The organism is Alteromonas infernus, from assembly GCF_902705815.1.
Genome location: NZ_CACSIG010000008.1, coordinates 230,687 through 288,357, shown reverse-complemented (window position 1 = coordinate 288,357; position 57,671 = coordinate 230,687). Strand labels below are relative to the sequence as shown.

At 45.3% G+C, this 57,671-nt stretch carries 43 protein-coding genes and 2 pseudogenes (2 of these 45 running past the window's edge); 27 read left to right on the top strand and 18 right to left on the bottom strand.

The annotated features are described in order from the left end of the window. The 5 genes in view from ACX5J7_RS03200 to ACX5J7_RS03180 are tightly spaced (at most 5 nt apart) and all read left to right on the top strand, a layout consistent with a single transcriptional unit that may run on beyond the window. On the top strand, window positions 1-289 hold the 3' portion of the coding sequence (locus tag ACX5J7_RS03200) for a redox-active disulfide-containing membrane protein (protein WP_012518738.1). Its footprint begins 251 nt before the window's first position; only the last 289 of its 540 coding nucleotides appear in the window; its start codon lies off the left edge, out of view; the stop codon is at window positions 287-289. Window positions 290-294: 5 nt separating this feature from the next. Continuing rightward, window positions 295-1,506, top strand: a complete 1,212-nt coding sequence (locus ACX5J7_RS03195; RefSeq protein WP_462835473.1) for a COX15/CtaA family protein — start codon at window positions 295-297, stop codon at window positions 1,504-1,506. Further along, a complete protein-coding gene (gene cyoE, locus ACX5J7_RS03190) occupies window positions 1,499-2,416 on the top strand; it encodes a heme o synthase (RefSeq protein WP_012518740.1) in 918 nt (305 codons plus the stop codon). The genes ACX5J7_RS03195 and cyoE overlap by 8 nt, the downstream gene beginning before the upstream one ends. Beyond that, the gene (locus tag ACX5J7_RS03185) at window positions 2,413-3,057 is read left to right on the top strand and encodes an SCO family protein (protein WP_278383126.1); all 645 of its coding nucleotides are present in this window, start codon (window positions 2,413-2,415) and stop codon (window positions 3,055-3,057) included. Before cyoE ends, ACX5J7_RS03185 begins: the two co-directional genes overlap by 4 nt. Window position 3,058: 1 nt before the next feature. After that, entirely contained in the window at window positions 3,059-3,646 is a 588-nt protein-coding gene (locus ACX5J7_RS03180; protein WP_141153016.1) for a GNAT family N-acetyltransferase, read from the top strand. Window positions 3,647-3,722: 76 nt separating this feature from the next. Here the strand turns inward: ACX5J7_RS03180 and ACX5J7_RS03175 are convergent, their stop codons facing one another. Continuing rightward, a complete protein-coding gene (locus ACX5J7_RS03175; RefSeq protein ID WP_341456311.1) occupies window positions 3,723-4,925 on the bottom strand; it encodes a polysaccharide deacetylase family protein in 1,203 nt (400 codons plus the stop codon). A 123-nt stretch (window positions 4,926-5,048) separates the two neighbouring features. Here ACX5J7_RS03175 and ACX5J7_RS03170 point away from each other — a divergent pair, with 123 nt between their 5' ends. Further along, entirely contained in the window at window positions 5,049-6,395 is a 1,347-nt protein-coding gene (locus ACX5J7_RS03170; protein WP_333969945.1) for an MATE family efflux transporter, read from the top strand. Window positions 6,396-6,458: 63 nt separating this feature from the next. Here the strand turns inward: ACX5J7_RS03170 and ACX5J7_RS03165 are convergent, their stop codons facing one another. The 3 genes from ACX5J7_RS03165 to nfuA all read right to left on the bottom strand — a co-directional run bounded on the left by ACX5J7_RS03165 (window position 6,459) and on the right by nfuA (window position 8,654). Beyond that, window positions 6,459-6,842: a VOC family protein gene (locus ACX5J7_RS03165; RefSeq protein WP_012518745.1), complete on the bottom strand. Its 384-nt coding sequence runs from the start codon at window positions 6,840-6,842 to the stop codon at window positions 6,459-6,461. Window positions 6,843-6,903: 61 nt separating this feature from the next. Continuing rightward, complete coding sequence (locus ACX5J7_RS03160) at window positions 6,904-7,599, bottom strand: aspartate/glutamate racemase family protein (protein ID WP_012520168.1); 696 nt, start codon at window positions 7,597-7,599, stop codon at window positions 6,904-6,906. A 476-nt stretch (window positions 7,600-8,075) separates the two neighbouring features. Next, the gene (gene nfuA / locus ACX5J7_RS03155; protein ID WP_012518748.1) at window positions 8,076-8,654 is read right to left on the bottom strand and encodes a Fe-S biogenesis protein NfuA; all 579 of its coding nucleotides are present in this window, start codon (window positions 8,652-8,654) and stop codon (window positions 8,076-8,078) included. Between the two features lie 161 nt (window positions 8,655-8,815). Between nfuA and ACX5J7_RS03150 the strand changes: the two genes are divergently transcribed. Further along, complete coding sequence (locus tag ACX5J7_RS03150) at window positions 8,816-11,473, top strand: M14 metallopeptidase family protein (protein WP_341456310.1); 2,658 nt, start codon at window positions 8,816-8,818, stop codon at window positions 11,471-11,473. Window positions 11,474-11,543: 70 nt separating this feature from the next. On the opposite strand, the gene ACX5J7_RS03145 is transcribed toward ACX5J7_RS03150, so the two are convergent. Further along, the gene (locus ACX5J7_RS03145; RefSeq protein ID WP_020744537.1) at window positions 11,544-12,257 is read right to left on the bottom strand and encodes a ComF family protein; all 714 of its coding nucleotides are present in this window, start codon (window positions 12,255-12,257) and stop codon (window positions 11,544-11,546) included. 99 nt (window positions 12,258-12,356) lie between these two features. Here ACX5J7_RS03145 and bioH point away from each other — a divergent pair. The 3 genes and pseudogenes from bioH to ACX5J7_RS03130 all read left to right on the top strand — a co-directional run bounded on the left by bioH (window position 12,357) and on the right by ACX5J7_RS03130 (window position 14,663). Next, window positions 12,357-13,168 (top strand): annotated as a pseudogene (bioH, locus tag ACX5J7_RS03140) (pimeloyl-ACP methyl ester esterase BioH). A 182-nt stretch (window positions 13,169-13,350) separates the two neighbouring features. Further along, window positions 13,351-13,665, top strand: a complete 315-nt coding sequence (locus ACX5J7_RS03135; protein WP_020746878.1) for a hypothetical protein — start codon at window positions 13,351-13,353, stop codon at window positions 13,663-13,665. 14 nt (window positions 13,666-13,679) lie between these two features. Then, a complete protein-coding gene (locus tag ACX5J7_RS03130) occupies window positions 13,680-14,663 on the top strand; it encodes a putative metalloprotease CJM1_0395 family protein (RefSeq protein ID WP_012520162.1) in 984 nt (327 codons plus the stop codon). A gap of 66 nt (window positions 14,664-14,729) precedes the next feature. On the opposite strand, the gene ACX5J7_RS03125 is transcribed toward ACX5J7_RS03130, so the two are convergent. Then, window positions 14,730-16,508 carry a C1 family peptidase gene (locus ACX5J7_RS03125; RefSeq protein WP_012520161.1) on the bottom strand — a complete coding sequence of 593 codons (1,779 nt, stop codon included), beginning with the start codon at window positions 16,506-16,508 and terminating at the stop codon, window positions 14,730-14,732. A 153-nt stretch (window positions 16,509-16,661) separates the two neighbouring features. Then, the gene (locus ACX5J7_RS03120) at window positions 16,662-16,937 is read right to left on the bottom strand and encodes a hypothetical protein (protein WP_015068499.1); all 276 of its coding nucleotides are present in this window, start codon (window positions 16,935-16,937) and stop codon (window positions 16,662-16,664) included. Between the two features lie 149 nt (window positions 16,938-17,086). Between ACX5J7_RS03120 and ACX5J7_RS03115 the strand changes: the two genes are divergently transcribed. After that, complete coding sequence (locus tag ACX5J7_RS03115; protein ID WP_020745086.1) at window positions 17,087-18,643, top strand: alpha-N-arabinofuranosidase; 1,557 nt, start codon at window positions 17,087-17,089, stop codon at window positions 18,641-18,643. 113 nt (window positions 18,644-18,756) lie between these two features. Further along, complete coding sequence (locus ACX5J7_RS03110; protein WP_197538210.1) at window positions 18,757-19,587, top strand: glycoside hydrolase family 11 protein; 831 nt, start codon at window positions 18,757-18,759, stop codon at window positions 19,585-19,587. A 39-nt stretch (window positions 19,588-19,626) separates the two neighbouring features. Here ACX5J7_RS03110 and ACX5J7_RS03105 read toward each other — a convergent pair whose 3' ends face one another. Continuing rightward, window positions 19,627-21,450: a right-handed parallel beta-helix repeat-containing protein gene (locus ACX5J7_RS03105; protein WP_015068496.1), complete on the bottom strand. Its 1,824-nt coding sequence runs from the start codon at window positions 21,448-21,450 to the stop codon at window positions 19,627-19,629. A 309-nt stretch (window positions 21,451-21,759) separates the two neighbouring features. Here ACX5J7_RS03105 and ACX5J7_RS03100 point away from each other — a divergent pair, with 309 nt between their 5' ends. Further along, window positions 21,760-24,120: a glycoside hydrolase family 9 protein gene (locus ACX5J7_RS03100; protein ID WP_498706076.1), complete on the top strand. Its 2,361-nt coding sequence runs from the start codon at window positions 21,760-21,762 to the stop codon at window positions 24,118-24,120. 29 nt (window positions 24,121-24,149) lie between these two features. Here the strand turns inward: ACX5J7_RS03100 and ACX5J7_RS03095 are convergent, their stop codons facing one another. Then, window positions 24,150-25,556: a sugar porter family MFS transporter gene (locus ACX5J7_RS03095; protein WP_015068494.1), complete on the bottom strand. Its 1,407-nt coding sequence runs from the start codon at window positions 25,554-25,556 to the stop codon at window positions 24,150-24,152. A gap of 32 nt (window positions 25,557-25,588) precedes the next feature. After that, on the bottom strand, window positions 25,589-28,114 hold the full coding sequence (locus tag ACX5J7_RS03090) for a glycoside hydrolase family 3 protein (protein ID WP_498706074.1): 2,526 nt from the start codon (window positions 28,112-28,114) through the stop codon (window positions 25,589-25,591). Window positions 28,115-28,583: 469 nt separating this feature from the next. Between ACX5J7_RS03090 and ACX5J7_RS03085 the strand changes: the two genes are divergently transcribed. Beyond that, window positions 28,584-29,522 (top strand): aldose epimerase family protein, encoded by a 939-nt coding sequence (locus tag ACX5J7_RS03085; protein ID WP_498706073.1) that lies wholly within the window; start codon window positions 28,584-28,586, stop codon window positions 29,520-29,522. A 97-nt stretch (window positions 29,523-29,619) separates the two neighbouring features. Here the strand turns inward: ACX5J7_RS03085 and tal are convergent, their stop codons facing one another. Continuing rightward, window positions 29,620-30,573 carry a transaldolase gene (gene tal / locus ACX5J7_RS03080; protein WP_273001270.1) on the bottom strand — a complete coding sequence of 318 codons (954 nt, stop codon included), beginning with the start codon at window positions 30,571-30,573 and terminating at the stop codon, window positions 29,620-29,622. 285 nt (window positions 30,574-30,858) lie between these two features. Here tal and xylB point away from each other — a divergent pair, with 285 nt between their 5' ends. The 4 genes and pseudogenes from xylB (at window position 30,859) to ACX5J7_RS03060 (ending at window position 36,841) form a co-directional block, all read left to right on the top strand. After that, window positions 30,859-32,343 carry a xylulokinase gene (gene xylB, locus ACX5J7_RS03075; protein ID WP_020746871.1) on the top strand — a complete coding sequence of 495 codons (1,485 nt, stop codon included), beginning with the start codon at window positions 30,859-30,861 and terminating at the stop codon, window positions 32,341-32,343. 3 nt (window positions 32,344-32,346) lie between these two features. Continuing rightward, entirely contained in the window at window positions 32,347-33,666 is a 1,320-nt protein-coding gene (xylA, locus tag ACX5J7_RS03070) for a xylose isomerase (RefSeq protein ID WP_015068489.1), read from the top strand. A gap of 106 nt (window positions 33,667-33,772) precedes the next feature. Beyond that, window positions 33,773-35,789: pseudogene (tkt, locus tag ACX5J7_RS03065) on the top strand (transketolase). A gap of 71 nt (window positions 35,790-35,860) precedes the next feature. Further along, window positions 35,861-36,841 carry an aldo/keto reductase gene (locus ACX5J7_RS03060; RefSeq protein ID WP_498706071.1) on the top strand — a complete coding sequence of 327 codons (981 nt, stop codon included), beginning with the start codon at window positions 35,861-35,863 and terminating at the stop codon, window positions 36,839-36,841. A 97-nt stretch (window positions 36,842-36,938) separates the two neighbouring features. On the opposite strand, the gene ACX5J7_RS03055 is transcribed toward ACX5J7_RS03060, so the two are convergent. The 4 genes from ACX5J7_RS03055 to ACX5J7_RS03040 form a co-directional block, all read right to left on the bottom strand. After that, window positions 36,939-40,106 (bottom strand): endo-1,4-beta-xylanase, encoded by a 3,168-nt coding sequence (locus tag ACX5J7_RS03055; protein WP_015068486.1) that lies wholly within the window; start codon window positions 40,104-40,106, stop codon window positions 36,939-36,941. Window positions 40,107-40,110: 4 nt separating this feature from the next. Then, a complete protein-coding gene (locus tag ACX5J7_RS03050; RefSeq protein ID WP_498706069.1) occupies window positions 40,111-40,818 on the bottom strand; it encodes a hypothetical protein in 708 nt (235 codons plus the stop codon). Between the two features lie 335 nt (window positions 40,819-41,153). Next, window positions 41,154-42,182, bottom strand: a complete 1,029-nt coding sequence (locus ACX5J7_RS03045; protein ID WP_015068484.1) for a glycoside hydrolase family 43 protein — start codon at window positions 42,180-42,182, stop codon at window positions 41,154-41,156. Between the two features lie 10 nt (window positions 42,183-42,192). Beyond that, window positions 42,193-43,674 carry an MFS transporter gene (locus ACX5J7_RS03040; RefSeq protein WP_020746866.1) on the bottom strand — a complete coding sequence of 494 codons (1,482 nt, stop codon included), beginning with the start codon at window positions 43,672-43,674 and terminating at the stop codon, window positions 42,193-42,195. Window positions 43,675-43,902: 228 nt separating this feature from the next. Between ACX5J7_RS03040 and ACX5J7_RS03035 the strand changes: the two genes are divergently transcribed. From ACX5J7_RS03035 to ACX5J7_RS03005, 7 genes are all read left to right on the top strand, one after another. Further along, a complete protein-coding gene (locus ACX5J7_RS03035; protein ID WP_278384687.1) occupies window positions 43,903-45,099 on the top strand; it encodes a XylR family transcriptional regulator in 1,197 nt (398 codons plus the stop codon). Between the two features lie 304 nt (window positions 45,100-45,403). Next, entirely contained in the window at window positions 45,404-48,442 is a 3,039-nt protein-coding gene (locus ACX5J7_RS03030) for a TonB-dependent receptor (protein ID WP_498706066.1), read from the top strand. 192 nt (window positions 48,443-48,634) lie between these two features. Then, window positions 48,635-48,892: a SapC family protein gene (locus ACX5J7_RS03025; RefSeq protein WP_498706064.1), complete on the top strand. Its 258-nt coding sequence runs from the start codon at window positions 48,635-48,637 to the stop codon at window positions 48,890-48,892. After that, window positions 48,792-49,367, top strand: a complete 576-nt coding sequence (locus ACX5J7_RS03020) for a SapC family protein (protein ID WP_498706063.1) — start codon at window positions 48,792-48,794, stop codon at window positions 49,365-49,367. Before ACX5J7_RS03025 ends, ACX5J7_RS03020 begins: the two co-directional genes overlap by 101 nt. Before the next feature lie 11 nt (window positions 49,368-49,378). Further along, window positions 49,379-49,753, top strand: a complete 375-nt coding sequence (locus ACX5J7_RS03015; protein ID WP_498706061.1) for a cupin-like domain-containing protein — start codon at window positions 49,379-49,381, stop codon at window positions 49,751-49,753. Further along, entirely contained in the window at window positions 49,683-50,414 is a 732-nt protein-coding gene (locus ACX5J7_RS03010; protein ID WP_498706060.1) for a cupin-like domain-containing protein, read from the top strand. The genes ACX5J7_RS03015 and ACX5J7_RS03010 overlap by 71 nt, the downstream gene beginning before the upstream one ends. A 16-nt stretch (window positions 50,415-50,430) precedes the next feature. Next, entirely contained in the window at window positions 50,431-51,912 is a 1,482-nt protein-coding gene (locus ACX5J7_RS03005) for a tryptophan halogenase family protein (RefSeq protein ID WP_498706059.1), read from the top strand. Between the two features lie 115 nt (window positions 51,913-52,027). Here the strand turns inward: ACX5J7_RS03005 and ACX5J7_RS03000 are convergent, their stop codons facing one another. Next, the gene (locus ACX5J7_RS03000; protein WP_498706058.1) at window positions 52,028-54,394 is read right to left on the bottom strand and encodes a Tex family protein; all 2,367 of its coding nucleotides are present in this window, start codon (window positions 54,392-54,394) and stop codon (window positions 52,028-52,030) included. 177 nt (window positions 54,395-54,571) lie between these two features. Then, entirely contained in the window at window positions 54,572-55,057 is a 486-nt protein-coding gene (gene greB / locus ACX5J7_RS02995) for a transcription elongation factor GreB (RefSeq protein WP_498706057.1), read from the bottom strand. Window positions 55,058-55,232: 175 nt separating this feature from the next. On the opposite strand from greB, the gene ACX5J7_RS02990 reads away from it, so the two are divergent. Then, window positions 55,233-55,502: a hypothetical protein gene (locus ACX5J7_RS02990; protein ID WP_015068477.1), complete on the top strand. Its 270-nt coding sequence runs from the start codon at window positions 55,233-55,235 to the stop codon at window positions 55,500-55,502. Between the two features lie 264 nt (window positions 55,503-55,766). On the opposite strand, the gene fkpA is transcribed toward ACX5J7_RS02990, so the two are convergent. Beyond that, complete coding sequence (fkpA, locus tag ACX5J7_RS02985; RefSeq protein ID WP_012520157.1) at window positions 55,767-56,552, bottom strand: FKBP-type peptidyl-prolyl cis-trans isomerase; 786 nt, start codon at window positions 56,550-56,552, stop codon at window positions 55,767-55,769. 197 nt (window positions 56,553-56,749) lie between these two features. Between fkpA and ACX5J7_RS02980 the strand changes: the two genes are divergently transcribed. Next, on the top strand, window positions 56,750-57,671 hold the 5' portion of the coding sequence (locus ACX5J7_RS02980) for a WD40 repeat domain-containing protein (protein WP_287150703.1). It continues 11 nt past the right edge of the window; 922 of the gene's 933 nt are visible here — the first part of the coding sequence; the start codon lies at window positions 56,750-56,752; its stop codon lies beyond the right edge, outside the window.

Below are 57,671 nucleotides of genomic sequence, written 5' to 3'. Positions count from 1 at the left end.
AGTGTGGTTAGCACTAGGTAAAGAGTCGGACCGTGCTCAGGCGCTGGTCGTCTCTACGTCTTCAAGCGATCAAAAAGCGCTCGCCGCGTTGAGCGAATACCCTTTTGTTGAAACGCTAAAGGTTACGTCCCCCACGGCTCTTTTATCAAGCAGTGTTTACATCGTAGATACCCAAAACAACGCCATGCTCTTTTATGAGATAAACAACGACAGAAAAGAGGCGGTGATGGAAAGTCGCAATATGCTAGCCGACATGAGAAAGCTTCTAAAACTGTCTCGCATAGGATAATAACGATGAAAAAGTTAACCCTATTCAGTATTTTCTTAGCGGCGGTAGTCATAATTTTGGGTGCTTATACAAGGCTTACGGACGCTGGGCTGGGCTGCCCTGATTGGCCAGGGTGCTATGGTAATTTAACGGTACCTCTAAGCGAGGAAAAAGTGGCTCAGGCAAACGCGGCCTACCCAGAACGTCCTGTCGAGGCCTTTAAAGCGTGGAACGAAATGATTCATCGTTATTTTGCTGGCACGCTGGGAGTTTGTGTACTTGCTATCGCCGTTATCGCCCTTCGGCAGCGTGACAAGGGCACGCCGGTTAAACTGCCGTTACTGCTGCTGGGGCTGATTATATTTCAAGCGGCACTTGGCATGTGGACGGTAACACTTAATCTACTTCCTGTTGTGGTGATGGGGCACCTTCTCGGCGGCTTCTCGGTACTTTCATGCCTCTTTATTCTGTACCTTCGGCTACGCCGTCATCAAGCGGCCAATACTGATGCTTTACAATATGAAGAGCACCCTTTTAGTGGGCCTCGCGCTACCGCGTTTCAGTCTTCTGTTAAGTTTTTTGCGTTTGTTGGCTTAGGCGTATTAGTTACGCAAATTGCTTTAGGGGGGTGGACGTCGGCAAACTACGCAGCCCTTGCATGTACTGAGCTTCCGGTGTGTGAAAGCGGCTGGCAAGGGCGTATCGATTTTAAAGGCGCTTTTAGCGTACCCAATGCGGATAATTATGAATTTGGCGCTCACGACTATGGCGAGCGGGTAACGATGCATATTGTGCATAGACTAGGCGCAGTTATCACTTTTTTGTATTTGCTAGCCTTGGGGGTTCGCGTATTGGTAAGCAATTTTGCTACGCAAAAACAAAAGTACGTCAGTGTAGTTATGTTAATCGCGTTGTGCATGCAGGTGGCACTAGGGGTTAGCAATGTTGTTTTCATGTTGCCATTAGCGGTGGCGGTACTGCACAACGCTGTAGCCGCTGTGTTACTGCTTGCTTTGCTAAACCTAATTTTTACTGTGGCTACCGTGTTGCAACGCAATGCCGTGTACAAAAAAGAAGGGGAAAAAGACAGTTCAGTGGGCATCGCTACACCGTCGCCACCCTCTACGCCGTTTAATCCCGCGGGCGCGTTTAGCACTCACGCAAATTCACCTGGCCCTATTTCTGGGTCTTCCGCTTCTCATATTCTCCCTAGAGCTCCAGGAGGTTTCCATGGCTAAATCACTTCCATTACAGGCACGCGCTTCTCGCCAATACCAACAGGTTACCTGGCGCGATTATTATGAAATGACTAAACCGAATGTGGTGATGTTGCTGCTGTTAACTGCGCTAGTGGGCATGTGCTTAGCCACGCCTACTTGGGTATCGGCTGAGGTTTTAATTTGTGGCTTACTCGGTATAGGCATGTTGTCAGCGTCAGCTGCGGTGATTAATCATGTTGTCGATCACAAAATAGATAGCGTGATGGCGCGTACCTTTAATCGTCCCGTGGCGAAAGGTAAAGTGAGTATAAATAACGCCCTTTGGTTTGCAGGAATACTGGGTGTAGTGGGCTTTGCGGTCCTCGCTCTTTTTGTAAACATGATAACGGCATGGCTCACGCTGGCTAGCTTGGTCGGCTACGCCTTTATCTACACCATGTACTTAAAGCGTGCAACGCCTCAAAACATCGTTATTGGCGGCCTGGCAGGCGCAGCCCCTCCGCTTTTAGGCTGGACTGCGGTAACGGGCGAGATTCATGCCCACGCGCTCTTGTTGGTACTTATCATCTTTACATGGACGCCCCCGCATTTTTGGGCGCTTGCCATCCATAGAGAAAAAGACTACGCGAAAGCGAAAGTGCCTATGCTGCCTGTTACCCATGGGGTTTCTTTTACCAAAACATCCGTGTTGCTATACACAGTATTGTTAGGGCTTGTGTGCTTGCTACCTTACTTGACTGGCATGAGCGATCTTATTTATCTAATTGGCGCGAGTATATTGAATATTGGCTTTTTATATTACGCGCTAAAGCTGAAGTTCGACGCAGATTCACAAACCGCAATGAAAACTTTTAGGTTTTCAATTATTCATCTCATGGTATTGTTTGTAGTATTACTCTTAGATCACTACATACCACTGAGTTTATGAATCAACGAATCACTGTCGGCCTTGTTGCGTTTTTAGCACTTTGTGCTGGCATAGTCGGGGCGCTTTATATTGCGCCCCCGAGTGTTGAAGGCGAGCCTGAATATTTTCAAACCTACCCAGAACCACGTGCTATATCGCCTTTTTCCTTGGTAACGCATAAGGGCGAACGCTTTGATACGTCGTCTTTGAAGGGCCAGTGGAGCCTTGTGTTTGTGGGCTATACCTTTTGCCCCGACATTTGCCCTACCACAATGGCTGAGCTCAATAATATTTACCCTGAACTTCAAGCCCTAAATAGCGTCGAACCAATTCGCATTGTTTTTGTATCTGTGGACCCAAAACGCGACTCAGTTGAAAGACTGGCAGAGTATGTGAGCTATTTTAATGAAGAGTTCATTGCCCTTACCGGCGAGCATAAAACGCTTTTTCCCTTCGTACGCAACTTGGGAATGATGTATGCTATTGCAGAAAGTACCGACAACCCCAATTATTTAGTTGATCACAGTGCGTCCGTTGTACTTATCGACCCTGAAGCTAGGGTGATAGGAAGATTTAAACCAAAAAGAGAGCCAGGAAAGCTATCGATAAGTGATTCCCAGCAAATATTGGCAGACATGCCAGTAATTATCTCAAAGCAGTAGTATGGAAATTGAAATCAGGCAAGGCGTAGCTTCTGATGCTGCGCAAACTGCGCCACTCATTTTAAATGCGGCGCAGTCATTATTAACGTCTATCTTTGGACACAATAAGAACAAAACGGCCGATGGCTACCTTTCCCATGCGTGGGCGCTTGGTGGTGGTCAGTATGGTTTCAATAATCATTGGGTGGCATGCAAAGGTGATGAGGTTCTTGGTGTCGTTACCTGCTGGCATAGCAAGCTAGGCGCAGCATTTGATAGAGCAACGCTCGACAGTATAACGTCTTATTTTACCCTTGATGAAGCCATGACGGTTCTGATGCGCAACCAAACGGTAGCCATAAATTTAACGCCGCCAACCAACACCGAGCTTATGATTGGCCATTTATCTGTTGCTGAAAGTGCGCGCCGTTCGGGAGTAGGCTCACAGCTGATTGACACTATGCAGGCCCGCGCTGCAAAGCTGCAAAAGCGTAAGCTGGTGTTGGACGTTGAAGTATCGAATATCCCCGCCATTCGTTTTTATCAACGCCATGACTTTGTAGAAGAGTCGATAAACAAAGGGTTTATCCGCTTTTCCAAACCCGTGTAGGTAAACCATTCGTTATGTAAGGGCTGCTTTAATATACATAGCAGCCCTTGTTGTATGTTAAAACAATCGCTTCTACTTAATCTGGATAATTCCCTTTTTCATCGGCCACAAAAAAAGGCGTCGAATACCAGTAGTAGCGCCCGGCCTGTGTATTAGATGGTGCCGTGCAGTTAACCCGTGACCGCCCTACGGGGAGCATTTCATTTACGCTAAAGGTCAGTACGTTACCTTCAATATTTGTTTCTATTGGCTTGCCGCTAAAAAAGCAATTTACCTGAGAAAGGCGCACATCGTCACTGTCGATAGTAAGGCTAATAGGAGAGGTCAGCCTTCTTTGAGTCATTCGTGGGTTCTGATGAGTGGTATGTGTGACTGGCATAGCTAGACTGTTTAGCTTGGTTTTAAGTGTAGCTAAGTTAGCGTAGGGGCCCGCCGCGGGGAAACGTGGGAGGGCCTGCATATCGCTGTTAGGGCCTACCGCTCCCGAGTGTTGTCCAAACCCTACATAACCTTCAGCTTCAAGCTTATTGGCGAGCGCCGTATTGTATTCGCCAAATGGGAAGGCCAAATATTTAAGGCTGATATCCAGCCTATCTGCTATCTTCTGTTCTGCACTTTCAACGTTTTGCCATACGGTATTGAGCCATGCGCGCTCGCCCATTTCCTGCTCACCATTTAGCATGTGTAAATGGTCTAGGGTGTGATTGGCAAACACAACGCCGTCGTTATGCATGGCAACGACTTGCTCCCATGTTAACTGCTGCGGGCCTACGCCAATTTCATTGGGGTTAATAAACACAGTATAAGGAAAATCCATTTCGGCGAGAATTGGGTGAGCATTGTCTAAAATATTGGCATAGCCATCGTCAAACGTAATAGCGACAGCCTTTTCAGGCAGTGTGGTGTTGTTTTGTATCGCGGAAACAACGTCCTGAAGCGGCACTACTGTGTGGTGCGTTTCCAAGTATTCCATGTGTGATTTAAAGGTCTCAGGCGATATACTCGTGCTGGCAGGCGTTGAAGACGATACATGGTGATAAAGCAGAATTGCGGCGTTTGGGGTGGTGATTAGCGTTGAATCGCTGCTTGCCTCAACTTGATTATTGATATCAGCCGCAGGGGTTGCAGAGAGGGCTGGCGCGAAAAACAATACACTAAAAACCCCCATGAACATTATTGCTAGATATTTCACATTCGTGCGTTTCATCGTTCTGTTGTGTACCACATTGCTTGTTTTCATATCATCATCCATTGAGTGCCTGATCAAATTTAATAGCATGATAAACTCTTGTATGAACGCGTCTTTACCTGTTTGCTACTTAGATGAGCCAGTGCGCGTTTTAGTTATGCTGCGCCATAAGTTGATAGTATATAGCGAAACCAACCCCTACTGAGATCATTTATGTCCCGTGTCCAAGTAACTCAGCGCTCCTTTTTTGACGATCATACCCGTCTGTTAGCCCTAGCGCTTCCTATGATCTTAGCGAATATTACTACACCGCTATTAGGCTTAGTGGATACTGCGGTTCTCGGGCACATGTCGTTACCCGCCATGCTTGCGGGGGCGTCGGTAGGTGCGCTCATATTAACCCAAATATACTGGGTATGTGGGTTTCTTCGCATGTCTTCAACGGGGTTAAGTGCCCAAGCTAAAGGCGCGCCAAACAATACATTAGAGTCGGCGAAAGTTTTATGGCAAACGGTGGCCGTAGCCTTGTTGTTGGGGGGTGCCGTGCTTGTTCTTCAGTCCCCTATTCTTTCTGTAGGCTTAACCTTAACCCAGCCAAACAGTGACGTAGCCCTTCACCTTCAACATTACTTTTCGACCCGAGTGTGGGGGGCACCTGCTGCCATGCTTAACCTGGCATTAGTGGGGTGGTTAGTGGGGCAACAGAAAACGCGCAGCGTTATGACCATTCAAATTGTGGGGAATTTATTAAATGCCTTACTTGATGTGATATTTGTGTTTGGCCTGAACCTGTCTGTGGCTGGCGTAGCGCTAGCCAGCGTAATCGCTGAATATACCATGGCAATAATGGCGCTAGTGGTGGCTTTTAAACAGGTTGGAAGTGTAGCGGTAAGTACATCGTGGTTTAACCGCGCTGCCCGAAAAGTGTTGATGAAGCTAAACGGTGATATGCTATTACGCAACTTAGCACTGCAAGGCTGCTTAGCGTTCCTCACTATTCAAGGCGCCCGCTACGGCGAAACGTCGGCAGCGGTCAACGCTATACTTATGCAGTTCTTCGTTTTGATTGCTCTGGGGTTAGATGGCATTGCCTATGGTGTGGAAGCGCTGGTGGGGGAAGCCAAAGGGGCTTCAAATACGGCCGAAATTAAACGGCGTACTTATCAAGGGCTAGTTTGGTCGAGTATTTTTGCCCTTATCTATAGCCTGATATTTTACGCAGCAGGTGAAGCCATTATTGAGCTACTTACCGAGCATGGTGGCATTGTAAGGGCAGCACTGCCCTACCTTAGCTTGATGGTTTTACTTCCCTTGTTGGCGCACTGGTGCTTTTTATACGATGGTGTATTTGTTGGCCTTACCCGAGCCAGCGCAATGCGAAATACTATGATAATAAGTGCGCTAGGCGTCTACTTCCCCGTGTGGTACCTCACCAAAAACCAGGGTAATGTAAGCCTATGGTATGCCCTACTTGCCTTTTTACTAGCTAGGGGCGTGACATTGGCTTGGAGCTTTTATCGGTTAGACAAGCGTGAAGAACTGGCGTCTTCTAACGGGTAGTAAAACGTATAACTAAGCCTGCAGATGGCAATGAAGCCTCGGCAGGCTTAATATTTTTAACCGTTACATCTTGACGATGTGCGTGGCACAAAGCTTATTGCCTGCAGGGTCTCGCAGGTAAGCAAGGTAAAGTTGGCGTTCGCCATTGCCTCGAATGCCTGGTGGATCTTCACATGGAACACCCCCATTCTCGCTTCCTACTTTATGCCACTCATCTACCAACTCTGGTGTGCGGGCAGCAAGGCCGAGTGTTGTGCCGTTACCATGTGTGGCGGCTTCACCGTTAATCGGTTTGGTTAGCGCCAAAATACCCTTTGGCGTGTAGTAGAATACTCGTCCGTGTTCATCAAACACCCCGGGCTCGTAGCCCAGTACGCCTAAAACGGCATCATAAAACTTCTTCGACGCTTCAAGGTCATTTGCACCTAACATAACGTGGCTAAACATAGTTGTGTCCTCTTTTTAAATCTGGGGTAAGCCCCATCGATCAAATAGGGTTAATAGACCCTCAATCACTTAATGCAATGTCGACGGCTGCTGATGCGTGAATAGCAGTGGTATCGAATAACCGAACTTGGGTGTGTTGCTGCTGTATCAATAATGCGATTTCCGTACAGCCTAAAATAATGCCTTCAGCACCTTTGCCTGCAAGTGCGTTAATAATCTCAATATACGCGTTACGGGAGTCAACACAAATCACGCCCTTGCATAATTGTTCATAAATTATCTTATGCACAATATCTCGCTGTCGTGCATTGGGCGTAATAACATCAATGTTAAAATTATTTTCTATGCGCGACCTATAAAAGGGTTGCTCCATGGTAAAGCGTGTGCCGAGTAGCCCGACTTTTTTAACGCTATGCTGTTGAAGCTCGTTACCTGTAGCATCGGCGATATGAATAAGCGGGACTGAAATATTTTGCTCAATGGTGTCGGCTACTTTGTGCATGGTATTGGTACAGATAACCAAGGCTTTTGCGCCAGCTAGCTCAAGGTTTCTGGCTTCTTGAGTGAGAATATCTGCGGTTTTACTCCAGTCTCCTCTATGTTGAAGCTGTTCTATCTGCGCAAAATCAACGCTGCTCAAAACGAGTTGAGCGCTGTGTAAGCCGCCAAGGCGGGCATTCACCCCTCGGTTTATTGCTTGATAATAACTGACCGTAGACTCCCAACTCATTCCGCCTAACAAACCAAGTTTTTTCATCATATCTACCGTTGCGTCATGGGTGTTTTAAACTAATCTACCTGTTTGGAGCTGCATTGACTACTTGCCATCTGAACTTTCATTTCATGCCATAACATCGTTATGTGTTAAGAAAGAGATAGCACTTTAAAAGAAAGTAGGTTGTGGCTTTTTGAAACTGTGCTGAGCCTAAGCTAATGCTGGTAAGGGCTTTTGATACGTCAAAGCGTGATTAAAACTTAGGTGGCGGCTTTTTATTTTTTAGAAACGAAAAACGCTGAATGAAAATACCGAAATAGCCCAACATGGCTAGGGCGAAGCCCACAAATAAAACGAGAAGGCTTAAATAGTAAAGCGTAGTGTGAAGGTGACTTGTGGTAAATAAAAGCAAGACGCCGACAACGAAAAGGGTGAGACCCATTTTAAATCGTTGCCAGCTTTTGTGTATATCTTGCGTTAGCATAAGGTTGAGAACCTATAACGGCTTGGCGTCGCCCTTAGTAGTAAGAGTGCTCACCTGCTTGGTGTTCTGTTGCATCGCGTACGCCATTTAGCTCGCCTGCAAACTGTTCAAGCATTTGTTTTTCAATGCCATCTTTAAGCGTTACATCAACCATAGAGCAACCGTTACAGCCACCACCAAACTGAAGTACAGCATAGCCGTCATCAGTGAGTTCGGTAAGTACAACTTGGCCGCCGTGGTTAGCTAGCTGCGGATTAATTTCCGACTCGATCATGTAATTAATACGTTCAATAAGCGGCGCATCATCAGACACCTTACGCGCTTTAGCGTTAGGCGCTTTTAACGTGAGTTGCGAGCCCATTTGGTCGGTTACATAATCAATTTCAGCTTCGTCTAAATACGGTGCGCTCTCTTCATCTACGACCGCGTCAAAACCGTTGAACGTTAAGCGTGTGTCAGTCTCTTCCACAGCATCTGGCGGGCAATAGGACACGCCACACTCTGCCGACGAAGTGCCTGGGTTTACGACGAATACACGAATATTCGTGCCAGACTCTTGTTTACTCAACAGTTTTACGAAGTGAGCCTGGGCTTCTTCTGATATAGTTATCATCAGCAAGTCCTACATATTTTGAAATTTAGATTATTGTAACAAATTTACCTGACTAAAACAGTCAGGTATTAATTAAATAAATTATTCCAGTAAATCGAATTTGTTGGGAAGCGTGCTTATAGTACTTACTTCTCAACCATAACAACAAGACGGGAAGCGCTATGTTAGCGAAATTGCATTACTCCGCCAAAAACAGCCGATTTAAATTTGCCGCATTATTGGCCCTCAGCTCATTTGCCTTTGGTGCAGCGATGAGCCATCAAGCATATGCACAGCAAGCCTTAAATTCAACGGTTACCCTTACGCCAGACGTGGGTGGACAGCCGGTTACCGCATACCTACCCGATAGCGTGACGTATAACCCGAATATCCCTACACCGGAATCGGTACTTGGTGCCAACATTGGCGAGTGGCATGTTCGCCACGACCAAGTCGTGAATTACATGAAGGTATTAGCCGAAAAGTCCGATCGTATCACCCTTGAGGAAACCGGTCGCACTCATGAAAATCGTCCGCTTTTGTTGTTGACTATTACGTCGCCTTCAAACCGCAAGAATATCGAAACACTTCGAAAACAGCACATTAACGCTATGGAAAGTGGCGACAAGGTCGGTAGCGACGCACCGCTAGTTTTCTATATGGGTTACAGTATTCACGGTAATGAACCCTCGGGCACAAATGCCTCGCTTGCACTGGCTTATTACCTCGCTGCTGGCGAAGGTAAAGAAATTGATGCCTTGTTAGACAATAATATTGTGCTGTTCGACCCGTCTTTCAACCCCGATGGTCTATCACGCTTTGCTCAGTGGGCGAATATGCACAAGGGAAAGCAGTTGGTTTCTGACAGTCGTCACCGCGAACATGACGAAGGCTGGCCCTCTGGGCGCACCAATCATTATTGGTTCGACTTAAACCGCGACTGGTTGTTATTGGCCCACCCGGAGTCGCAAGCACGTATTAAGCAGTTCCATAAATGGCGCCCGCATATACTGACCGACTTTCACGAAATGGGTACCGATAGCACCTACTTCTTTCAGCCCGGTGTTCGCTCGCGCAAAAACCCTTTAACGCCAGATGAAAACGTAACGCTAACCGAGGCCCTTGCGCAATATCATGCTGCTGCCTTTGACGAGCAAGGGGAACTGTATTTCACTCAAGAAGCTTTTGATGACTTTTATGCAGGGAAAGGGTCAACTTACCCTGATCTGCACGGCAGTATAGGTATTCTTTTTGAGCAGGCCAGTTCACGAGGTCACCTTCAGGACTCTATCAATGGCAAGCTTGCCTTCAAAGACACCATTGCCAATCAAATTACCACGTCTCTAAGCACCTTTAGAGGCGCATTGGCAAATAAAGCCGCAATTCTTGATTACCAAACTGGGTTTGTTAAAAGCACCCAATCGCTTGCTAAAAAGGACGAACATTCCGGCTTTGTAGTTGGTGTGTCAAACGATACTGGCCGCTTTAATGCGTTTATCGCGCTGCTAAATCAGCATCACATCCGCTATGAAGTGCTAACAGAAAACCATGAGGTGAATAAGGTTCGCTATAGCGCAGGTCAGGCGATATATATTCCCACAAATCAGCCGCAGTATCGTTTGGTTAAATCTATTTTTTCAACGCAAACGTCGTTTGAAAACAATACTTTTTACGATGTGTCCACGTGGAATTTAGCGTTAGCTTTTAACTTAGACTATGCGCCTTTGGACAAAGGCGATGCGCGCGGTCTCGAGTTAGGTGCTAGAGACACGCTAAAGCAAGCAACGCTAAATTCAATTCAAAGCGATGCTTATGCCTACGCATTTTCTTGGCAGCACTACTATGCCCCGGCCATGCTTCAAACCCTACTTGAAGCCGGCGTTAAAGTGCGTAGCAGCGAAAAGCCCTTTTCTGCCGTTCAGTACAATGGCAAAAATATCGCGCTGCAGCCAGGCAGTATCATTATTCCTAAAGGCTTAGGCCAGCCGGAAAATGTGGCGTTTATTCTTAAAAGCGTACAGCAACAGCTGCAGGTACCAGTATTTAGCCTTCGCAGCGGCTTAACGCCTACCGGAAACGACTTAGGCAGCAGAAGCATGAAGCCGGTAGCTTTACCACAGGTGCTTATTGTTGGTGGAGAAGGGGCCAGTGAATATGAAGCGGGTGAGATGTGGCACTACTTCGATACGAAGGTCGGCCTGCCTGCGAGCATTGTAGAGCAGCACAATGTGGCGAGGGCGCTAAGCGACCCCAGTGTAACCTACACCCATATTTTGTTTCCAAGTGGCCGCTATCACTTCTCTGATTCGGAAAACGAAAAGATAGAAGACTGGGTTAAAGCGGGCGGTGTAGTCATCGGACAAAAGTCTGCGCTGCGTTATTTCGCCGAGCATAAGTGGCTGGATATCGAAATGGTTAGCCAAGAGAGCATAGATAATGCGTTTGATGACAGTGAGCTTAGCTATAAGGATGGCGCCTCGCTTTACGCTAGAAAGTTAGTGGCGGGGGCTGTTTTTGAGGCCAATATCGATAAATCACATCCTTTATTCTACGGCTACGATGACGATACACTGCCAATGTTTAAAACCAACAATATGATAGTTGATGCCAGCAATTCGCCATTTGTCACCCCAGCGCGCTATACCGATGAACCGTTAATGGCGGGGTTTAGTGATAACGCTATGGTCGCTTTAATGGCAGAGTCTACGGCCGTTACAACGCAAAAAATGGGGCGTGGTGTGGTTATAGGCTTTACGGACAATACGCAATTTAGAGGGTATTGGTATGGCACAAATAAAATGCTTGCGAATGCGATTTATCAATCTCACTTCATTCGGTAATGCACGACGGCAGCAGTCAGTGTAAGCGGTAAGTGGGCGCTCACTAAGGTGGGCTATTTGGCCGCGCCGCTTACGCGTATTGAAATAAGCTGCTTTTCGGCGGCGGCGTGAACGCCGCTGCCCACACTTGAACCGTTATCTTCGGGTAGCGCATTTTTAACTGCTTACTCAGCGTGTTCACTGTTACCCCAGTGGTGAGTACGTCATCAACAATAGCGACGGTGAGGTCACGTCCGTTTTTCTTGTGTCCCAGAGCCTTGATTGAGTGGTCTATGCAGGAGGCCGATAAGTGAAATACGCGGCTTGCATTTTCTGCCCTTGCTACTCTAGATAGGTGGTGCTGTACACTCAATCCCTGTCTTCTGGCCCATTGGTGATCAATCGGGATACCAAATGTATAGCTAAGCTGATGGCTTAATACGGCGGCTTGGTTGTAGTGTCGTGTGGCTAATCGCCATGCACTAATAGGAACCGGAAGGAGTAAATGAGGCACTGTTAGCGTGCACTGTCGCTTTTTATGGACAAACCAGTGACTTAACACTTTTCCTGCGGTAAGGGAATGCGTAAACTTCAACTGGTGAACCAGCGATGACATGGGCCATGTATGAAGCCCTAGCACACTAAGTGCATCGTAGTGGCTATGCTTGACGTGGCCTGCAACAGGGCCGTAGTGAAGTAGATTACTTCCGTGTAACCGCTCATCGAAAAAAAAGATGTCATCTTCACACCAGTGACATACTGGCGCAGGACTTGCCTGATAACATAGCAAGCATGAAAGGTTCATAGTGTTGATTCCATCAACTTCCTTGAATTGTCGAACGTCGACCTATTTTCATCATTACGTGTAGTCTCAAAAAACACGTTACAGCCAGAGGAGGTGTAAATGGAAAGTTTGCATACAAACGGCGAGCTTGTCACCCGTACAAAGGGTACAGGCGTAGATCTTGTATTTCTTCATGGATGGGGGATGAATAGCGGTGCGTTCACATCCTTCCTTCCCTACTTAAGCGATAACTTTCGCGTGACTACTATTGATCTTCCCGGGTTCGGAGAGAATGCGGGTATCGTTCCTTCCCCGTATAATGCAGATTCGCTGGCGCAGGCTGTAGTGAATAAACTACCAGAGCGATGCGTCGTGGTTGGCTGGTCTTTAGGTGGGTTGGTTGCGCAGAAGCTTGCCCTATTAGCGCCTGAAAAACTTACCGGTCTCGTCACCATCGCCTCAACGCCGCGTTTTATTGCAGGGCCTTGTTGGCCTGGTATTGCAGCCGATTTACTCTCTATGTTTGAAGCGCAGCTTGAGAAAAACTATCAAAAAACCCTAGAACGCTTCTTGGCTATCCAAGCGATGGGAAGTGAAACCGCTAAGCAGGATATTAAAGCCATTAGGGAACAGGTAACCCAATTCCCTGCTCCTGCGGAAGAAGCGCTTAAAAAAAAGGGCTTCGCATGTTGTCTACCGAAGATATGCGACAAGATGTGGGGCGCATAACTGTGCCAACACTGCGCCTTTACGGAAGATTAGACAGCTTGGTGCCGACTAGCGGAATTGACAGAATATGTGAGCTGCATCCGCAGGCTGATACGGTGGTGTTGCCTCATGCTTCTCATGCACCATTTATTTCCCATCCTCAGCAAACCGCTGACATCCTGTTTCGTTTCATGGCAGGTATTTACCAGCAAAAGGCATCTTAATCTGATTGGCATGAATTGCGCTCCTGACTTTTATAATCAGGAGCTTATTTCGTACAGCTTCCTTTAAATTGGGTAAAATAAAAAGCACCTTCTGACAAAGGTTTAATACGCTGCGTTAAGTCTTAGCTTTTCATTTGTGTAAAAGTGGTCAATAATTGCACATGAGAGAGTAGAGGTAGTGTATGACAGGTATTGACGGTAACAGTGCAAGTTCTGCATTTGTAGCGGCCCAGTATGGCTTACAAAGTGCTAGCGAAGGTATTTCGCAGGCGGCATCTAGTATTGCCCAACGTACAGCTGAAGATGCTGTGGCCCCAGCGCAGCCAATCCAGCCCAATACGGCTGCTAACGGCACCAACAACACCTCATCTAGCGCAACACGATTGACAGATGATCTCATCGCGTTGAACGTAAATGAGCGAAACGCGCAAGCCTCTGCCAAAGTGCTAGGCGTAGCCGACGATATGCTTGGCACTATTATCGACGTTCTGGCGTAACGGGAGCGCTCACGGTGAATATAATTACACCTATCCTTAACGCCATTGCCTATCCCACCGCTAACATCAATACCGAGTCTGCGCGCAGAGACAATGTGCAGCGTGAAACCATACCTCAAGCATCAGATGCTGAGCAAGGTGCGTCTCAGAAAGGGCTGGGGTCTGAAGCTGACAAAGCGAAAAGTCCAGGACAACCTCCTGCTCCCGTTACCTATGAACGACCGCAAATTCAATCTGAACTGCAAGCAGCATTTCAAAATGTATTTGGGCAGGAAAAAGATAATGCTCAGGATGAAAGTGCGGGTAAACAGAACGCCAAAGACCAGCAGCAATCTGACCAGTCAACACAGCAAGCACAGGAAGAACAACAAGAGCAGCAAGACGCCGCGGAAATTGAGCAGCTAAAAGCCCGCGATCAGGAAGTAAGAGTCCACGAACAGGCCCATGCTTCAACGGGCGGCCAATATGCTGGTGCGCCTCAGTATGAGTATACAACAGGCCCAGATAATAAGCGCTATGTGACCGACGGCGAGGTGTCTATTGATGTCTCAGAAGAAAAAACGCCAGAAGAAACGTTGAAAAAGATGGAACAAGTGCGAGCTGCCGCTCTCGCGCCCGCTGAGCCTTCTTCACAAGATTTAAAAGTAGCGGCAGAGGCATCTCAAAAAGCCACTGAAGCTCGCAGCGACATTGCTAAAGGGCAGCAAGCCCAAGGCAATGATACCGCTCAAAGTGCTTTAGATACGAATATTGATAGCAGTATCACACCACAAACTGATATTGCACAAGAAGCTGGCTCTGTCACCAATGAAGATATACCGACCGACTCAGCACCGAACGCTGTGCTATCGTCCCAACCCCAGTTTGCTGACTCTACTTCAAGCGCGGGTAGCGCCAATGATGATTCTCAGTTTATGCAGGCGAGAATTGGGCGTATTCAAAGTGCTTATTTACAGGCGTACACGCCATCTGCTGAAGGCCTTTCGCTTCAGGCTTAAGCACCTGCACGCTTCACTGACATAACTTCCACGTACACGTGCTTTTTACTGCAAATACCGCCCGCTTCAATAATCTAAAATTGCTTTGGTAAAGGGGTATTTAGGGGAGCCACCGGTAATATCGGTAAGCACTGAGTTCATGGTGTCTACGTCGCTATCAAAGCCACCGTGTGAGGTCGCCGCGGTAGAATCACCTTCTTTCCCTTCACTATACTTGAACGTTACATTAGCAATTGGCGCATTAAAGGCCGCCATACCTAGTAATGGCATTGCCGTTTTCGACTCAAAGGCATTCGATACGAGATAAAGCAGTGATTTTTGGTAAATACGCGCCACGTGGTCGTCTTTCTCTAAAGGCCCGGATAAGTTATAAACCGTTGTTGAAGCAATATGCTCACTTTCAATTAGCGGAGCCAATGTTTCATTAAACAACGGATAGCTTATTGCCGGCGCCATTAAATGTAGACTATCTACTTTGAGCGTTTCATCAATTTTAAATAGACGAGCAAGGCTATGAGCTTGAAAAATAGAGCCCGCTGAGTGACCCACTATGTGAAGTTGAATGTGCGTGCTATTTTTTAAATAGTCGGCCAGTCGGGTTAAGAAATAGGTACCATCGGAAGTGACGCGGGTGAAAGGCGTACAGGCATCCGACTTCATTTCTCGCCATAGAGCGCCGCCTACTTTTCTTGTAGCCCACTCTAAAATACGGTCTGTGTAATCAGTAAACGCGCCAACTTTGTTACTCAGTTCTTGGTTCTTAAAGCCTAAAATATCTTTTAATTCTTCCAGCATGCCGGTGTCATACATAAAATGTATGGGATATACCTCGTTTTTAAGAAAGGTATCTTTCATGGCGGCAATACGCTTAGCCGAGGCCTTTATGCTATTTAGCCCGCCGTGGGCGTAAAGCATTACGTGCTTATGTTCACTTTGAGATAGTTTTTCAATAATGGTGTCGACGTGATTTTTATTGCTCCAATACTTGCTGGTTGTATCGAAGTGCCCGTCGTCGAAGTGAACGAAATGATCTTGAATACTCACCCGCGGCGTAGAGCGCGAGAATAGCCCTTGTGCAATAGAGCGAGTGGCTTGGTGAAAGGTGCCAGTGCCGGCAATCGGTAGCGCTAGCTGCACTACCCACGCATCCATTACATTTAGCGCCCAATCGTCGTAGCGCCAAAGGGCAAGCCCAGATTTCTTCCAGTCAGCGCCCCATGAATTTTGAATCCAAAAGCCTTCGTCGTTATAGCCAACGATGGCAAAAGCATGGCCGCCCATAGGTTCTGGTCTAAGGGTGATGGTATCGCCTTCGCAATTGTTCCAGCCTTCATGAATTCTGGCGGAGACAAAAATAACACCCACTTCATTAAGCGCAGCGTGGAAATCACTAATTTCCCTTTCAATGCGATAGTAGGCCCCTAGCCTGTGATTGCTTGCGTTATTGGCGATAGCAAGTGACATTTCAAACTCATTGCTATGGGTAATGTCTTCGGTAAGTGAAGCATGGCAAACACCGCTGTTATACCAGCCCTTAATTGCGCCGCGGCAGCTAGAACCCTCGTAGGCTTCACCGAGCCATTCATCATGACGCTTTGCCATGGCATAAAGCATCCACGGACTTACGGTCTGTTTTCGACCCTGTTGGCGGTAAATGAAGTTAATAGTGGCAGCAAGGGCGAACCCCGTACATGCCCCGTCTTTGCCTTGATCTAATATGACAAGGTTACCTGGCGGGTCGATAAACGGCTTAAGTGGAGTGAGGTTTGGTTGATAGTAACGGTCCCTAAGATCGGGATAGTCAGCGCTGACATTGAGTGTTTTTTGTGAAACAGGCGAGTTCATTATATCGTCCTTTGATTGCTAGCGTTTCGTTGTCCGAAAGTAGAGCCTTAGAAACAAAGGCTTTGGTCAAAGGCGCAACATTACCCTCGCTATACGTCCACAGCATACGAATTTTGGTTGTAGTGCGACCAACACCTTTCATCATTTCGGTGCTCAGTGCGCACACGAATTACCTTGCGCGGTTAATAATGTAGCAAAAATAACAGGCCTAATGGAAGCGGGATAAAGGTCTGAAATAAACACAGTTAATACAAACAGACCGTCCGTAGCTGCCGCCTTTGGGCAATTGCGCGCTGTGATGCTACCAATAGGGGGGCGTTTAAATTCAAACGTTGCAGGCTGTATTGTTGGCACAGGGGCGTCAGCATCAATAGCACCTTTAGGTAGGTGACGCGTTCCAATGTATGCGGCAATATACGTGCAACTCATAACCAAGACACAGCTTTCAAGACACAGGTTTTAAGACGGACGTCACAATTACGAAACAACATAACTTGAATCGTAAATGTCGTTATAAGTTTTTAGGAAAGTTGTCTGTATTATCATTGTTGTTTTTTTGGTAATGAGATGTGATTTATATGTTTAAAGTAAAGCCGTTGCTATTTTATTGCTTTTCGGTGCTAGCGACATCGTCGGTGGCCACCGCCGCTGACGTACAGATAAATATTGATGTTGATAGCCCAGGGCCGACACTGAATAAAAATATCTATGGCCAGTTTATGGAACATTTGGGCAGAGGCATTTATGAAGGCATTTGGGTAGGTGAAGACTCGAGCATACCTAATCAGGATGGTTTCCGATTAGATGTACTTCAAGCGTTGCGAGACTTAAAAGTACCATTACTGCGTTGGCCGGGTGGCTGCTTTGCTGATGAGTATCATTGGCGAGATGGGATTGGTCCGCAAGATAAACGCCCAAGAACAGTCAATAGTAATTGGGGAGGCGTTATTGAAGATAATGCGTTTGGCACCCATGAATTTTTTCAATTCGCAGAGTTGTTAGGCGCCCAGACTTACGTCAACGGCAATTTGGGAACAGGCAATCCGCGTGAAATGGTAGAGTGGCTGCACTACATGACTTCTGATGCAGATACATCGATTGTTCGCCAGCGCAAAAGAAACGGTCGGGATAAGCCATTTAAAGTGGACTACTTTGCCATTGGCAATGAAAGCTGGGGCTGTGGCGGCAACATGACACCTGAGTATTATGCTGACCTTTACAAGCAGTATTCGGCATTTCTAAAAGCCCCTGAAGACAATCAACCCAAGTTTATTGCCAGCGGTGGTACTGACGACCAAACGGAATGGACAAAAGTGCTCACCGAGAAAATAAAATCCTCGTGGAGTCTAAAAATGGATGCGATAAGCCATCATTACTACACACTTCCGACTGGAGATTGGAGCAATAAAGGTAGCGCCACTGTTTTCCCTGAAAACCAATGGTATTCAGCGATACAGCGCACATTGCAAATTGAAGCATTTATAAAGAAGAACCTAGCCGTTCTTGAAGAAATGGACCCTGAAAATAAAATTGGTTTTTATGTCGACGAATGGGGAACATGGTACGACGTAGATGAGGGGACCAACCCTGGCTTTTTGTACCAACAAAATACATTGAGAGATGCGATTATCGCGGGACTAAATATCCATGTTTTCAATCGTCACGCCGAACGTGTACAAATGACAGTGATCGCGCAGATGGTTAACGTACTGCAAGCGATGATACTCACTGATAAAGAAAGAATGATTTTAACGCCAACCTATCACGCGTTTAAAATGCACATTCCGTTTCAAGACGCGACCTATCTTCCTGTGAGTTTTAGCCAGTCACTATCAAACAATCACGGTGAGATAAGTATTCCAAGTATCAGCGCTTCAGCAGCCAAGGCACAAGATGGCAATACCTATATTTCTATTGTGAATACACAGTTGAATAAAGCAATTGAAGTCGAGCTTAATCAGGTAAAAAAAGTCAATGGGTTAGTATTAACCAGCGATAAAATGGACGAACACAATACCTTTGATAATCCGAACAATATTCAACCTAATGACTACGCCACAGACGTTAAAGATGGCAAGGCCTTCATAGTCGTTCCGGCAAAGTCTTTAATGGTACTTAATTTAGGCCAACTTTAAATAAAAAGTGCGGTGTGAAAAGGCCTGCAAAAGTAGTGGGACGCAAATTCACTTAGGCGTTCAGCTAACGCTTTAATTCAACATTAACGTTTTTTAAAAGAATAGAAAAAATTATGCAGATATTGACGATTAAACATGTTGCGATGACGGTAGCGAGTCTCGCCTTTCTTATGGGCTGCTCACCTAATCAACACGATTCAGTAAGCCTAGATAGTGAATCAGAGGCTGCTAAGCCGCAATCTATTGCTAAATTTAAAGCCTATACAAAGCGATTTGATGGTGAAATAAACATGTCTGAAAATCATGCCACTGGACACGTTGGTGATGTGTTTTTCACCCATTGGAAAGACGGCGGCAAAGCCTCGCTCAAACTAAGCCAAAGCGGAGAATTTGAAGTGAATTGGCAGGGCGGAGGATACAACTATGTGGGTGGCCCTGGTTGGCATTATGGAGATGTGAACCGTGAAATTGGCTATCGCTTTGACGAGGAGAGTGGCGCTAGTTACATCGCACTTTATGGTTGGGGTTACGACAAGAGTATGCCGCAAGACAATCCCGCTCACTTAGTTGAATATTATGTTCTTCAGCGCTGGACTTATGATCCTAGCCAAAACGGCATTTTGGGCAAAACTTTCGTGAGTAATGGCGTTGAATACTCAACATATCGGACTATTCGAGAGCAAAAGCCCTCTATAAATAATACGGCGACTTTTTACCAGTATTGGAGTAAACCGTCTAATCCCATGCCTTTAGGTAAAGACCATAAAATTATTTTTGCCGATCACGTTGCAGCTTGGGCTGATACAGGCTGGATTCTTCCTGATATGAACAATCTTGACGCAAGCGACGACCCTACATATCAAGTTATGGCGGTAGAAGTGTTTAACCCTGCAAAAGACGGTAAGGCGACCGGTAAAGTGTGGGATGCTAGTGCTCAACTTTAACTCAGCTGCCTAACCTGCGCAGGTGTAATCTTGTGTTAATTATCGACTTTGATTAGCCGATGCCGACGGTGACGCACCAATATTTTTAAAAGCGCTCGTCACCTGCTCCGGCAATACTATATTCACGTTTTTTGGAATATGGCGCTGTAATTCAAATCGCTTTAAATCAGGAGACAAGAAGACTGTTCTGGGGTCCCCATAAATCAATTGGCCATCGGCTTCATATTCAGCAGTGCTGCCTTGCAATTTCTCGAGTGTCTTTATCTCATAATTGCAGGGCTCTGATTTATCGGTAGACAGTGTTATCAGCGGCTGTTGGTTTTCAGGTTTAACATAAGCGTTTCCGTTAAGCTCAGCAAGCTGAGCGGTTTCGTATTGGAGGCATAAACTGTCCTCTTGATCTACACTGAGCAGAGGGCCTTGGTGATATGCATCTGCCGTCAACAAATTATTGCTTACGGTATGACCATCTCGCTCAAAAACATCGGGCCCTGTCTCTGGGTGCCAGCCAAAGTGGTCATCTGTCGCACTGCGTGCTGTTCTAGTAAATCGAAGCGTACTATTTAAAAACGTATTATGCGCAATATCGACGTTCGCTGAGTTTAATACCCACACACCTAGGTCGTTATTTACAAATACATTACCAACGGCTGTAATGCCATCCGATATTTCAAAAAACAATCCCGCCTGCGTGTTTTCAACATAGTTATTGATAAATAGGCCTTCGCGGTTTCCTACATCGTACCAGACGCCCTTTGATGTCGGATGATTAATAATTAAGTTATCCCGCACTGTTACTCTGTGCGTTTGATTAATGATTTTCACTGCAGAAACATAATATCCAGTGATATTCTCAATATCGTTACGCTGAATGATATTTTTTTCCAGTAAGACGTCTGAAGAACCAATAATGTAAATGCCTTCAGTGCTGGTATCAGAAATTAGAGAGTGTCTGATTACCAAACCGTCACCGCGAAAATAGCCTGCGACACGCGAACAATATGAAATGGTGACATTCTCTAGTAGCGTGTTCACGACTTCTTTACCATAGGTCGAAGGGTCGGCAACGCCTATTGGTTCATCTACCGGCTCATCTTCTGGTAAAAAGGTACGTTTACCTTCTATACCGATAGCTCGCCATGCGTATTGAGTGAACGTAATACCATAGATTTTAGGGCCAACTTTATCATTTTGCTTATTGTGGACGTTCTTCGCTGTGCGCAACAATGCCGTATCGTAAGCGGTGATTTCGATTAATTTGTCATCTGGATCAATACCGATGTAAACCAGCTGCTTTTCATAATCAATAAAAAACGTATTGGGTGTTATCTCATCGATACTGCCAGCCGACTGTAAAAATTCACCATCAATAAACACCATGTCATTATTAAAACGATGCAGCGGCGTTTTATCTATGTGGCGCTCCTGTCGCCACCAAAACATGGGTTTAGAGGGAAATAAGGTTTTCCAGTTCGTAACCCACACATTGTCTTGTTGCTTTTCCCACGTCGAGGCTACTTGAGTCCCTTTCAAAATGGGTTTTTCGTCTTTGTAGGGTTGTAACGTGATCCCTTGATTAAGTTTTAAATCGCCAGTTCGGTAAGTTCCACCTCTTAAAACTATTGCATCGCCTGTTACCACTCTACTTATTGCTGAATCAAGTGTAGTGGGCTCATCAAGTGTTAAGCCACTCGCATGGGATAGTCCTTCTGGAGATACAAAATAAATTGTCTTAGCGTTTGGAAGCGCATAGCTCTTTGAGATCGGTCCATAAGGTCCACCAGAAAATTGCGCTTTTGCAGGCATGACCGAACTGAGTCCAAAGGCCATGACGATGAGTCCGAGCCGGAGCCAAGTGTTCATAACAACTGTTCCTTTAATATTGATGAGTTAAAGAAAATCAGTATAGAGGTTAGTGAATAGCGATGAATCTATATTTACCGTATTAACAAATAATCGAAATGAGGTTAACAAATTCAGTAATATGTGTTGCTCCGCTTTCTACTAGCATAATTAAAAATCAATTCAAAAGTAGGAAAGAAGGGAACAAAAATGAGGCTAAAGCTCTTGTGCGGCAGTGTGTTTTTAATCAGTGCTTTAACAGTTAAGGGGCAATCATCTCCCCCTATGAAAATTAATGATTCAGAGTATTTTGAGGCTCCAGGAGCCAATGTGTTGGTATATAGCAACTGGTACGATGGGCTGTTTAGCGATTCAAAAATAAGTGGCATTGAAATTATTCAACACGGCAAGCGTATCGCCACTAATGGGGACGTCAGGCTAAATGATACTCCTGAACAGTGGGACAGTATTCCTACCTTCATCAAGCGCGATGTTGACCCAGAAAAAGGCGTCATTAGCGCATCACTGTATTATCCAGAACATAATTTTAATTTCAGCGTTAATGTTACATCGACGGAAGAGCAACTCAACATCAGCGTACACACTGATGCCCCTTTGCCCGAGGAGTTAGTGAGTAAGGCGGGGTTTAACCTCGAATTTATGCCTTCGGCATATTTTAATAAGGCGTTTGTCGCCGATGACGCAACTGGCACATTTCCGCTCTACCCCTCTGGATTAAAAGAACAAAACGATTTACAGGCGCCAACCCCGCTTGCGACGGGGCATCATTTAGTATTGGCCCCAGAAGACGCAGAACGCAGAATAAGTATTGAATCGAAACAGCAACCTATCTATTTGTATGATGGAAGAACAAAGGCACAAAATGGATGGTTTGTTGCCCGGTCGTTATTGCCAGCGCATAAAAGCGGTAAAGTACTTGAATGGTCTCTTAACGTCAACGGCAAAGAAGATTGGCAGCGGACACCGATAATTGGGCACTCTCAAGTAGGCTACCACCCTAATCAAAACAAAATTGCGGTTCTTGAACTCGACCCAAAACATGTCATAGGCGAGAACACGGTTTCCTTACTCAAAGTTATGCCTTCGGGCGAAAAGAAGGCAGTCATGTCTGAAAAACCGAGTCGTTGGGGACAATACAAACGTTATCAATATGCAAAATTCGATTTTTCAGCCGTACGTGAAAATGGTCTTTATCAGCTTAGGTACAATGCAACAACCACTGCTCCGTTCAGAATTAGTAATGATATTTACGACAACGCTTGGCATCCCACACTGGACGTATTTTTCCCGGTTCAAATGGACCATGTTCTCGTGAATGAAGCGTATCGAGTTTGGCATGGAGCTTCACACTTAGACGATGCTTTGCAGGCACCGGTAAACCACACGCATTTTGACTTATACGCTCAGGGGCCGACAACTGACACACAATTTGCGCCTTTAGAGCATGTACCAGGGTTAAATATTGGCGGATGGTACGATGCGGGTGACTACGATATTCGTACGCAGTCACAATACAGGGCCGTACTAGGGCTTGTTGAGGTTTGGGATCAGTTTACGCCTAAACGCGATACTACCTTAGTTGATTACAACCGAAAATTTGTTGATATTCATGTTCCAGATGGCAAACCAGACATACTTCAGCAAATTGAACACGGTACATTGGCACTGCTTGCACAACACCGAGTTTTTGGCAGAGCAATAAATGGCATCATCGTGCCTAGCATCTCCCAATATACTCATTTGGGTGATGGCATCACCATGACCGACAACATGGTATACGACGCCACAATGACGCCGTCGCAAGCGGATGGCAAGCACAGCGGTATTCCTGACGATAGATGGGTATTTACTAGCCGCTCTTCCGCCGTTAATTATGGTTCTATTGCTGCTTTAAGTGCTGCTGCTCGAGCAATACGAGAATATAACCCTAAGCTCGCTACAGAAGCACTGAAAAGAGCAGAGTTAGCTTGGGAGGAAGAGCAATCTCACCCGCCCTTTTTATTTCACCACGGCAATACCACAGGTGGGCGGCTTAATGCAGAGAAGCTTACGGCGGCAGCAGAACTATTGATGACCACGGAAAGTGAGCATTACAAACAAGCAATCAATACCCTTTGGCCAGAAGTAGAGGCGCATTTTGCGCAGCACATTGGTACTTTAATTCGATTAATACCTTTAATGGGAGAGAAATATAAGCAAAAAATTGCAGGACTGGCTAAAGACTATGTGAATGAAGGCAAACACATTACGCAAGATAGCCCGTTTAATGTCACTATTACCGAAGGTGGATGGGCAGGAAATGGACGAATAATACGCGATGCTATTCATCACTACTATTTGGTTAAAGCGTTTCCGGGGTTACTTGAGCCCGATGCTGTTTTTGATGGGTTGCATTATCTCTACGGGACACATCCAGATTCAGATATCTCCCTAGTCTCAAATGTAGGTACTGTCTCAAAAAGCGTGGCGTACGGTATGAATCGCGCCGATTTTTCATTTATCTCTGGGGGTGTTGTTCCCGGTATTTTAATAATTAAACCGGACCTGCCAGAAAATAATGAAGAATGGCCATTTTTCTGGGGTCAAAATGAATACGTAATAAATATCGCAGCGTCATATATTATGCTTGTGCATGCTGTTGATGACTTGCTGAGTAGCTCTGCGAAATAGCCCTAAAACGGGCTATTCTCAGTAGCAGATTAGCCCTGCATTTCTTCAAGCTCATTCCCCGCTGTTTCGCGAATAAACTTGATTACGAAGAAGATTGAAAGCAGTGCACAGGTTGTGTAAATACTGTAAGCGCCCGCTAAACCAATCCCGGTTAGCATCAGCGGGAAAGTCATGGTGACTGCAAAATTGGCCAGCCATTGTGCTAAACCACTCACAGCAAGGCCAGAGCCTCTGATTTGGTTGGGAAACATTTCACCTAGTAAAACCCACATTACAGGCCCCCAGGATAAGTTGAAAAAGAACACATAAGCATTTGCACTAATTAGCGCAACACCACCTAATCCGCCAAGAATTAAGTTTCCGTTGATGTCGCTAGTTGAGTTGACGAAGGTGAACACCATTAAGGCAAGCGAAATGGTCATTCCTATTGATCCAATGACAAGAAAAGGCTTGCGGCCCCATCGGTCAATAAAAAACATGGTGATAACGCAGCCTGCAATACTGACTGCGCCCGAAATAACGTTAATTAAGAGTGCATCACCTTCTGAAAACCCAACAGCCTGCCATAGCACCGCTCCGTAGTAAAAAACAACGTTTATTCCCACAAGCTGTTGAAACGTGGCTAACCCAATACCTACCCATATAATGGGACGTATGCGCTTTTTCGTTTTGTCGATTAAATCTGAAAAGCTTGGTTTGCGATCCTCTTTGACCAAAGATGCTTCAATCTCATGAAGTTTCCTGCGCCCCGACTCTTGACCATACAACTTTTGTAAAATGGTAAGCGCGCGTTGATTACTTTGTTTCATAACCAAAAAGCGCGGGCTTTCAGGAATAAATATTAAGGTTGCAAGAAATATAACGGCTGGACACAACTCTATCCAGAACATCCACCGCCATGCTTCATATCCCCACCAAAAAGTGGCTGTTGATACCCCCGCCATATTGGCTACCACATAATTACTGACGAATGCGCTAAACAACCCGAAAATAATGGCAACTTGCTGAATGGTAATAAGCTTGCCGCGTATAGTAGCGGGGGCAATTTCACTAATATAGGCGGGCGCGATCACGGATGCAGCGCCCACTGCCAAACCGCCTAGAACACGATAAACCACAAACTCGACAGAGCTTATTGCTATCCCCGATCCCCATGCACTCGCAATAAACAGTGAAGAGGAAAGCAAAAGCACAGTTTTTCGCCCGACTATGTCTGCAAGCCGTCCCGCTATGAAGGCACCAACTCCACATCCAAGCAACATGCTGGCTACGTTAAACCCTGTACCCACTGAATCAGAATTGAAAGCCAGTTTCAGCCCGTCAACCGTGCCATTAATGACACCGCTATCGAAACCAAACAGAAAGCCACCTATTGTAGCCACTACACTGATAAGAAAAATAAAAGTAAGGTTTTCTTTTTCTTTGATATCTTTCACAAAACTACCACCTAAAACTTAATATGAGAGTACTACAATTGGCAGCTCGCCTGCCCCTGATTTGCCACTACCTTAATTTTATTTAGCTGAATTGATGCCGATCCTATGACCTCTAATTCAAATGGGACTTTTATATTTTTCATATCAGCGCCTATATCAGCAAAACAACTGAGTTTTATAAAGCCCTGCTGCCATCCGTCACCTGCTTTTTCTTGCAGTGTCTTCGTCACGTCCAGGGGTGACTTGCATTGATTTTCGCATCCTAGCTTTATCGAGGCGCGTTGTAAGTTTGCTGACAATACTCGGTAGTCTATCTGTATAGCCATATCACCATTCGACTGACGCTCCAGGTCAACCGGCTCGCCTTCTATTAAAAAGCGGCCTTGACCTAACCAGTTCACAATAATCGAATCTTCCTGGGCGAGATAATCTGCCGACTCAACACTGATGTTGCCGCCCGCACTACTGCTTGTTCCCTGAAGGTATTGACTGCGACCTTTGGCATCGCTCAACACTAATCGCCATGGGGATACCGCTGCACCAGAAAGTAAAAAGTTTGAGATGTGATAGTCGCTTAATGTTGCTGCTTGCGTTTCATTGAGTTGTTCAACGTTCACATTGTCAGTCACAGAAAGTCCATACCCCAAAGCAAACAAGGGGTCATAATCGGCTCCTTCGGCATTCAAGACATCTTGGTCTGCGCTCTTTGGCCACGAAAAACTTAAGCGTCCAACGAAGTCATGCTCAATTTTTTCTTGCTCGTTACGCATTATGACGTCTGCAATGCCGCCGCCTTCGGAACCGGGCAACCAAGCTGCAATAAACGCATCAGACGCATTTATTTCTGGGTTCACCCATAACGGTCGACCAGAAATAAATATAGAAACAGTAGGGATATTTAACGCTTTGAATTTTTTAAGAACTTCTAATCCAGTGTTATCCGTGAAATCTACGTGGGGTCTATCACCTTGAAACTCTGCGTAAGGCTGTTCACCGAAAACCACAATCGCCACATCCGGTCGTACTTCAAATTCACCCTCAGGGTGATAATCGACGGTACCCTGGCTATCTGTTACTGCCTCTTTAATAGCAGCAAGAATGGACTGTCCATTGGGAAAGTCGCTATTGGCGTTACCTGTACCCTGCCAGCTTAACGTCCAGCCCCCGCTAGCTTGGCCAATATTGTCAGCGGCTGTGCCCGCAACAAGAATTCGTTGATTCGGGCTAAGCGGTATCAGTTGCCTGTTGTTTTTTAACAGCACCAGTGATTTTCTAACCGCCTCCCTTGCCACGGCACGATGAGATTCAGACCCCAAAAGCTTATAGTTACCTGCTAGTGGTCTTGATGAGGGTAAACCTGCATCGAACAAACCCGCTCGCAGTTTTACTCTGAGTATTCGAGCCACAGCCTGATCTAAACGGGCTAACGTAATTTCTCCTGACTTTACTTGCTCGAGAGTATTTTGATAGAGCTGCTTCCAGCTATCTGGCGCCATAAACATATCAAGGCCTGCGTTAAACGCATTGGCACAAGAGACATTGGTACAGCCTTCGACTTGACCGTGCCCGTTCCAGTCACCCACTACAAAGCCATCAAACCCCATTTGATCTACCAATACATCAGTCAGCATGGTCTTATGCCCGTGCATTTTTATACCGTGCCAGCTATTAAATGACGCCATTATTACCTGCACGCCGGCTTGTATTGCGGGAGGATAACCAGCGCCGTGGACATCGCGCATTGTTATCTGATCGTCCACGTTGTCGCCTTGGTCTTGACCATTAAGCGTACCGCCATCACCAATAAAGTGTTTAGCGGTTGATATAATATGATGTGAATTTAAAAACTGGTCCGTGTTCACTTTTCCCTGAATACCGGAAACGAGTGGCTCAGCATAGCTTGCAACAATAGCCGGATCTTCAGAAAAGCTTTCGTAGGTTCTTCCCCATCTGCTATTTCGTGCCACAGCCAAGGTTGGTGCGAATGTCCAGTCTAACCCCGTTACTCGCATTTCAGTGGCCGTAACCTTTCCTATTTTTGCCATTAGTAAAGGGTCGTTGGCCGCGCCTAGCCCAATGTTGTGAGGGAAAATAGTTGCACCCACAATATTGTTATGACCGTGTACAGCATCACTTCCCCACAATAGGGGAATGCCGACTCTACCGTCGGATTTATCCGTAGACGCCAGCCAAAATTTATCAGCTAACGCTAACCACTTTTCTGCTGATGCACGATTATTATTCTCGGGTGCAGAATTCCCACCATTTAATACAGCGCCTAAATAATATTCTCGTACTTCGTTGGGGGTAACAGAATTGATGTCAGCTTGAATAATCTGCCCCACCTTTTCTTCCACCGTCATCGCGTTGAGTAACGCAGCGATTTTCTTTTCGTGCTCACGGTTTACCGTTAACGGAGATTGCTGCGAAGGCCACGCCTGTGGCTGTATATTACTGATGTCTTCTTGATAACTTGTTGTGTTCGTCTTTTCCATACCAGAGCAAGAGGAAACCAAAAACACAAAAGCGAATGCAATACTATGATGAACCTTTGACATCTCTTGAAACCATCAAAAATTATTAATGCTGCAATACTGCCAGAAAAAATAAGCGTCACTACGTTACGCAGAAAAAACACAAACGACTTACCACAATTCGTAAACAGAATATTTACATACTGCGATAACATATCGTTGTTCTATCTAAAAACTTTCCATCATACCCTTGGCACTTCCCTTGTATTGAATGGGTTTGTGAGCAGAAAGCAGTTGGAATACAAAAAGGTGCGGTGTCAGCTATCGAGCGTAAATTTGAGTTCGGAAGCGTTGACGCATTACGGGCCTAAATTTGCTTTGTCATCTTTTCATACAGTCAGAACCTAAGGATACACATGCATTTATTCATCATTCATCTAAACATGCATCTTTAACCCGTTGCCAGATAAGTCCTCTGTTACCTTCAATTAATTGGTTTACACGGGTACGACACTTGGAAATAACGCAGACAGAAAGCAAAAAATAACAGATTATGAAAATCATCGAACTTAAATCTGGCTCAATGTGTGTCAGCATAAGTAATTTGGGGGCTCGCATTTTAGGTTGGCAGACATTAGTCAATGGCAGCTATCGGCCGATTGTGCTTCAGTATAATAATGAAGGGGATTATTTATCCGACCGATTTTATCTCGGTTCCATCGTTGGCCCATACGCAAACAGAATAAAGAATGGGCGGGTAAATATTAAGGAAGACAAGGTATTACATCTTAATTGTAATGAAGGGCTTAATCATTTGCACGGAGGAAAAAACGCAATAGATAAGCAGACATGGCAAATCGTTTATTCCTCGCAGAGCGCTGTATTGCTGGAATTAGTTATTCAGGATATGTGGAATGGCTATCCTGGAGCGCTAGAACTTAAAGCTGAATATACGTTAGAAAATCAACAGCTTCGACTTCGCTTAAGTGCACAGTCGGAGAAAGACACAGTAGTGGGCATGTCAGCCCACAGTTACTTCAATCTCAATGGTACCAACAGTCATCGAAATGGTTTAGAGCAGTGGCTTAGCACGTCTGCAACTCACGTAAATACTACCGATATGTACGGACTTCCAAATCGCCCAGCTCAGCCAATAAGGCATACGCAGTATGACTATTCAACTCGTCAATTGTTAGCTCAACAAAAAGGGGCTGAGGTGCTCGACAACAATTTCATTTTTTCAAATCCGCATTCCGAGACAATATTAGAAAGTTTCGATAGGGATTTAAAGTTGTCGGTATCTTCAGACTACCCTGCCATGCAGATCTACACCGGAGGTCATTTACGTGAGCCTTTTTATAAAAACCAGAGCGTTTGTATAGAGCCGCAGTTCGGTCCTGATATGCCTAACTGTAAAACTCATCCGTTAGGATTACTTCCAGCAAATACGCTTCAACAACATACAATTAACTATACAGTTACCACAGCTTGATATCCCACCCGTTATCAACATTATAGAAATAAAGCGGTAAGCGCTGGTGGGATTGCCGATGGTAATACTTAAAGAAGGTATTATCTCAATAAATTTCCTATAGTTTATCAGCAAGCATGTTTTCCAGTTTTTGCTGATCGATAGCGAAGTTACGTATGCCTTCGGCAAGTTTCTCTGTCGCCATTGCGTTTTGATTCATCTGCCAACGAAACGTTGCTTCATCTATTGGTGTAGGGGGAACTTCGTGTTCTTCTTTATCGATAAGCTTGCGAGGCAGCGGATCTGAACAATTGGCTAGTGCCTCTAGAAGCTGTGGACTGATAGTTAATCTGTCACATCCTGCCAGCGCCTGAATCTCACCAATATTTCTAAAGCTTGCTCCCATAACCACGGTTTTATAACCATGGACTTTATAATAATTATAGATTTCGGTGACTGATTTAACACCAGGATCATCTTCAGGTGAGTACTCAGTAACGTTATGATAAGACTTGTACCAGTCTAATATTCTGCCCACAAACGGCGATATCAAATACACGTTTGCTTCGGCACACGCCCTTGCCTGCGCAAAGCTAAACAAGAGAGTAAGGTTACAATGAATGCCTTCTTGCTCTAATTGTTCAGCCGCTTTAATTCCTTCCCACGTCGACGCCATTTTTATAAGAATACGAGATTTATCGACGCCTTCTTCTTCATATAGCCTTATGAGTTGCCTGGCCTTATCAATAGTGGCTAAGGTATCGAAAGACAGTCTAGCATCCACTTCTGTAGAGACTTTTCCAGGCACAGACTCGCTTATTTCTTTGCCAATAAGTACACAGAGCATGTCATTGGCGTACATTATTTGCCGCGCTTTTTTATTGGTTTGTGCCCTTGCCCAGCTCAGGGATTTATCAATTAAGTGTTGATATTGGGGTAAAGAAGCGGCTTTTAAAATTAACGATGGATTGGTAGTGGCGTCATAGGGCTGATATTTTTTAATTGCATCTACATCCCCTGTATCGGCAACTACAGTGGTCATATCCCTCAACGCATCTAATTGGTTTTTCATTTCTTAACTCTGCATTTATTTTCAAAAAGGACGACAAGTCAGTTCGGTAGAACACTACCTATTAATGTAAATCGCAATGACATCGCGGTGATATTACGATTTTGGCTATCGTTGTTGCGAAAAATTGGCTTAAAAACATGGCTCACAATACTCACAGAAAATGAAAATGAGAGCGTGGTAACAAATAAATTACAAAATTAAAGAATTTCATTTCCACATTTCATAATTGCGATAGCCCATAAAAAGAATGACCATTTCAGCCTGGTTATGTTCTGGAATGTAGTTATGTATTTAGGGATAGACTTAGGAACGTCTGGTTTAAAAGCGGCACTTATGGACGATGCAGGTAATATCATAGACTCAAAATCTGCGGCTTTGTCTGTGAGCAGTCCCTACCCTCTTTGGTCTGAGCAAAACCCACTTGATTGGTGGTCAGCAGTAGAGTCGGTTATTGATCAGCTTTCACAGTCTCATATCGTTTCACAGATAAAAGCGATAGGGCTGTCTGGGCAAATGCACGGCGCCACCTTATTAGATGAGGCTGGCAGCGTAATAAGGCCTGCTATTTTGTGGAACGATGGGCGCTGCCAAGCGCAGTGTCTAGAAATTGAACGCACAGTTTCAGACAGTCGGGTGCTGACTGGCAACATTATGATGCCGGGGTTTACTGCCCCCAAACTGCTTTGGGTCAAGAATAACGAACCTGAGCATTTTAATAGAATTCATAAAGTACTTTTACCCAAAGACTATTTGAGATTTCGTCTGTGCGGTACGTTTTTCTCTGACATGTCAGATGCGTCGGGCACCATGTGGATGAACACCAAAGAACGCGCTTGGGATGAGTCTCTCCTAGCCGCATGTGGGCTGTCGAAAAAGCACATGCCAGAATTAGTAGAGGGGCCTCACGTAACAGGTACGTTGCTACCTGAATTAGCCCAAAAGTGGGGCATGAATGAAGTTCCGATTGTGGCGGGCGCGGGAGACAATGCAGCCGGCGCCTTAGGCGTTGGTTTAACTGAGCCTGGTCAAGGCATGATTTCACTGGGGACCTCCGGCGTCTACTTTGTAGTCGCCAACCAATTCAGCAGCTTTCCAGAGAAAGCCGTACACAGCTTTTGTCATGCCTTACCCGACCGCTGGCATTTAATGTCGGTAATGTTAAGTGCCGCCAGCTGCCTTGATTGGTTTGCTAAGTCAGTGGTTGGCAAAGACGTTCCAGCGGTACTTTCGTTGCTAGAAAACGAGGATGGCCCGTCAGAAAATGCACCTTTTTTCCTTCCATATTTAAGCGGCGAGCGTACGCCACATAACGATCCTAATGCATCTGGTGCCTTTGTTGGCCTTACACATCAACACTCTACAAAAGATATGGCTTACGCTGTTTTAGAAGGTGTGTGTTTCGCTATGGCTGATGGTGTAGATGCTGTTCATGCCTCAGGTACCATCGCCAATGATATTTGTTTAATAGGCGGAGGGACTAAAAGCGTCTACTGGCGACAAATGATGGCGGACATATTGAATCTAAAACTTTTTTACAAGAAGGGTGGAGACGTTGGTCCTGCGCTAGGAGCAGCAAGATTAGCCCAATTGGGAACCTGCAAAAACAGTCGAGTACAAGATGTGTGTGGTTCGCCACCTCTGGTCGATACACACCATCCAAATGCACAACATCATCAGATTTATCAGCGAAGACGAAACGTATTCGTTTCCCTTTATCCCGCTATTCAGCAAGCGGTATCGAATTTATCTCAAACGTCAACGGAGCGCTAAAGTATGTCAGCTTATTTTGAAAACATTAAACCCATACAATACGAAGGACCTGAATCAGACAATGATTTAGCTTTTCATTACTATAACCCCGAAGAAGTCATCATGGGAAAAACCATGGCAGAGCACCTGCGCTTTGCAGCATGTTACTGGCATAACTTTTGTTGGGATGGCGCCGATGTGTTTGGTCAAGGCACCTTTGGCAGACCGTGGTTAAAAGACGGCGATCCCATGAAACGCGCAGTTGAAAAAGCTGATGTTGCATTTGACTTCTTCAGTAAATTGAATGTTCCTTACTACTGTTTCCACGACACCGATGTGGCTCCCGGCGGAGACACCATTAATGAATATATCAGCAATTTTTCATCTATGGTTGATGTGCTTGAAGAGAAACAGGCACAAACAGGACTGAAACTTTTATGGGGAACTGCGAACTTATTTAGCCACCCAAGATATTGTGCTGGCGGTGCATCAAACCCGGACCCTGAAGTCTTTACTTTTGGTGCCACACAAGTTTTCCATGCTATGAACGCAACCAAACGATTGGGTGGCGAGAACTATGTACTATGGGGCGGAAGAGAAGGCTATGAAAACCTGCTTAACACCAACCTTAAAAAGGAAGATGAACAGTTAGGTCGATTCTTTACCATGGTCGCCGAGCACAAGCATAAGATTGGTTTTAAAGGTGCGCTACTCATTGAACCTAAGCCTCAGGAGCCCACAAAACACCAGTACGACTACGACTCGGCCACTGTGTATGGCTTCCTAAAACGTTATGGCTTAGAAGACGAATTCAAAGTCAACATAGAGGCTAATCACGCCACGCTTGCTGGTCACTCTTTCCACCATGAAATAGCGACAGCAATAGCGCTGGGCATTTTTGGCAGTATTGATGCTAACCGCGGTGACGCGCAAAACGGCTGGGATACCGATCAGTTTCCAAACGCGGTTGATGAGTTGACGCTGGTCATGTATGAAATTCTAAAGAACGGCGGCTTTACGACTGGCGGACTGAATTTTGACTGTAAACTACGTCGTCAGAGCTGCGACCCAGCAGATTTATTCCACGGTCATATTGGTGGCATGGACCATATGGCATTGGCGTTACGCAAAGCAGCAAAACTCATTGATAGTGACTTTTTAGCACAAGCAAAAGAGGCGAGATACAAAGGCTGGCAAAGCGATTTAGGTGTAGCTATTGATAGCGGTAAACACAGCCTGGAATCACTAGCAGAACATTGTGTATCGAATAACTTAGCGCCCAAAGCGGTGAGTGGTCAACAAGAGCTACTTGAAAATAAATTAAATCGCGCATTGTTCGGTTAATTTTACCGTCAACATGGGCTAGGAGAATTTCTAGCCCGCTTTTTACCCTTAGTCTTCGCAATCGATTTTACCATCTACATCACTTCATTATCTTTTTGGAACAATTATGAAACTCTCTAATCCTATGGCTAATGCTGTACGTGCTTTATGTATGGATGCGATAGAAAAAGCCCAGTCTGGTCACCCTGGGGCGCCTCTGGGAATGGCAGACATTGCCTATACCCTTTGGACAAAGCATCTAAAACACAATCCATCAAACCCCGGTTGGTTCAATCGCGATAGGTTCGTTTTGTCAAACGGGCATGGTTCTATGTTGCTTTATGCGCTTTTGCATCTAACTGGCTATGACCTTCCTATAGACGAACTGAAACGATTTCGTCAGCTGCACTCTAAAACGCCAGGGCATCCCGAATACAGCTATACACCAGGGGTAGAAACGACCACGGGGCCGCTAGGTCAAGGACTCGCGAATGCTGTGGGGATGGCTATTGCTGAAAAAGTGCTGGCCGCACAGTTTAATAAACCTGAGTTTTCTGTTGTTGATCATTATACCTATTGTTTTGCTGGCGACGGCTGCTTGATGGAAGGTATTTCCCATGAGGCCTGTTCTTTGGCCGGCACACTAGGCCTAGAAAAGCTCATCGTATTTTGGGACGACAACGGTATTTCAATAGACGGCGAGGTGAGAGGCTGGTTCACCGACGATACACAAGCCAGATTCCAAGCTTATGGTTGGCAAGTTATCGCCAACGTTGACGGTCATGACAATGACGCCATTGATAACGCCATTTTAGAAGCGAAAAAGTCCACCGGCAAACCCACTTTAATTTGCTGTAAAACAGTCATTGGTGCGGGGTCGCCCAACAAAGCTGGTAAAAACAGCAGTCATGGTTCACCGCTTGGAGAGAGTGAGATTCAGGCAACCAGAAAAGCGCTTAACTGGCATCATGAGCCCTTTAACATTCCCAGCGATATTCGCCAGCAGTGGGATGCGCGAGAAACTGGCGAGGCGTTGGAAAGTGAGTGGAACACGCTATTCAAAAAATTTAATGACGCTCACCCTGAACTTGCGAGCGAGTTTTCGCGACGCATTGAAGGCCAATTACCGGAAGACTTCTCACAAAAAGCCGATAGCTTTATTCACTCTGCGCAAGCCGCTATGCAACCTATAGCAACGCGTAAAGCGTCTCAAAATGCCATTGAATTTTATGCAGGTCTTTTACCTGAAATAATAGGCGGCTCTGCAGACTTATCGGGTTCAAATTTGACCATGTGGAATTCATCTCAACCCATAACCGCAGAAAATGCCTCAGGAAACTATCTGTTTTACGGGGTTCGAGAGTTTGGAATGACGGCTATAGCCAACGGCATTAGTATTCACAGCGGTTTTAAACCTTTTAGTGCTACCTTCCTGATTTTCATGGAGTATGCCCGAAATGCCGTACGTATGTCTGCATTGATGGGGATCCCCAATATTTTTGTCTACACCCACGACTCAATTGGTCAAGGCGAAGATGGTCCTACTCATCAACCCATTGAGCAGCTTGCAACACTGCGTATGACCCCTAACTTGGATACATGGCGTCCCTGCGATGCAGCCGAGACAGCGGTAGCATGGAAAATGGCACTTATGCGCTCAAGCGGGCCCTTCGGCTTTAGTTTTCAGTAGGCAAAGTGTCAAACCACACATCAGAAATGAGGAACAGCTATCTACCATTTCTAAGGGCGGCTATACCCTAAAGGCCGCGAATGGCGAGCCTGATATTATCCTCATTGCTACTGGGTCAGAAGTGTCTCTTGCTATCGAAGCGGCTGAGCAGCTATCCAACAAGCACGGAGTTAAAGCAAGTGTCGTTTCTTTGCCCAGCCCCGATGTGTTTTTGCGTCAAGAATCCACTTATCAAGAGCAGGTATTACCCAGTCACGTAACATGCAGACTAGCCATAGAAGCAGCACACGTTGACTATTGGCATAAATTTGTGGGCCCTGCGGGAGAAATTCTTGGCCTTGATAGCTTTGGGGAGTCGGCACCAGGTGATGTACTGTTTTCACACTTTGGCTTTACCGTCGAGAATGTGATTGCTAGAGCCGAAAAGGCCCTCGCAAAACATGCGGCTCAATAAGGCTGTTCAAATGGTTGACCACATTTTAATGAACGTAACTAACGTTGAATGCGATATCTAGAGGGCAAAAAATGAAACAACGAAAACTTGGCGACTCTTCTATTCTAGCAAGCGAAGTGGGTCTTGGGTGTTGGCAATTGGGTGGAGACTTTGGTCCAATTACTATCACTGATGCTATTCATATCATAGAAACAGCGCTAGAAAGCGGTGTTACTTTTTTTGATACTGCTGATGTTTATGGCGCTGGGCAAAGCGAGTCTATTCTTGGCGACAGGCTAGAACAAACAAAAAAAGACGTAAAAGTAGCCACCAAATACGGCCGTGGCGAAGGCACTTATCCAAATGGCTACACGTTACAGGATATGCGCGACGCTGTTCGCCGGTCATGCGATCGGCTGCGCCGAGATAAAATAGATCTGCTTCAGCTTCACTGCATTCCCCCTTCTGTTTTAGAAAAAGGTCACGTTTTTGATTTTTTAAGGCAGCTTCAACAAGACGGCCTTATCGACTATTTTGGCGCCAGTGTCGAAACTATGGATGAAGCCATGACGTGTTTAGCACACCCCGACCTGACTTCTTTGCAAATTATTTTTAACTTATTTAGGCAAGCCCCTAAAGATACATTGTTTAAAGTAGCTAAGGAAAACCAAGTGGGTATCATTGCGCGACTCCCGCTTGCCAGTGGTTTACTAAGTGGTAAATTTAACGCATCAACGTCATTCGCTGAATCCGACCATAGAAATTACAACAAAGATGGCGAAGCCTTCAGTGTTGGGGAAACCTTTTCTGGCATAGATTTTAGTGAAGGCCTTAAATTGGTGGACGCATTAGAACAGAACAAGCCATCTGAATTAGCAATGGCAAATTTTGCAATGCGCTGGATTTTAGACCACGACGCGGTAACCACTATTATTCCAGGAGCCAGTTCTGCACAGCAGGTTTTACAGAATGTAAACGCTTCTGCTATCGCTCCTCTTTCAGAGGAAAGTCATAAGCGCCTCTATGAACTATATCAATCTGAAATAGCGCGTTTAATTAGGTGCCCAATTTAATATAAAATCCCTGTAAATTAGGGGGGCTTAGGTTAATTACAAACCCCTGTTTTCACAGGGGGTTGTTTTTCTTGTGGCCGATGGCTACGTCATTTTTTTAAGGAAACGTCACTAGCACGTTATTAAGCAGTACCGTGTCTGCGCTTGCTCCTGAAAATGATCCATTAATTTGCAATGCTACCCTTTCAATGTTCACGATATCGCCACTGCCATTGTCAATTGGAGTAAATGTAAAGGTATTTTCACCTGCCACTACATTTTGTATGTTCCCATACAATCGTGTGTAATTGGGCGCACCGGTTTGAACATAGCCCTGGACGGTTAATCCATTATTGGCCTGCTCTTCGGTCACCGTCACTGTATATCTTATATTTGCACCTGCATAATCGCTGGGGGCAAATTGAACAATGTAATTATGCGAAGTACTTGTTCCGTCGGGCAGTAACTCAGCCGATTCACTCGCCGCGTTATGCACCACATTTGCACTTGTACCAAATTCGCCTTGCCAGCCTTCAACACTTGCTACAAAGTCATATTCAACCAAGTTGCTCACTGGGACTGTTACAGGAATAGTAACAGTCACATTATTTAACAATACGCTTTCATCTAAGGCATCACTTAGTGGTCCGTTGAGCTGAAAACCTATCCGTTCAATAATTTCAATGTCACCGTTACCATTATCCACAGGATTTATTCTGAATGTATTCTCGCCCGCCACGGGCGCAAACGCTTCGCCATAAATACGCGTATAGCTTGGCGCGCCGGTTTGGACAAAGCCTTGAAGCGTTAGACCTGCATCGACAAGCGCCTGAGGTACGGTCACGGTATAGTCAACGGTTGCATCGGTTAGGTCAGTCAACGCTACCTCGCGAATATACACCTGCTCATTCGCGTTATCGATCCAGTCTGGGATCATCACAGCCGCTTGTGCCGCCTCATCATAGCCCACTGACGCTGTAGTGCCATAATCGCCACGCCAGCCTTGTACATCATTCAGAAAATCGTATTCAATCACAACTGGCTCTAAGTCGTCACCGGGAATGAAAATTTGCAGATCCAATACCAAGCTAGTGTAACCGTCCTGTTCGACCTGTACATAAAGGTTTAGCAGCGCTGAACGTAAACTATCAGTCGTGGTAATTTCGCCCGTTTCACTGTCAATAGCAAATGTCCCCTCGCCAGAGCCACCTAGTATAGACCACGTTACGGTATCATCTGCCGAGTTAACGACACCGTCAAATGTTTTAGACTCTAGTACGACTACCGATGTGCCTATTGGCGCATCTGCGCTAACCTCCAGCAACCCAGGGTTGGTAATAGTAGGAGAGAGGCCTCGCATATAGCTGCGCAACCATTTTAGAGCGGGTTTTTCAGAGCCGTTTTCTAGTGCCAATATTGCACCTTGATTTTCGCGCCAGTGTCCCGGTAAATATCCCCACATTGTTACCCCTTTAACCGCAGGATGTTCCCAAAACAGTGGGAATATTCTTTGATAATCCAATAATTGAATTAGATCGGTTTGGCCATCAATATCAAGCTCAGTAACGTAAACATCTAATCCTGTTTCTGACGCGATTCTATTGAGGTTTTCTAACATAACTTCGTTAGGTCCAGTCGTAGAAAAAGCATGACCTTGGAAGCCAAAATCATCAATCAGCCCACGTGCTTTAAGTAAGTTCGCCAATTCAATCGCCAAGTCAGTGCGAGAGGTAGAATTGATCACGTTGTACTCATTAAACATCAAGCGCGTCGATGAAGGGAAAATATTCCGTGCCATTTGAAATGCGTTGATGATCCAGTCAAAGTTAGCGGCCTTATCAGTGGCTTCTGGCGTTGATAAACCATCGCTTTCAAATTGGCTAATTAATTCCAAAGTTGTCTGCGGGTTAAATAAACGCAACGCGTCAATATAGCCTGGGCCATCATTGGCTAGATTTGGGGGATCATTATCAAATTCATTCACCACTTCAATAAAGTCGATAGCTTCATATCTTTCGTTTACGGCATTAAACCATTCCAGAATCTCTTCAAGCTGCTCCTCAGCTGGTAAGGCTGTGATCCACTCAGGTTGTTGATTTCCCCACACAAGTACATGATGCTTATAAGGGAAGTTATTCGCTTTGGCGAGCGCGTAGGCTTCATCAAGTTCAGCCCAGTTCATTACATCTCTGGTACTTTCCACTGACCCCCACTTACCAGCATTCTCGGGCGTGACCTGATTCCAGTAAGCCTCGAAGTTGGGTCGCTGCCGTCCACAGCAAACGCCCCCCAGGAATTTCTCTTGTCCAGTTGCAAGCGGCGGCCCAACGGGAACGAAAGGCGGTGGCGGTTCAACAAGGTTACCGGCAAGGCCGTTTTCCAACGCTTCTATAGTGAACAGCACGCTTTCGTTGGCAAATGCGAACTTATCAATATCTAATCCATCCTCGCGACCAGCAAATCGAAACACCTGATCTAAGCTATTTTCAGGCACCGTATAGGTTGGCCCAGCTATCCGAGTCCATTTCCACACATTACTAGCCGCTGAACCACCCGCGATAACTAAACTGTCAGCTTCATAGCCTGGCTCTCCAGGCACAACAAAACCTGAAATACTATTAATCGTTTCCCAGCCGTTATTCCTACCAAATTCGGTAGGGATAAAGAAGCTGTCGTCTTCAGCTGTATTTGGACCAACGCGCACACGCGCGTAAAGTGCATATGTGCCAGCTTTAGGAAACGCGATTTCAAGTTCGATAATACGCGTATCATCGGTAGGCGCGTCTGTATCTGTTTGGTTAACTGTTACAAAACTCGGGTCGCCTTGAATAACATTAAAGGCGTTGCCTTTGAAAAGCAGCGAGCTGGCACCTCCGCCCTCTGCCTCGGCATAGATAGCAACGTTGGGGTTTTTCTGTTGAAGAACGGCATCAAAGGCGAGCCTCGCGCGTCTCAGTTCAAATGTCGTTTTAACCGACATACTTTGACCAGCCGGTAATGATGCTTCGCTAACTACAAAATATGGCGAACCACTTTCGCTCACACCATCTTCGTCCACCACCTCAAGAGTCGCGTTATTAACAAGCACTCTCAAAGGCCCTACAATGTCGTCAGCACTATTATTCTGTATTTCTACATTAACAACATAGACCCTGTTCGTTCGGTCAAATAAAGGTCGAGATTTGCTAATTGAGATCTCTTCTACATCAGTCCAGTTAGCAAAAACGGGTGTAGCGAGGCAAAATAAAGGCGTAATTAGAATAAGTTTCAGTAAAAAATTGGTCATCGTACTAGCTCCTCTGCCCACTTAACTGTTTTTCACGCGAAACACGTGCGCCAAAAGCCGCCGCTAAACCCACAATCATAAGAATGGCTCCACTGGGCTCAGGAACCGAGACGCTGTTTTCGGTAATGGAAACGTTATTCACACGCAGTGTAGAACCACCTAAGTCGGTGAAGCCATCATCATCAGCACCTAATAGGAGCTGAAAGTCTAGCGACAAGTTTGGGAGTGAAGTAAGCGAAGCATCAAGCAGAAATGAAAGTGTGTAGCTGGCTAGGCCGTTAATATCGGCTTCAAAAAGACGCTGGTTTGGTCCTGTATTATCGTAAGTATCTACGCCATCATAAAAGCTGATAATAAAATAATCGGCAACAAAGTTATTGTCGGTATCGGTAAGTTCACTATTAACCTCAATATCCATGCTCAGAGTAAGTGGGCCACCTCCCGCTGAGCTGAAATCTAGAAACTGAAACAATGTATTTCCAAAAAAGGCTTCTGTATCAGTGTAATCAACGTTAATGACTGCTTCACAGCTTGGCGCAGTCCCATTTATGGAAAAGTCATTTCCCAACGAATAATTACCAGCACCATCTGTGTCTCGTTCCCATCCTGAAAAATCACACGTTGAGAAATCGCCGTTTTCAAGAATTACTGCGTTCGCAGGGGGCAGGCAAAGCATTAAAAAACTTAATAAAATACTTCGATAAACCAACATAGCTATATTCCTATTTTATTTATTTGGGGGAGCACTGCGTCACTACTAAAAAACGAAATTTACCTCAGTAATAACGTAATGAGGCCAAACGTGGCGTTTGGTTATAGTGAAGAATAGAGAATTTCTGGTAACATTTTCATAACAAAAAACGGTATTGCGTTTACATTTTTTGGTTTTTTATTAACCAGACTGGGGGCCGATGATAACTGGGGCAACATTCGACTATTGCCGACACTAGATGAGTGCAGTAAAGGGCAACACGACGACCGCGCTGCCGCTATTTTTTTACTGTCTTTTGTTGAACTATATTGGTTTAACTTAACTTATCTTCTATTTTATTCAACGCGCACATCGCCGTAGGGCGAGAGCGTAATAATTTTCCCATCTTCGTCATAGTCTATAGGCGCCACCTTAACTGAACGTAAATGAGTAACCCCCCCAGAGAGCGTACAATCGTGGTAAAACAAATAGTGTTTACCTTCAAACTCACAAATTGAATGGTGTGTTGTCCAGCCAACCACGGGTTCAAGGATCCGTCCAGCATAAACGAATGGACCATAAGGACTATCGCTAATTGCATAGCAAAGATAGTGGGTATTGCCGGTCGAATAGGAAAAGTAATACTTTCCATTGTATTTGTGCATCCACGATGCTTCAAAAAAGCGACGTTCATGATCACCCGCAAGTATAGGCTTGCCATGCTCGTCGACAATCAGAACCTCTTTGGGCGTTTCAGCAAATTCCAGCATGTCGTCGCTCATTTTGGCCACTATAGGGCCGAGTGCGGGCTCGTCATCTTTAGGTTCTGCCAAAGAGGCGTTGTAGTTGTTGTCTCTATAGTGTTGCAGCTGGCCACCCCAAATACCGCCGAAATACATGTAGTGGGTTCCGTCGTCGTCTTCAAACACGGCAGGGTCAATGGAATAACTACCCTTGATTGGTTCAGGTTCGGCCGTAAATGGACCATGCGGAGTATCACTGACAGCGACACCAATTTGGAAGATGCCGTCGTTTCTTTTCGCAGGAAAATAAAGAAAGTATTTTCCATTTTTAGTCGCAGCGTCGGGTGCCCACATTTGGCGCTCTGCCCACTGCACGTTATCTACGTGTAACGCCACGCCATGATCTTGTGCGGGTGATGTTGGCGAGTCCATCGAAAGCACATGATAGTCGCACATAGCAAAGTGATCGCCGTTGTCGTTAAAGGGTATTCCCGCTTCAATATCATGAGAGGGATAAATGTAGATTCTCCCCTCAAAGACATGAGCCGAAGGGTCTGCGGTATATATGTGCTCTACAAGAGGCTTTGATATCGCTGACTCTTTATATGTTTCGATCTCATTCTCGTATTGTTTCTCTGGCATTAAATACTCCTTAAAGCTCTACCTTAACAGCCCGTCTTACCATCAATTCGTTTTCTATTTCAGTCTCTTTTCTCTTATCGATGCTATATAAGAACAACACAGCAGCAACACATAATAAAAAGGGGATAGCGGCATAGATACTGACCGATAGTTTGATTCCCTCGACAGCAGTGACCGACTGCGATGACAACTCTGCGTCATATCCGTAGGTCGCTAAAATTCCCGCGACCAACGCGCCTCCTATACTGAGGCCAGACTTCAGCCCGAATATCATTGCTGAAAATATGATTGCGGTTGCTCTACGATTATTTTTCCACTCGGAATAGTCAGCAACATCCGCGACCATCGCCCACAGTAAGGGAATCGTAATACCATAAAAAAAGCCATGCAGAATTTGACTTAAAAACACCCAGCCTATTTCTGTGGGCGGTATGATGTAGAAAGCTAATATAAAAAGCGTCGATATAAAGAGTGCGTAGCCAAATACATCTCTCTTACCGAACCTATCGGCTAAAGGTTTGCAGAACCCGATCCCGACGATCATGAAAATAATGCCGCCTGCGTTAAATAGACTAAATCCAGATGTAGCCGCATCCTCGGGCCAGCGAAACTCAGTCAGACCCGCGTTCACAAGCATTCTATTGAGGGCTTCTATAGACGCATTGAATTGAATATCATTGAGAAATGCCCGAATGTGAGCAGCACTTAGATAATTTTCAAAATAATAGATATACATACCGCCTTTTAAGGCGAGCGTGATAAAAACCAAAATGGTGACGCAAAGAATAATTAACCAAGGCCGGTTGCCCATTAAATCTGTAATATCTTCTTTGATACTCGAGGTCATTTCTGGTGCTGGAACCACCCGTTCTTTCGTTGTTATGAAAGTAATCAAAAAGAACACAATACCTACTACAGAAAATATCATCATGGTGTTTTGGAAGCCTGTGGCTTTATCACCGTCACCTAATATCAACACAAGCGGTAGAAGCAATACCTGAATAATAAACTGGGCAACCATTACAGCGACGAAACGGTAGGCCGAAAGGCTGTTTCGATCTTTCATGTTGCCAGTAAGCACACCGCTTAGCGCTGAATATGGAAGGTTATTGGCAGAATAAATTACAACCAACAATACGTATGTTGAGAAAGCGTATATTAACTTTCCTTCGTCACTTAACGCTGGTGTGCTAAAGGCAAGCAAAGAAATAACCCCGAGAGGAACCGAAGTCCATAGTATCCATGGCCTGAACTTGCCCCAGCGTGTATGTGTACGGTCTGCTATTACGCCCATTACAGGGTTAAAAAAGGCACCTATCATGCCACCAACGAAAATTATTGTTGCAGCTGATGCCGGAGGGATTTTGTAAACATCAGTGTAAAAAAAAGCCAGAAAGGTCATCAATGTTTGAAATATAAGATTCGCACCGAGATCGCCGAGGCTATAACCTATTTTTTCTGTGATAGATATGGAGTTGGTTTGTGCATTCATTTACTGCGTCTACTTACATGTGGAAAAGAAAAGGGAATAAGCGTAATAAAAATTTGTTATCATCATGTTGCAACTAGTCGTTACTATTAACAATTATGTTTTTTAAGATACTAGTTCTCGTTTTGCATTTTTAAAGAAACCACTGTTTTTAACCACGCTTGAATTTTGTTTAAATTCAGAGTATCAAGTAATACCACATCAGATCGATTAATAGGTTCAGGTCCGCGTATGTACGAGTCAAAACACAGCATTTCGCTGCTTTTTAATGCTAATAATGTGTATGATCGACAAATTTTAGAGGGCATTGGACACTACCTGCATACCACTAAAGTCGATTGGGATGTTTTTCTAGAAGAGGACTTTAGGTTTCATGGTAATGATGTTGTTGATTGGCGCTGTGATGGATTGATTGCCAACTATGATGACTTAGAAATTAAGAAGATTGTAGACAACATATCTGCGCCGGTTATCGGCGTAGGTTGCTCTTACTCTGATTTAGAACAATACCCTAATATTCCCTATGTGGCATCAGACAATTTCGCACTGGTGGAATCTGCGTTTAAACATCTAAAAGAGAAAGGCTTAAAACGTTTTGCCATGTACAGCGTACCCCTCGATGAGCATCATCGGTGGGTTATCGAGCGTGAGCGCGCACTCGCGAAGCTGGCGAGTAAAGAAGAATACAGCTACCAAATTTATAAGGGCCATGCCACTAATCGTAAAACATGGCATTACACGTTCAAACAATTAAGCGATTGGATAGAAAATCTGCCTAAGCCTATCGGTATCATTGCGGTAAACGATGCCAGAGCGCGGCATCTACTCCAAGCATGCGATCATTTGGGGGTGGAAGTTCCTGAAAGAGTTTCAATCATTGGCATCGATAACGATGACTTAGCAAGAAATTTAAGTCGAATTAGTTTGAGTTCAGTGACACAAGGCTGTTTCGAAATGGGATACAAAGCCGCGAAACTTCTGCACAGACGGTTAGAAGGAAAAAAGGTGCCTGAAAGCCAGGTGCTAGTGGGCCCGGTAGGCGTGGAAGCTCGCCAGTCGACAGAGTTTAAAGCATTGTCTGACCCTTATGTTATTCAAGCTGTTCACTTTATACGACAGTTCGCTACCAAAGGTATAAAGGTTGATCAGGTAACAGACTTCGTAGGTATTTCCAGGTCTAATCTCGAAAACCGTTTCCAACAGGAACATGGCTATAGTGTCCATACGGCCATTCACAACGAGAAGCTCGTCCGCGCATGTAAGCTACTTGCCGATTCAGAGATGCCAATAAACGACATTGCCGAAAAATGTGGCTATCCCTCACTTCAATATATGTATTCTGTTTTTAACAAGCACTTCAATTCGACGCCATCAGCGTATAGAAACGAGAATCAAAAGAATAAGGATAGAACAGTAGCCAGTTATTAGGTTGCTTCAACAACACGTCTTTCCATGTGGCTAGAAAGAGTAGCTTCGGGAGACTCTCTAGTAAATACAAATCGACTTCAACGAGTCCCATCAATTGGCCGAAAAGTGTAAGTAGAACAATAAAACCCGCATCCTGTTAAAATTTAGTTAATGGGTTGATAAATTACATAAAGGTTTTTTGCTTGTTCCGAGCGCTATTATGAGGCGTTAAATAATCATCAGAGTAAGTTGAAAATAACGAATAGCAATACAGATGATGTTAACGAATTACTACACTCACCAAAGCGGGATCTGGAGAAGGCACATGTCGAAAAGAAAGTTCGCCAAAACACACCTGGCAACAAGTTTATCCTTAATTTTAGGAGTTTCAATTTCAACTCCTATATTTGCTCAGGAACAAGATGAACAAGAAACAGAGATTATTGAAGTAACGGGTATTCGAGGCAGTTTACAAGAAGCTGCTTCTATTAAGCGTTATTCTGCTGGTATCGTAGATGCAATTTCAGCTGAAGATATTGGTAAGTTCCCAGATACTAACCTCGCAGAATCGTTACAGCGTATTACCGGTGTTTCAATTAGCCGAACTAACGGCGAAGGTTCAGAAGTAACTGTTCGCGGTTTTGCGGGCGGCAATAATATGATTACACTCAATGGTCGTACCATGCCAGCGGCTATAACTTACGGTGCAGGTTCTGGAGCCGACGGAACAACACGGGGGGGGAACACCCGTTCTTTTGATTTTCAAAACTTAGCGTCTGAAGCCGTTCGAGCGGTAGAAGTATACAAAACCGGTAAAGCCAACATCGCAACAGGTGGTATTGGTGCAACCATCAACATTGTTACGGCGAAACCGTTGGATAACGAAGGCTTTACAGCAACGGCCGGCGTTAAAGCGGTACACGATACCACAAACAGAACGGGCGACGATGTAACCCCAGAAGCCTCAACCATTATTAGCTATGCCAACGATGACGCAACATGGGGTGTGAGCATTGCAGCGATACATCAAGAGCGTGATTCAGGGTATACCGGTGCAACGGTAAATGACTGGAATATTGATTATTGGGACGATCTTGCTGACCCAGACAGACTGTGGAATACGACAAGTGCTGAATATATTAATGCACCACAGCAAGGCCAGTTATACGCACGCCCTAACGATATTCGTTACGCTTTCTCAAATACGCAGCGTGTTCGCGACAATGTGCAATTAAACTTACAATTTGCGCCAACAGAGCAGTTCACAGCCTCCATTGACTATACCTTTGCTGAAAACGAGATTGTTGAGCAGCGCGGTGAAATTACCAACTGGGTTCAAACAGGTAGCAATACTCAGGTTGTTGAGTTCGATGACAATATTGTAAAAACACCAATTTATATGAGAGAGACCTATGCTGGCGGAACAGATGAAGGCTATGAACAGCAGTGGCGAGAGCAAACCAATACGCTAGATTCAATAGGCGTGAACTTTAAATATTTTGTCAATAACGATTTTTCACTTACTTTCGATGCACATGACTCAGAGATGCACAGCCGTGGTACCGGTCCACGTGGCTCGGGTGAAATTGCGGTTGGCCTAGGCGCGCCTACCGTTGTAGAGCGGGAGTGGTTCTATGATTCAGAGTTACCTACCTACCTAAACGTTTACGATGACAGCATCCGTGGTGCCAATAATAATGGAGTGGTTGATGCCGGTGATGTAGGTTCGTCCATTGCGCGTATTCGCAACGCAGCGCAGCGTTCGAAGATCACCCAGTTCAAATTAGACGGCGAATACCTGCTAGACAATGGTCGTTTCGACTTTGGTGTTGAAGCCCGTGAAATGGAGTCGCGTTCGTTCCAAACGGCGGGGAACAACATTGCCTTAGGCAACTGGGGCGTGGCTAACCCAGGCGAGTTTGGCGACTTAATTCAACCTTTCGATTTGCCTGGCGAATTTGACGATTATGGTGTGATGCCTGGTGGTTTTGGCTTTATTGCTGATGCTCGCGAGCTGTATACAGCCGCTGAGTCCTTATACCCAGGCATTCCATCGTCAACCGAACAAGCCTTGTCGTTTGACGACACCATTCAAGAAGATACTTTAGCGGCGTATGCACAGGTTTCTCTAGATGGTGAACTTGGAGGTATGTATTTCAGCGTATTGACCGGGCTTCGCTATGAAGAAACAGAAGTGACTTCGACCTCTTTAGTCGGCCAAACCTTATTCCGTTGGGAAGATAATAACGACATCGTTCCCTTTGTAAACTCTGATGTACCACCAACACCAGCATCAGCGGAAAACAGCTATGATTACTTGCTACCCAGCTTAGATTTAAAACTGGAAATTAGAGAGGATTTGATAGGCCGATTCTCGTATAGTAAAACTATCGCCCGTGCCGGTTTAGGCAGCCTTGGCGTGTCTGCAAGCAACTTCGGTGGCGGCGGTGGCTCTACACTACTCGGTGCAATACCAACAGCAAACGCCTCAAATCCTGGTTTGTTACCACTTGAATCATCAAATACAGATGTATCATTAGAGTGGTATTACGACCCTACAAGCTATGTCTCTGCAGGTTTCTTCCAAAAAGACGTGGCTAATTTCTTAGGTAGCCGACAGATAGACCAGACGATTTTAGGTATTCGAAACCCAACCGCGGGCCCTCGCGCCCTGGAAGCCGCAGCGGCCCTCCAGGATTTGGGTATCGCTGTGGATGATACATCTTTGTACGCAATGACCGTATTGTTAAGTCAGCCAGAAGCTTTTCCTAACGGAGCCGCTGACTACACTGGCACGCCAGAACAGATACAGCAGCTCGCTGAAACTCCAGGGTGGGATATTGTCGCCAACGAATCAGACCCAGAGTATGTATTTAGGACGAGCACGCCTGACAACAACCGCTCAGCGAAAATCTACGGGGCAGAATTTGCTGTCCAGCATTTCTTCGGCGAGACCGGCTTTGGTATTCAGGCTAACTATACCTTCGTAAACGGCGATGTAGGCTTTGATAACAATGCAGATCCTAATTCGTCACAGTTTGCTTTAATTGGACTAAGCGATACGGCCAACTTAGTGGGCTTGTATGAAGATGATAAATTCCAAGCGCGAATAGCTGTTAACTGGCGTGGTGAATTCTTAGCTGAGGCTAACCGCGGTGGTTCAAACAACCCCCGTTATACCGAAGCTTACACGCAAGTTGACGTAAACCTTAGCTATAATATCAACGATCAATTCAGCGTTTTTGTTGAAGGCATTAACGTAACGGGCGAGAACGCTCGCGACTATGCACGAAACAAATCGCAGATGTGGTTCTTGACGGAGCTAGGCGCACGTTACAACATTGGTGCACGTTATAAGTTTTAATCGCAAGATTAAAAGCGCTGGCAAACCTAATTTGCCAGCGCAAACCCTTATTTACAGCCGCGCTATAGCGGCGTTTTTAGTTTTCTGAACGTGTAATATTTGTTTTATCTTAGTGTTGTTGTGGGCAATATAATAAAGCTTTTACAGCAATCACATGGATGCATTTAGACCATGTGATGAAAGGGTAAAAAGATGACAAAACATATGATGTTAAACAATGTCTATCATAAAGATACGAAAGTTATTACTCATTATGGCGCACAATACGGTGATGCTCAGGCCAGCGTATTAGCTTTCCCATCTGAATTTATTGAGTTACAGAAGCATTACCCTATTTTTTTTCGTCGAGATGGCGAATCTGACGATTATCAATGTTCAGTGTTGTTGGGTTTGGAAAAAAAACGAAAATCTATTTTTAGACGCTTCTTATCCATCGGGTTGGAAGGTTGATTACGTACCAGCAATACTTAATAAAGGGCCTTTTTTAATTGGTTTTCAACAACCTGAACACAGTGAAGATAATAACGCGGTGATACATATTGATATGGATCACCCTAAAGTGAGTGAGAGTGAAGGCCAGCCGCTTTTCCTTTCCCATGGAGGAAATAGTCCATATTTGAATCACATATCATCGTGCTTAACAGTTATAGATAGTGGCTTAGAAATTCAAAGCGATATGTTTAAACAATTTTTGACGTTAAATCTTATTGAGCCCGTTAACATTGAATTTGAATTAAGCAATGGTGAAAAACGTAGGTTACGTGGTAACTACACTATTCATGAAGAAAAACTCGCTGCATTGTCCGCTAGCGAATTGCACACGTTGAATAAATATGGCTACTTACAACTCGCCTTTGCGGTTGTGGCGTCTATGACGAATGTAAGGAAGCTTATAAACCTCAAAAACCTTCAGCTATCACAATAGTATTAAACAAGATGATACCCATTACTCGACAAGCTAGAGAAGTAGGCCACTGCGAATCGGGAAAAATTCCGGATGATTTAAATAGCTACAGTGAGCCTGTTGTCCTTAGGGGGCTTGTTAATCATTGGGAGCTAGTCAAAAAAAGTTTACACTCCGATATTACTGCAGCCGAGTACCTAAAAGCTTTCTATAATGGTCGACCTACCCTAACCTACTTTGGCGAACCAGGGCTCAATGGTCATTACGGGTATAATAACAATGCGACACAACTAAATTTCAAAAAAGAAAAAGCCACAGATCGACGAGGTTATCGATTTGATCATTGCACATCTAGACGACTCAGCCCCGCCAAGCGTATATATAGCCTCAAATATTATCGATTCTAATTTCCCTGGCCTTCGTCAAAAAAACGATCTTGATATGTCGTTTGCGAAACTAGCGCCTAATTCGGAAGCGCCTATTCCGAGCATATGGATAGGCAACAAGTCTATTGCCGGATGCCACTACGATGCGTCAGACAACATAGCTTGTGCGGTCAAAGGTCGGCGCAGGTTTATCATGTTTCCACCAGAACAAATCGAAAACCTGTACCCTGGTCCTTTGTCACCTACGCCGGGGGGACAAGCAATTTCTATGGTAAATTTTCATGATCCTGATTATCAAAAGCACCCCAAATTTAAACAAGCGGTTGAAAAAGGTATCGCTGCAGAATTAGAGCCCGGTGACGCCATCTTTATTCCTAGTATGTGGTGGCATCAAGTGGAAGGACTGGACAAATTTAATATTTTAGTTAACTACTGGTGGAGCAATGCGGAGCGATTTATGGGCTCGGCAATGAACGTATTGTTCCACGCTATATTGAGTCTACGAGACAAGCCAGCACACGAAAAAGCGGCTTGGAAACACGTATTCGACTACTACATTTTCAACGATGAATTTTTACCTACTCAGCACTTGCCGCCTGAATCTCAAGGTCTTCTGTCTCCATTAGACGAGCTAAAATCGCGCCAATTGCGAGCTATGTTGGTAAACAAACTGAATCGATAAGTAAAGAGAGACAACAGTGAATAAAAGCGTGAAAACAATTGTCATCGCTGGTGGCGGGACTGCTGGTTGGACGGCTGCAGCGGCCATTGCTAAGCAAATGGGTCCCACAGTTAATATCACTTTAGTCGAATCTGACGAAGTCGGAACTGTCGGTGTTGGTGAGGCGACAATTCCACCAATGCGCGTATTTCACAAGTTGCTGGGTATTGACGAAAAGGCGTTCATGCGTGAAACATCGGCAACTTTCAAGCTTGGCATTCAGTTCGAAAACTGGGGGCAAAAAGGCGATAACTACATTCATTCATTTGGTGTTACCGGACGAGAGAGTTTTGTTGCCCCCTTTCATCATTTCTGGCTCTACGGAAAAGAGCAAGGCGTGGCTAATGATTTTGGCAACTACTGTTTTGAACTTGAAGCCGCAAAGCAGGATAAATTCGCCACGTCACAGAACGCTAATATACAATATGCTTACCACTTAGATTCTAGCTTGTATGCCACACTGCTGCGAAAGTACAGTGAAACCAGAGGTGTAACCCGAAAAGAAGGCAAAATCGAGCAGATTACTCAAAACAAAGAGACGGGCTTTATAGAGAGCCTAAAGCTGGCCTCCGGTGACGTTATTCACGGAGATTTCTTTATTGATTGCACCGGGTTTAGAGGGCTGCTTATCGAAGAAACGTTAAAAACCGGCTATGAAGACTGGTCGCACTGGCTGCCCTGTGACAGCGCGGTAGCGGTGCAAACTGAATCAGATAGCGCGCCGCGGCCTATCACCAAAGCCATCGCACACGACAGTGGATGGCAGTGGAAAATTCCTCTGCAACACCGGACGGGTAATGGTTTGGTGTATTGCAGCAAGTACTTGTCCGACGAGCATGCCACTAAGCGCTTATTAGATAACGTAAATGGCAACACCATCACCAAGCCTAAAATAATAAAGTTTAAGACAGGGCGTCGTCTAAAAGCATGGAATAAAAACTGCTTGGCTTTAGGGCTCTCTAGCGGTTTCGTTGAGCCGCTAGAATCGACCAGTATTCATTTGATCATAATGGGCGTAATTCGGTTCTTGAAACTCTTTCCCAATGGTGGGGTAAGTGAGCTTATTACTGATGAGTATAATCGTCAGACGCTAGAAGAGATTGTCAAAATCAGAGACTTTATAATTTTGCATTACCACGCCACCTATCGCAAAGACAGTCCATTCTGGCAGTATTGTCATGATATGGAAGTGCCGGACACATTAAAGCATCGCATGCAGTTGTTTAAAGAGTTTGGCCATGCTTTTCAGGAGGACGGAGAGCTGTTTAGAGTCGACTCTTGGACGCAAGTCATGCTAGGTCAGGGAATTATGCCTGAGAGTTATCACGCCAGTGTAAAAGGCATGCCTGCTAAAGAACTCCAAAGATTTTTGCAAGGTATTGAACTGTCAGTGTTGAAGGGGCTGGAAAATATGCCGTCTCACGAAACATTTTTGAAACACTATTGCTCTAGCCGTTAGCAGGCAAGACTGTGAAGTAGCTCAATGGGTAACGCAATTGCTCTGAGATAAAAAAAGGCCCACTAATAAAGTGTGGGCCTTGTCGTTTCAAACGTTACTGTCTAATCGCTAGCGTTTACTTTTTCGCTTTAGCAAACGCATCGGCAAACGCGTTGCCCATAGCGCTGTTTTGCGGTTGACTGTTGCGATTGCCGCCCCCCTGATTCGAACGCCCAGGCCCTTTATTTTGTGCTTTACCTGCACGCTGGTTATTAGCGCCCTTACTTGAAGCCCCCTTACCTGTAGCGCTATGGCCGCCAGCATTGTTGCTTTGACTTGGCGTATCATCTAAGCGCATGGTGAAGGAAATACGCTTGCGAGCAACGTCTACTTCAAGCACTTTAACTTTAACGATGTCGCCTGCTTTCACCACTTCACGTGGGTCAGAGATAAATTTGTTGGTAAGCGCAGAAATGTGCACCAATCCATCCTGATGTACGCCCACATCAACAAATGCGCCAAAGTTAGCCACGTTGCTAACTACGCCTTCTAAAATCATACCTGGCTTAAGGTCGTTAATGGTTTCAACGCCTTCTTTAAACGCGGCAGTTTTAAACTCAGGGCGAGGGTCACGGCCTGGCTTGTCTAACTCTTTAAGGATATCTTTTACCGTAGGAAGACCAAATTCGTCGCTGGTAAAGGTATCAGGCGATAAGCTTTTTAGTAGTTCGGTGTTACCGATAATGTCATTTACTGCAACAGCGGTGGTATCTACAATTTTATCAACCACTGGGTACGCTTCGGGGTGCACTGCCGAAGCATCAAGTGGGTTTGAGCCATTAACAATGCGCAGGAAGCCCGCCGCTTGCTCGAAGGCTTTTGGCCCTAAGCGCTCTACTTTCAATAGTGCTTTACGGTCAGGGAAGGCGCCGTTGGTGTCTCTGAAATTAACAATATTGTGGGCAAGGGTTTTGTTTAAGCCCGACACATAGCTTAACAGCGCAGGTGACGCGGTATTTAAATCAACACCCACCGCATTCACACAGTCTTCAATAACACGGTCAAGCGATTTGCCCAACTGACTTTGGCTTACGTCGTGCTGATACTGGCCTACGCCAATGGCTTTTGGCTCAATTTTAACTAATTCTGCGAGCGGGTCTTGTAGGCGTCGCGCAATGGAAACCGCACCTCGAATTGACACGTCAAGCTCTGGTAGCTCTTTTGAAGCAAGCTCAGACGCTGAATATACCGATGCGCCAGCTTCGCTAACCATAATTTTCTGTGCAGTAAGTTCGCTGTTGTTTTTAAGCATTTCGCCAACCAGTTTGTCGGTTTCACGCGAGCCGGTGCCGTTACCAATGCTGATCAAATCTACCTTGTATTGCTTACATAGCGTGGTAAGCGTACGCATAGATTTATCCCACTGGTTTTGCGGCGCGTGTGGGAATATGGTGTTGGTCGCAACCACTTTTCCCGTGCTGTCTACTACCGCTACTTTAACGCCGGTCCTTAAACCTGGATCTAGGCCCATCGTGGTTTTTGCACCAGCAGGCGCTGCCATCAGCAGGTCGTTCAGGTTTTTAGCAAACACTTCAATGGCTTCTTCTTCGGCTCGCTCTCGTAGCGCGCTGAAAAGCTCGGTTTCCATGTGTAGGCCAATTTTGATTTTCCACGTCCACTGCACAACTTGGGCTAAGAAATCATCCGCACCGCGGCCGCGGTGCATAATATCGTAGTGGCTCGCAATAATGTGCTCGCAGTGTGAAGGCCCTTTTTCTTCTGACTGCGGGTCGGCATCAAGCTGAATGTGAAGCATGCCTTCGTTGCGGCCTCTAAACATAGCAAGGGCGCGGTGAGAGGGTACCGTTTTATATTTTTCGCTGTGCTCAAAGTAATCTTTATATTTCGCGGCTTCTTGTTCCTTACCCGGCGCAACGGTACTTTTTACATGTGCGTTTTCGATAAGGTAGTGACGCACTTTAGCTAACAGTGACGCATCTTCTGCAAAGCGCTCCATTAAAATATAGCGGGCGCCTTCTAACGCTAGCTTAGTATCAGCAATGCCATTTTCTGCATTAACGTACTTTTGCGCTTCACTTTCAGCGTCTGTGTCTGGGTTATTGAATAAGGCGTCAGCAAGTGGCTCTAGTCCCGCTTCAATAGCAATTTGGCCCTTAGTGCGCCTGCGAGGTTTATAGGGTAAATATAAATCTTCAAGGGTGGTTTTACTGTCAGCACTACTGATACTGCTTTTTAGCTCGTCAGTCAGCTTGCCTTGTTCTTCTATTGATTTAAGAATAACGTCGCGGCGCTCTTCTAACTCACGCAGGTAGGTTAAGCGCTGCTCTAGCGTTCGCAGCTGCGTATCATCAAGTCCTTGGGTGACTTCTTTTCGGTAACGGGCGATAAAAGGAACGGTAGCTCCATCATCGAGAAGTTTTACGGCGGCAGTTACTTGCGAAGGTTGAACGCTAAGTTCATCTGCAATTTTATTGATAATCATAAGTCGCTCTAAGATACTAAAAATTCGCGTTAGGCAATAGCGAATAAACGGTGTGCGAAAGGCTTACGTACACAGCGTCGGTAGTGAAAACAGAAGCGGTGAGTATATCACCGCGGTGTAGGGGAAGTCGTCTGATCATTGGGTTTTAAAGGGTAATCTAATGGCGCCTATCTCTGGTTATAGTTTGTCTGTGGCATCGTACCAAATTCGGTTTATCCACCATTCTTTGGTGCCCGTTTCGGTCTTCACAACAAACTCATCGTCTTCTTCTTTGCCAATCAATGCTCTCGCCATAGGAGAGTCGATAGAAATGTAGTCCTTGCGGCCAAAAATTTCATCATAGCCAACTAGGCGCAGCTCCATTACTTTTCCTGCCTCGTTCTCAATTTCAACCCAGGCGCCAAAAAAAACTTTTCCTTCTTGCTGTGGGTCGTAATCCACAACTTTAAGGTTTTCTAAGCACTTGCGTAGGTAGCGAACGCGGCGGTCAATTTCACGCAGCTTCTTTTTGTTGTATTGGTAGTCGGCATTCTCACTTCTATCGCCTAGGCTGGCAGCCCAGGTTACTTTGCGAGTAATCTCTGGTCGTTCTTCACGCCACAAGAAGTCCAGCTCTTGTTTCAGCTTATGGTAGCCTTTTCGAGTGATAAGCGGTGTCTTCACAATGTCCTATACATATTCCAGCTAATTACCCCTACTTTATGTGGGTAATACCACAAAAACGCAATCTTTGATACTCGGAAAAAGTGACAAAAAGGGCAGATTGAATAATTATTGAACATAAACCTTTCATGCAATGTCACAGTATAAATACTAGACAAATTATTAGGGGAAGCGAATGCGTAACCGAATACCTGTGTTGAACCGCCGAAGGCCGGGCAATGAACCTCTTCAAATAAGCGGTACTATCATCGGTTTTATGCTGTTTTTAAGCGGTGCGTTGTTATTGCTGTACGCTTTACTTGATATTGTGGTTCGCTTAAATAGCACGATAACCGTGGTCTATCTTATTTTAGGCTGTGCCATTTATAAAGTGGGGCAGACGCTATTAAACCACTTTGCCACCTTTAAAGTGCACACGGAAAGACGCCGTGCGCCTCAGCGTTAAAACCTTTTGTTTTAAGCTTTGAGTTTTAAGGCTAAATCGTTACAAGAAAATAGGGTTCTGAGCGTGAAGTTTCGCTAATTTAGGCTAAGCTTATAAGTGTAATTCGAGGCACCAAGCATATTGAATAACCCACTTTACTATTTGGGTACGCGCGTGGTGAAAACCCACTAGCTCGTAGGGAAAAGGTAAGCAAGGATCACGCTGACTCACTAAAACAAAAAAGCCGACGCTATGCGTCGGCTTTCTCTTTTCTAAAGCGGTTGCTTACTCAGCTGGTGCTTCGGCTTCAGGCTTAACCACCTCTAAAAGCTCAACGTCAAAGATTAGCGTTGAATTAGGTGTGATAGCGCCAGTAGAGCGCTGTCCATAGGCTAGTTCAGATGGAATGTGGAAGCGATATTTCGCGCCTTCTTTCATCAATTGAACACCTTCGGTCCAGCCTGCGATAACACGGTTAAGCGGGAATTCAGCAGGCTCGCCACGCTTGTATGAAGAGTCGAACTCGGTGCCGTCTAGCAAAGTGCCACGATAGTGAACTTTTACCATGTCGGTCGCTACCGGGCTTGCGCCTTCGCCTTCTTCAAGCACTTCATATTGAAGGCCTGATTCAGTAGTAACAACACCTTCTTTCTTACCATTTTCTTCTAGGTAAGCAATGCCTGCTTCAATGTTTTTCTCAGCAGCTTGTTCAGCCATTTCTTGCTGTTTAGCACGCAATACTTCTTCACCCTGTTGAGCAATTTGTTGAATTTGCTCAGGTGTAAATTTTAGCGTGTCGTTTAGGCCGTCTTTAAAACCTTGTTGTAGCGCGTCTTGGTCTAGCGTTAGGCCAAGTTGTTCTTGTTGTTCGGCACGGTTGCTTACGAACAGACCCATGCTTGCGCCCATGGCGTAAGCTTGTTTTTGCGTATCTGTCATTTCTTCTGCTGCAACAGCAGTTGTTTTTGCACTATCAGCGCTTGTAGAAGCGGCCTCATCAGATGTATTTGGCTGGCAAGCGAAAAGGCCTAGCGCAGCGATAGTAGATAAGGCAACGAGCGACTTCTGCATAAAAACGTCTCCATTAATTATTATCATCATGCGTCTATGTCTATACTGCTGCATCTAAGGCAGTGTGCACGATAGTTAAAGATGCGTGATCCATGCTATGTTAAACCTAGCGTTTACAAAGCGAAACCCATTTGATTATGTTTAGGCCTCAATTGTTCCGTAGAATAGTGTTACTCATCGTACTTATTGGCAATTCCATGGGATGCTCTATCCCTGATACTACGCCAATACAGCAGTGGCGTCATGTAGAAGAAGGCGCATACGCGGCAGATATATCCACCGACGGCACCTTGGCCGTGGTATCTGGCGTAAATAACGGGGTGAATGTATGGCGAATAGGGCAAAGCGAACCGCTTTACCATTGGAGTCATCAAGGGGAAGGCAATAACTTAGTTATGTCGGTGCACATTAGTGCAGACAAGCGTTATGTAGTGACTGCCGACCGTGAAGCGTTTGCTCTGTGGAGCTTAGAAACCGGCGAGCCTGAAGGTTTTTGGCGTATTGATGAATCGTCTATTCGCGACGTAGTGGTTACCAATAACGGCAACGGCATTTTGGTGGCCCGCTCAAATGGTAAAGTGATGTACTTTGAACCTCGCACCTCTCGTCGGCTTGAATTCTTTGGCCATCAAGAAAAAGTCAATTCAATCGACATTTCACCTAACGGAAAGTTTGCCCTTACTGGTGGGAATGACTACATCGCTTATTTATGGAGTACCGATACTGGGCAGATTATTCATACTTTTACTCACCCTACTCGCGTAACGAAAGTTGCGCTAGACGACGAAGGGCGCTTTGCCTTTACCGCGGATAGTCAAAGTAAGTCGCAAGTATGGAATGTGCAAACCGGGCAGCCCGTTACCTCGCTAAAATTCGCCTCACGACAAAAGATTTTCACCGATGTGGAGTTTTCAAAAGACGGTCAATTTTTGCTTACAGGGTCGCCAGCAAGGAAGGTGTACTTATGGGATTTGCAAAGCGGTGAGCAGGCGCAGTCTATACAAGTTGCTTCAAGAGAGTCTATTTCACCACCTACCGCAGTTGTTTATGGCGTCGCCTTCCTTCCCAATGATAATATAGTATCTATTAGCAGTAGTGGTCTTGCCGAAGAATGGCAAC

Excerpts from the sequence above, each read along its gene's own strand:
- ACX5J7_RS03060 (WP_498706071.1), top strand. The coding sequence starts at position 35,861 with ATGAAACAACGAAAACTTGGCGACTCTTCTATTCTAGCAAGCGAAGTG.
- nfuA (WP_012518748.1), bottom strand. The coding sequence starts at position 8,654 with ATGATAACTATATCAGAAGAAGCCCAGGCTCACTTCGTAAAACTGTTG.
- ACX5J7_RS03125 (WP_012520161.1), bottom strand. The coding sequence starts at position 16,508 with ATGAACTCGCCTGTTTCACAAAAAACACTCAATGTCAGCGCTGACTAT.
- ACX5J7_RS03035 (WP_278384687.1), top strand. The coding sequence starts at position 43,903 with ATGTACGAGTCAAAACACAGCATTTCGCTGCTTTTTAATGCTAATAAT.
- ACX5J7_RS03115 (WP_020745086.1), top strand. The coding sequence starts at position 17,087 with ATGTTTAAAGTAAAGCCGTTGCTATTTTATTGCTTTTCGGTGCTAGCG.
- fkpA (WP_012520157.1), bottom strand. The coding sequence starts at position 56,552 with ATGCAGAAGTCGCTCGTTGCCTTATCTACTATCGCTGCGCTAGGCCTT.
- ACX5J7_RS03000 (WP_498706058.1), bottom strand. The coding sequence starts at position 54,394 with ATGATTATCAATAAAATTGCAGATGAACTTAGCGTTCAACCTTCGCAA.
- ACX5J7_RS03120 (WP_015068499.1), bottom strand. The coding sequence starts at position 16,937 with ATGAGTTGCACGTATATTGCCGCATACATTGGAACGCGTCACCTACCT.
- ACX5J7_RS03160 (WP_012520168.1), bottom strand. The coding sequence starts at position 7,599 with ATGAAAAAACTTGGTTTGTTAGGCGGAATGAGTTGGGAGTCTACGGTC.
- ACX5J7_RS03195 (WP_462835473.1), top strand. The coding sequence starts at position 295 with ATGAAAAAGTTAACCCTATTCAGTATTTTCTTAGCGGCGGTAGTCATA.
- xylB (WP_020746871.1), top strand. The coding sequence starts at position 30,859 with ATGTATTTAGGGATAGACTTAGGAACGTCTGGTTTAAAAGCGGCACTT.
- ACX5J7_RS03175 (WP_341456311.1), bottom strand. The coding sequence starts at position 4,925 with ATGCTATTAAATTTGATCAGGCACTCAATGGATGATGATATGAAAACA.
- ACX5J7_RS03145 (WP_020744537.1), bottom strand. The coding sequence starts at position 12,257 with ATGAACCTTTCATGCTTGCTATGTTATCAGGCAAGTCCTGCGCCAGTA.
- ACX5J7_RS03040 (WP_020746866.1), bottom strand. The coding sequence starts at position 43,674 with ATGAATGCACAAACCAACTCCATATCTATCACAGAAAAAATAGGTTAT.
- ACX5J7_RS03055 (WP_015068486.1), bottom strand. The coding sequence starts at position 40,106 with ATGACCAATTTTTTACTGAAACTTATTCTAATTACGCCTTTATTTTGC.
- tal (WP_273001270.1), bottom strand. The coding sequence starts at position 30,573 with ATGAAAAACCAATTAGATGCGTTGAGGGATATGACCACTGTAGTTGCC.
- ACX5J7_RS03165 (WP_012518745.1), bottom strand. The coding sequence starts at position 6,842 with ATGTTTAGCCACGTTATGTTAGGTGCAAATGACCTTGAAGCGTCGAAG.
- ACX5J7_RS03050 (WP_498706069.1), bottom strand. The coding sequence starts at position 40,818 with ATGTTGGTTTATCGAAGTATTTTATTAAGTTTTTTAATGCTTTGCCTG.
- ACX5J7_RS03170 (WP_333969945.1), top strand. The coding sequence starts at position 5,049 with ATGTCCCGTGTCCAAGTAACTCAGCGCTCCTTTTTTGACGATCATACC.
- xylA (WP_015068489.1), top strand. The coding sequence starts at position 32,347 with ATGTCAGCTTATTTTGAAAACATTAAACCCATACAATACGAAGGACCT.
- ACX5J7_RS02990 (WP_015068477.1), top strand. The coding sequence starts at position 55,233 with ATGCGTAACCGAATACCTGTGTTGAACCGCCGAAGGCCGGGCAATGAA.
- ACX5J7_RS03085 (WP_498706073.1), top strand. The coding sequence starts at position 28,584 with ATGAAAATCATCGAACTTAAATCTGGCTCAATGTGTGTCAGCATAAGT.
- ACX5J7_RS03185 (WP_278383126.1), top strand. The coding sequence starts at position 2,413 with ATGAATCAACGAATCACTGTCGGCCTTGTTGCGTTTTTAGCACTTTGT.
- cyoE (WP_012518740.1), top strand. The coding sequence starts at position 1,499 with ATGGCTAAATCACTTCCATTACAGGCACGCGCTTCTCGCCAATACCAA.
- ACX5J7_RS03135 (WP_020746878.1), top strand. The coding sequence starts at position 13,351 with ATGACAGGTATTGACGGTAACAGTGCAAGTTCTGCATTTGTAGCGGCC.
- ACX5J7_RS03150 (WP_341456310.1), top strand. The coding sequence starts at position 8,816 with ATGTTAGCGAAATTGCATTACTCCGCCAAAAACAGCCGATTTAAATTT.
- ACX5J7_RS03025 (WP_498706064.1), top strand. The coding sequence starts at position 48,635 with ATGACAAAACATATGATGTTAAACAATGTCTATCATAAAGATACGAAA.
- ACX5J7_RS03180 (WP_141153016.1), top strand. The coding sequence starts at position 3,059 with ATGGAAATTGAAATCAGGCAAGGCGTAGCTTCTGATGCTGCGCAAACT.
- ACX5J7_RS03030 (WP_498706066.1), top strand. The coding sequence starts at position 45,404 with ATGTCGAAAAGAAAGTTCGCCAAAACACACCTGGCAACAAGTTTATCC.
- ACX5J7_RS03110 (WP_197538210.1), top strand. The coding sequence starts at position 18,757 with ATGCAGATATTGACGATTAAACATGTTGCGATGACGGTAGCGAGTCTC.
- ACX5J7_RS03015 (WP_498706061.1), top strand. The coding sequence starts at position 49,379 with ATGATACCCATTACTCGACAAGCTAGAGAAGTAGGCCACTGCGAATCG.
- ACX5J7_RS03090 (WP_498706074.1), bottom strand. The coding sequence starts at position 28,114 with ATGTCAAAGGTTCATCATAGTATTGCATTCGCTTTTGTGTTTTTGGTT.
- ACX5J7_RS03020 (WP_498706063.1), top strand. The coding sequence starts at position 48,792 with ATGGCGAATCTGACGATTATCAATGTTCAGTGTTGTTGGGTTTGGAAA.
- ACX5J7_RS03045 (WP_015068484.1), bottom strand. The coding sequence starts at position 42,182 with ATGCCAGAGAAACAATACGAGAATGAGATCGAAACATATAAAGAGTCA.
- ACX5J7_RS03105 (WP_015068496.1), bottom strand. The coding sequence starts at position 21,450 with ATGAACACTTGGCTCCGGCTCGGACTCATCGTCATGGCCTTTGGACTC.